This is a genomic window from Paenibacillus cucumis (ex Kampfer et al. 2016) (assembly GCF_019748695.1).
GTDB lineage: Bacteria > Bacillota > Bacilli > Paenibacillales > Paenibacillaceae > Paenibacillus > Paenibacillus polysaccharolyticus.
In genome coordinates this window covers 1-57,671 of record NZ_JACLIC010000030.1, presented here as the reverse complement: position 1 = coordinate 57,671, position 57,671 = coordinate 1, and the positions used below count along the sequence as shown (strand labels likewise).

48 protein-coding genes (1 of these 48 running past the window's edge) are annotated in these 57,671 nt (G+C 45.5%); 36 read left to right on the top strand and 12 right to left on the bottom strand.

Going from position 1 to position 57,671, the window contains the following annotated elements:
- Window positions 1-857 carry the 3' portion of a LysR family transcriptional regulator gene (locus H7T88_RS18560; protein ID WP_154886182.1) on the top strand. Its footprint begins 55 nt before the window's first position, so the window shows 857 of its 912 coding nt (coding positions 56-912); the start codon falls outside the window, past its left edge; the stop codon is at window positions 855-857.
- Window positions 858-901: 44 nt separating this feature from the next.
- On the opposite strand, the gene H7T88_RS18555 is transcribed toward H7T88_RS18560, so the two are convergent.
- Window positions 902-1,627: a YoaK family protein gene (locus tag H7T88_RS18555; protein ID WP_154886181.1), complete on the bottom strand. Its 726-nt coding sequence runs from the start codon at window positions 1,625-1,627 to the stop codon at window positions 902-904.
- Between the two features lie 232 nt (window positions 1,628-1,859).
- Between H7T88_RS18555 and H7T88_RS18550 the strand changes: the two genes are divergently transcribed.
- Window positions 1,860-2,606: a GTP pyrophosphokinase gene (locus H7T88_RS18550; RefSeq protein ID WP_154984253.1), complete on the top strand. Its 747-nt coding sequence runs from the start codon at window positions 1,860-1,862 to the stop codon at window positions 2,604-2,606.
- Window positions 2,607-2,651: 45 nt separating this feature from the next.
- On the top strand, window positions 2,652-3,890 hold the full coding sequence (locus H7T88_RS18545; protein WP_221789743.1) for a multidrug effflux MFS transporter: 1,239 nt from the start codon (window positions 2,652-2,654) through the stop codon (window positions 3,888-3,890).
- 73 nt (window positions 3,891-3,963) lie between these two features.
- Here H7T88_RS18545 and H7T88_RS18540 read toward each other — a convergent pair whose 3' ends face one another.
- Window positions 3,964-4,602 carry a hypothetical protein gene (locus H7T88_RS18540; protein WP_221789742.1) on the bottom strand — a complete coding sequence of 213 codons (639 nt, stop codon included), beginning with the start codon at window positions 4,600-4,602 and terminating at the stop codon, window positions 3,964-3,966.
- Window positions 4,603-4,855: 253 nt separating this feature from the next.
- On the opposite strand from H7T88_RS18540, the gene H7T88_RS18535 reads away from it, so the two are divergent.
- The 13 genes from H7T88_RS18535 to H7T88_RS18475 all read left to right on the top strand — a co-directional run bounded on the left by H7T88_RS18535 (window position 4,856) and on the right by H7T88_RS18475 (window position 17,524).
- Window positions 4,856-5,476: a flavin reductase family protein gene (locus tag H7T88_RS18535; protein ID WP_154886178.1), complete on the top strand. Its 621-nt coding sequence runs from the start codon at window positions 4,856-4,858 to the stop codon at window positions 5,474-5,476.
- 181 nt (window positions 5,477-5,657) lie between these two features.
- A complete protein-coding gene (locus H7T88_RS18530; RefSeq protein ID WP_221789741.1) occupies window positions 5,658-7,811 on the top strand; it encodes an MMPL family transporter in 2,154 nt (717 codons plus the stop codon).
- 383 nt (window positions 7,812-8,194) lie between these two features.
- Entirely contained in the window at window positions 8,195-8,380 is a 186-nt protein-coding gene (locus H7T88_RS18525) for a hypothetical protein (RefSeq protein WP_123063757.1), read from the top strand.
- 58 nt (window positions 8,381-8,438) lie between these two features.
- Window positions 8,439-8,624, top strand: coding sequence for a hypothetical protein (locus H7T88_RS18520; protein ID WP_154958784.1), 186 nt, complete (start codon window positions 8,439-8,441; stop codon window positions 8,622-8,624).
- 90 nt (window positions 8,625-8,714) lie between these two features.
- Window positions 8,715-10,190, top strand: a complete 1,476-nt coding sequence (locus tag H7T88_RS18515) for a radical SAM protein (protein WP_154958783.1) — start codon at window positions 8,715-8,717, stop codon at window positions 10,188-10,190.
- 45 nt (window positions 10,191-10,235) lie between these two features.
- Complete coding sequence (locus H7T88_RS18510) at window positions 10,236-10,997, top strand: radical SAM family protein (protein WP_221789740.1); 762 nt, start codon at window positions 10,236-10,238, stop codon at window positions 10,995-10,997.
- Window positions 10,998-11,008: 11 nt separating this feature from the next.
- A complete protein-coding gene (locus H7T88_RS18505) occupies window positions 11,009-11,479 on the top strand; it encodes an SPASM domain-containing protein (RefSeq protein WP_221789739.1) in 471 nt (156 codons plus the stop codon).
- Window positions 11,476-11,637: a hypothetical protein gene (locus H7T88_RS18500; protein ID WP_186811692.1), complete on the top strand. Its 162-nt coding sequence runs from the start codon at window positions 11,476-11,478 to the stop codon at window positions 11,635-11,637. The genes H7T88_RS18505 and H7T88_RS18500 overlap by 4 nt, the downstream gene beginning before the upstream one ends.
- On the top strand, window positions 11,637-13,325 hold the full coding sequence (locus H7T88_RS18495) for an ABC transporter ATP-binding protein (RefSeq protein ID WP_154958781.1): 1,689 nt from the start codon (window positions 11,637-11,639) through the stop codon (window positions 13,323-13,325). Before H7T88_RS18500 ends, H7T88_RS18495 begins: the two co-directional genes overlap by 1 nt.
- A gap of 33 nt (window positions 13,326-13,358) precedes the next feature.
- Window positions 13,359-14,279 carry an ABC transporter ATP-binding protein gene (locus H7T88_RS18490; protein WP_154958780.1) on the top strand — a complete coding sequence of 307 codons (921 nt, stop codon included), beginning with the start codon at window positions 13,359-13,361 and terminating at the stop codon, window positions 14,277-14,279.
- 90 nt (window positions 14,280-14,369) lie between these two features.
- Window positions 14,370-15,071, top strand: coding sequence for a hypothetical protein (locus H7T88_RS18485; RefSeq protein WP_221789738.1), 702 nt, complete (start codon window positions 14,370-14,372; stop codon window positions 15,069-15,071).
- Between the two features lie 172 nt (window positions 15,072-15,243).
- Window positions 15,244-16,263, top strand: coding sequence for an alpha/beta hydrolase family protein (locus H7T88_RS18480; protein ID WP_221789737.1), 1,020 nt, complete (start codon window positions 15,244-15,246; stop codon window positions 16,261-16,263).
- A 142-nt stretch (window positions 16,264-16,405) separates the two neighbouring features.
- Window positions 16,406-17,524: a rhamnogalacturonan acetylesterase gene (locus tag H7T88_RS18475; RefSeq protein ID WP_260511004.1), complete on the top strand. Its 1,119-nt coding sequence runs from the start codon at window positions 16,406-16,408 to the stop codon at window positions 17,522-17,524.
- A 333-nt stretch (window positions 17,525-17,857) separates the two neighbouring features.
- Here H7T88_RS18475 and mnhG read toward each other — a convergent pair whose 3' ends face one another.
- Genes mnhG through H7T88_RS18445 form a run of 6 tightly spaced genes read right to left on the bottom strand, consistent with a single transcriptional unit; the run spans window position 17,858 to window position 23,766 of the window.
- A complete protein-coding gene (gene mnhG / locus H7T88_RS18470) occupies window positions 17,858-18,250 on the bottom strand; it encodes a monovalent cation/H(+) antiporter subunit G (protein WP_145330250.1) in 393 nt (130 codons plus the stop codon).
- The gene (locus tag H7T88_RS18465) at window positions 18,234-18,518 is read right to left on the bottom strand and encodes a Na(+)/H(+) antiporter subunit F1 (protein ID WP_090920611.1); all 285 of its coding nucleotides are present in this window, start codon (window positions 18,516-18,518) and stop codon (window positions 18,234-18,236) included. Before H7T88_RS18465 ends, mnhG begins: the two co-directional genes overlap by 17 nt.
- Window positions 18,518-18,994 (bottom strand): Na+/H+ antiporter subunit E, encoded by a 477-nt coding sequence (locus H7T88_RS18460; protein WP_090920607.1) that lies wholly within the window; start codon window positions 18,992-18,994, stop codon window positions 18,518-18,520. Before H7T88_RS18460 ends, H7T88_RS18465 begins: the two co-directional genes overlap by 1 nt.
- A 6-nt stretch (window positions 18,995-19,000) precedes the next feature.
- Window positions 19,001-20,479, bottom strand: coding sequence for a Na+/H+ antiporter subunit D (locus H7T88_RS18455; protein WP_221789734.1), 1,479 nt, complete (start codon window positions 20,477-20,479; stop codon window positions 19,001-19,003).
- Entirely contained in the window at window positions 20,472-20,810 is a 339-nt protein-coding gene (locus tag H7T88_RS18450; RefSeq protein WP_090920602.1) for a Na(+)/H(+) antiporter subunit C, read from the bottom strand. The genes H7T88_RS18455 and H7T88_RS18450 overlap by 8 nt, the downstream gene beginning before the upstream one ends.
- 1 nt (window position 20,811) lies before the next feature.
- Window positions 20,812-23,766 carry a Na+/H+ antiporter subunit A gene (locus tag H7T88_RS18445; protein ID WP_221789732.1) on the bottom strand — a complete coding sequence of 985 codons (2,955 nt, stop codon included), beginning with the start codon at window positions 23,764-23,766 and terminating at the stop codon, window positions 20,812-20,814.
- Between the two features lie 306 nt (window positions 23,767-24,072).
- Between H7T88_RS18445 and H7T88_RS18440 the strand changes: the two genes are divergently transcribed.
- Both H7T88_RS18440 and H7T88_RS18435 read left to right on the top strand, forming a co-directional pair.
- Window positions 24,073-25,713 (top strand): diguanylate cyclase domain-containing protein, encoded by a 1,641-nt coding sequence (locus tag H7T88_RS18440; protein WP_221789730.1) that lies wholly within the window; start codon window positions 24,073-24,075, stop codon window positions 25,711-25,713.
- Between the two features lie 81 nt (window positions 25,714-25,794).
- Window positions 25,795-26,331 carry a hypothetical protein gene (locus H7T88_RS18435; RefSeq protein ID WP_423246146.1) on the top strand — a complete coding sequence of 179 codons (537 nt, stop codon included), beginning with the start codon at window positions 25,795-25,797 and terminating at the stop codon, window positions 26,329-26,331.
- A 123-nt stretch (window positions 26,332-26,454) separates the two neighbouring features.
- On the opposite strand, the gene H7T88_RS18430 is transcribed toward H7T88_RS18435, so the two are convergent.
- The gene (locus H7T88_RS18430) at window positions 26,455-27,303 is read right to left on the bottom strand and encodes a GGDEF domain-containing protein (RefSeq protein WP_312027635.1); all 849 of its coding nucleotides are present in this window, start codon (window positions 27,301-27,303) and stop codon (window positions 26,455-26,457) included.
- Window positions 27,304-27,805: 502 nt separating this feature from the next.
- Here H7T88_RS18430 and H7T88_RS18425 point away from each other — a divergent pair.
- From H7T88_RS18425 to H7T88_RS18395, 7 genes are all read left to right on the top strand, one after another.
- Window positions 27,806-34,519 (top strand): CLIPPER-2 domain-containing protein, encoded by a 6,714-nt coding sequence (locus H7T88_RS18425; RefSeq protein WP_221789727.1) that lies wholly within the window; start codon window positions 27,806-27,808, stop codon window positions 34,517-34,519.
- The gene (locus H7T88_RS18420; protein ID WP_221789726.1) at window positions 34,516-36,228 is read left to right on the top strand and encodes a DUF11 domain-containing protein; all 1,713 of its coding nucleotides are present in this window, start codon (window positions 34,516-34,518) and stop codon (window positions 36,226-36,228) included. The genes H7T88_RS18425 and H7T88_RS18420 overlap by 4 nt, the downstream gene beginning before the upstream one ends.
- A gap of 161 nt (window positions 36,229-36,389) precedes the next feature.
- Complete coding sequence (locus H7T88_RS18415) at window positions 36,390-36,647, top strand: YolD-like family protein (protein WP_090920584.1); 258 nt, start codon at window positions 36,390-36,392, stop codon at window positions 36,645-36,647.
- Between the two features lie 104 nt (window positions 36,648-36,751).
- Window positions 36,752-36,871: a hypothetical protein gene (locus tag H7T88_RS18410; RefSeq protein ID WP_017688846.1), complete on the top strand. Its 120-nt coding sequence runs from the start codon at window positions 36,752-36,754 to the stop codon at window positions 36,869-36,871.
- Between the two features lie 166 nt (window positions 36,872-37,037).
- Window positions 37,038-37,541 (top strand): ferritin, encoded by a 504-nt coding sequence (locus H7T88_RS18405; RefSeq protein ID WP_090920581.1) that lies wholly within the window; start codon window positions 37,038-37,040, stop codon window positions 37,539-37,541.
- 447 nt (window positions 37,542-37,988) lie between these two features.
- A complete protein-coding gene (locus H7T88_RS18400) occupies window positions 37,989-38,732 on the top strand; it encodes a polysaccharide deacetylase family protein (RefSeq protein ID WP_090920578.1) in 744 nt (247 codons plus the stop codon).
- Window positions 38,733-38,796: 64 nt separating this feature from the next.
- Window positions 38,797-39,681, top strand: coding sequence for a hypothetical protein (locus H7T88_RS18395; RefSeq protein ID WP_221789725.1), 885 nt, complete (start codon window positions 38,797-38,799; stop codon window positions 39,679-39,681).
- 174 nt (window positions 39,682-39,855) lie between these two features.
- Here the strand turns inward: H7T88_RS18395 and H7T88_RS18390 are convergent, their stop codons facing one another.
- From H7T88_RS18390 to desA, 3 genes are all read right to left on the bottom strand, one after another.
- Window positions 39,856-40,455, bottom strand: coding sequence for a response regulator transcription factor (locus tag H7T88_RS18390; RefSeq protein ID WP_154984201.1), 600 nt, complete (start codon window positions 40,453-40,455; stop codon window positions 39,856-39,858).
- Window positions 40,452-41,600: a sensor histidine kinase gene (locus tag H7T88_RS18385; protein ID WP_154887338.1), complete on the bottom strand. Its 1,149-nt coding sequence runs from the start codon at window positions 41,598-41,600 to the stop codon at window positions 40,452-40,454. Before H7T88_RS18385 ends, H7T88_RS18390 begins: the two co-directional genes overlap by 4 nt.
- Before the next feature lie 92 nt (window positions 41,601-41,692).
- A complete protein-coding gene (gene desA, locus H7T88_RS18380) occupies window positions 41,693-42,751 on the bottom strand; it encodes a Delta(5) desaturase DesA (protein WP_221789724.1) in 1,059 nt (352 codons plus the stop codon).
- A 387-nt stretch (window positions 42,752-43,138) separates the two neighbouring features.
- On the opposite strand from desA, the gene H7T88_RS18375 reads away from it, so the two are divergent.
- The 11 genes from H7T88_RS18375 (at window position 43,139) to H7T88_RS18325 (ending at window position 57,349) form a co-directional block, all read left to right on the top strand.
- A complete protein-coding gene (locus H7T88_RS18375; RefSeq protein ID WP_090920568.1) occupies window positions 43,139-43,978 on the top strand; it encodes a YitT family protein in 840 nt (279 codons plus the stop codon).
- A 176-nt stretch (window positions 43,979-44,154) separates the two neighbouring features.
- Entirely contained in the window at window positions 44,155-45,408 is a 1,254-nt protein-coding gene (locus H7T88_RS18370; protein WP_221789723.1) for an ROK family transcriptional regulator, read from the top strand.
- Window positions 45,409-45,465: 57 nt separating this feature from the next.
- The gene (locus H7T88_RS18365; protein ID WP_221789722.1) at window positions 45,466-46,482 is read left to right on the top strand and encodes an ROK family protein; all 1,017 of its coding nucleotides are present in this window, start codon (window positions 45,466-45,468) and stop codon (window positions 46,480-46,482) included.
- A 61-nt stretch (window positions 46,483-46,543) separates the two neighbouring features.
- Window positions 46,544-47,767 (top strand): MFS transporter, encoded by a 1,224-nt coding sequence (locus tag H7T88_RS18360; protein WP_260511001.1) that lies wholly within the window; start codon window positions 46,544-46,546, stop codon window positions 47,765-47,767.
- A gap of 46 nt (window positions 47,768-47,813) precedes the next feature.
- Window positions 47,814-50,057, top strand: a complete 2,244-nt coding sequence (locus H7T88_RS18355) for a helix-turn-helix domain-containing protein (protein WP_221789721.1) — start codon at window positions 47,814-47,816, stop codon at window positions 50,055-50,057.
- 167 nt (window positions 50,058-50,224) lie between these two features.
- The gene (locus H7T88_RS18350; RefSeq protein WP_154886162.1) at window positions 50,225-50,596 is read left to right on the top strand and encodes a protein kinase family protein; all 372 of its coding nucleotides are present in this window, start codon (window positions 50,225-50,227) and stop codon (window positions 50,594-50,596) included.
- A 392-nt stretch (window positions 50,597-50,988) separates the two neighbouring features.
- On the top strand, window positions 50,989-52,593 hold the full coding sequence (locus H7T88_RS18345; protein WP_221789719.1) for an extracellular solute-binding protein: 1,605 nt from the start codon (window positions 50,989-50,991) through the stop codon (window positions 52,591-52,593).
- Between the two features lie 116 nt (window positions 52,594-52,709).
- Window positions 52,710-53,612, top strand: a complete 903-nt coding sequence (locus tag H7T88_RS18340) for an ABC transporter permease (RefSeq protein ID WP_090920550.1) — start codon at window positions 52,710-52,712, stop codon at window positions 53,610-53,612.
- Between the two features lie 60 nt (window positions 53,613-53,672).
- Complete coding sequence (locus H7T88_RS18335) at window positions 53,673-54,545, top strand: carbohydrate ABC transporter permease (RefSeq protein ID WP_221789717.1); 873 nt, start codon at window positions 53,673-53,675, stop codon at window positions 54,543-54,545.
- A gap of 20 nt (window positions 54,546-54,565) precedes the next feature.
- Complete coding sequence (locus H7T88_RS18330; protein WP_221789715.1) at window positions 54,566-56,260, top strand: DUF8769 domain-containing protein; 1,695 nt, start codon at window positions 54,566-54,568, stop codon at window positions 56,258-56,260.
- A 120-nt stretch (window positions 56,261-56,380) separates the two neighbouring features.
- On the top strand, window positions 56,381-57,349 hold the full coding sequence (locus H7T88_RS18325) for a sugar phosphate isomerase/epimerase family protein (protein ID WP_221789713.1): 969 nt from the start codon (window positions 56,381-56,383) through the stop codon (window positions 57,347-57,349).
- The last annotated feature ends 322 nt before the right edge of the window (window positions 57,350-57,671 follow it).

The window sequence follows — 57,671 nt, the reverse complement described above, 5'->3', positions numbered from 1 at the left end:
CCCGGGCTGCGGAAGAATTGAATATCAGTCAACCTGCGGTATCTTCTCAGGTCAAACGGTTTGAGCGTGAACTAGGCATAGTGCTGTTTGGTTCCGAAGGACGAAAACTTGTACTTACCGATGCAGGGAAACATTTAATGGAATATGCCGAGCGATTATTCATGCTGGAACTGGAAGTGGAGCAATTTGTGGAGGACATGAGGGAGGGGAAAAAAGGACTGATTCGTCTTACGGCGACTTACTTGCCGGCCAATTTTTTGCTGCCACGTTGGATTGCCACGTTCAAGCAGACACATGAGGATGTCGAGCTTGTCGTAAGCACAAGCAATACACAGATGGCTTTTGACCAGTTGTTTCGTTATGAAGCCGAGATTGCGATATACGGAGGAAGTGGAGTCAGTCATCCGGGTGTGCATTGGGATAATTTATTCGAAGATGAAATGTGGTTTGTGGTGCATCCAGATCATCCGTATGCAGGTCAAAACATTACATTGCACGAGATGATGGCTGAGCCATTCATCATGCGTGAGAAAGGCAGTGCAACACGAGAACGACTGGCTGCCTTGTGTACGACCAATAACCTGCCCTCCCCAAGAATAACACTTCAGTTCAACGGATTGAACGAAACGATTAGTGCAGTAAAGGCAGGATATGGTGCTAATTTCATCTCATCCCTTGTTGTAAGAGAGGACGTTAATCAAGGCAAACTTGCCCGTGTATATGTACAAAACGTACAGTTACAGAATACGATTGCCATCTGTACACGGGCAGGGGAACAGCTGACGCCGGCAGCAAGACAATTGGTTCAATGGATCAGGAAAGAAGCCCTTGCGATGCACTCTGCAATAAATCATTGAGCATTGTTAAATTGTTTCAGTAGCACATATTCGCAAGATGTTCCTCACTCCGGATTACGATGTAACTCTAATTCTTTGCCCCAAGACGCGAATCTTGCCTGAAGCGTTACGCCAGCAATGACCAGTACAGGAACCCACACCGCTACCAGGGGCACATGATGGAAAAGCAATGCTGCGATGATGACTCCGCCGAGATAGATCACAACTGCGCCTGCTCGCAGGTAGGCGTCAGAGGACAGCGCTTTGACCAAGGAGCGGATATTGGCATGTTTTAACCGATGAAGAATGCTTACAGCATCTTCAATCACCGCTGCCAGATTATTGGTCAGCACCGTTGTAGAGATTCCCGCAATACCAATCCTTCGGGCAGCCGTTGTTTGCATCCCCATAGCGATCGCAAGCAGTACAATTAACAGATAGGATAATTGCTCGGAAAAGGGAGTGATTATAAGGATTGCAAAGAGCAGAAGTAGTATGCTTTCAACGGTAAATACGGCAGTTACCCGCGGTGACCAACCATTTTTGGTTTTGACCTTTCCAAGCATATGTGCCGCAATTGCATTCCCCGCAATAAAACCGATGAGGGCGAGCAAAGCCCGCAGTACAACAAATTCCTGAGCGCGGGCAATCGCGATACCCAGCAGCACGATGTTTCCAGTCATATTAGCTGTGAGTACATGCCCAAGTCCCAGATATCCGATGACATCGACCATACCGGCTGACATGCAGAGCAGTAACATGGCGTATTTCTGGAGGTGATTGTGATTCATATTTTCCCGTCCTTTCAAGCAAACATAACTCCTCCAGTATACAGCTAATGTACCGCCTTCATCAAAACGAAATCTGAACCAAAGCGGCACATGTACATTTCTAAAATTCGTTTATTCATGTCAGATGTTTTATAATGATATAGAAGACATGTCATAAGACCAGCATGCATACGAACGTATACAAGTTGGTTATCAAATCATAGAGGTGTCAAAAGAAAGGAAGAAACTGATGATGAATGCTCCGCATCCGATTGACCAGTTCAAGAAATTTAAATACGAAATTACACGATTTATGATGATCTATAAATTTGCGCTGGATCAGATGGAAACCAAAATTGAAGTGCTGAAAGAAGAGTTCCAGTCCCTTCATGACTACAGTCCGATTGAGCATACCAAGTCGAGATTGAAGTCTCCCGAGAGCATTATGAACAAAATGTTCCGTAAAAATCATGAGCTGACGTTTGAAAGCATTAAGCAAAATATCAAGGATATTGCTGGTGTACGTATCACATGTTCGTTCATTTCCGATATTTATCGGATTAAGGATATGCTGTGCAACCAAAGTGACTTGCGTGTCCTCGAAGTGAAAGACTACATCCAAAATCCGAAACCAAATGGGTATCAAAGTTTGCATCTGCTTGTTGAAGTGCCAGTATACATGTCTAATGGCGAGGAACGTGCCTGTGTTGAAATTCAGATTCGTACGATCGCGATGGATTTCTGGGCGAGTCTGGAACATAAAATCTTTTATAAATACAACAAAGATGTTCCGGAACATTTAACAAGAGAATTGAAAAGTGCGGCGGATTCTGCCAATGCATTGGATCACCAAATGGAACGCTTGCACCGTGAGATCCAGGAGATCAAGGACGCGGAGAACGAGCGGGATGAGGAGGAGCTGCGCCGTATTATTATTAATAATCAGCAGTTTACCTTGCCTAACAACTTGCTAAGATTGCTTGGAGGCGGAGAGGACTAAACATGAATATGGCAACACGATCGGGAAGAAAGGGATATATTGGGGATGAAAAGTAAAGCAACAGCTTCATTACACACCACGGCTACGCCAAGAGTGAGAATGGCGCTAATTCTCGGGACGCTCTCCGCATTCGGACCGCTGTCTCTGGATATGTATCTGCCAGCCCTGCCAACGCTGGCGGATGAATTTGGCTCGTCCACTTCGTACGCCCAGCTCAGCCTGACAGCTTGTATGATCGGGCTTGCGCTGGGCCAGCTGCTTGCGGGGCCATTAAGCGATGTGAGAGGTCGTCGCATACCGCTGATTGCCGGACTTGTGCTGTATACGATTGCGTCTATATTATGCCTGGTTAGCCCAACGATGGGGTCATTCGTTGTGTTACGTTTTATTCAAGGGCTGGCCGGAGCGGCGGGGATTGTCATCGCACGTGCAGTGGTCAGGGACGTATACGAGGGTCCAGAACTGACTCGGTTCTTTTCTTTGTTAATGCTTATTAATGGAGTGGCACCTATCGCGGCACCGATTATAGGTGGACAAATTCTGACGTATACTTCATGGCGAGGCGTATTTATTTTGCTAAGTCTTATCGGCGTGCTCGCGCTTCTCGCGGTCATCTTTGGTTTGGGCGAGACACTTCCGGCGCATAAAAGATCGAGCGGGGGGCTTAAGCAGACGCTGCTGACGTTTGGTAGCATAGCGAGGAATCGCCGTTTTATGGGTTATGCTCTAACGCAAGGTTTCGCAGCGGCAGGCATGTTCGCTTACATATCGGGATCACCATTTGTGCTTCAGAAAATATACGGGGTGTCCCCTCAAATGTTCAGTATATGTTTTGCCATCAATGGACTGGGCATTATTCTTGCCAGCCAGATCGCCGGACGGCTAGCCGGTAAGGTATCAGAGACACGGCTGTTAATCGCCGGATTACTTATAGCGGCTGTCGGAGGAACTTCCTTACTTGTCGCGATTCTTGCTGGAGGCGGGCTGATTTCAGTTCTAATCCCCTTATTCTTGGTTGTGTCCAGCGTGGGGTTGATTAATACAGCGTCGTTCGCGCTGGCTATGGCTGATCAGGCGAAATCGGCTGGAAGTGCATCAGCGTTGATTGGTGTTATGACCTTTCTGTTTGGCGGACTCGTTGCTCCACTCGTGGGTCTTGGAGGAGAACATACAGCAGTGCCCATGGGAATTGTGATCGCATGTGCTGATCTGGGGGCATTGCTCTTGTATGTTGTCATGATCGGTAGGAGTAAACCGAAACAGACCGTTTCTACAACATCATAGTGCTTAAGTATAACCAGGAACGGCCCGCAGGGAAGCATAGTCTTCCAATGCGGGCCTTTTAGTCTGTCTGCCACTAACAAAGGGCGAACAGAATTTGGGTGTTGAGCAGAATTCCTGGTGTCTGGTATGGATAGAAATAGCCAACAACAAAACCAAACAGATTAATAGCAGGCCACATTAAATACACATCATTATACGTAAACACGAGCGACCAGCGGTTATAACAGAAGTTAGGGAGTACACGCTGCTCCTGATCCCGTGGGGCGGCCGCACCTGTTTGGGCAAATTGAACGGCTTGTGTCAAGCTTTGCGGTTGCTGCTGCAGGAAGAGTGGCAGTAGTCCAGGACTGCTTTTGATAAGGTTATACAAAAATAACATCTCGGCAGGCGGCTGACCAACCGGGCGAGGATAGGCACTTAGCAAGGAAGGAAGATTCCCCTGAGCTAGCTGTGCTGGCACACCTGGAGCTGGGCCCGGACCAGGAACAGGACCCGGCATGCCGCCAGGGAAATAGGGACCCGGAGGGGTTCCTGCACCAGGAATGAAAGGAGGAAACGAGCCCGGGCTTCCGGGAATGCCTGGCGGAGTTTGCCCTCCAGGGAGACTGCCTCCACCTGGGAAGAGTGGAGGGAATTGAATGGAACGATCTTCGCCGTAACTTGTATAACGACCATCATAATAACCTGCATAAGGGGAATAAACATGGTTCATGTTCAAGAACATCCTTCCTGTCATCTTATTCTGAAAACAGTCTATGATGGTATTCGCCTAGATGTGATTGTTAACAAGTGTGTATTTCTAAACATGAGCAATGAAAATGGGACACTCATGATGGCCATTAGGTCTATACAAGTATTTTTTTGTTTTTATGGACGGTATGCATATATAATAACGATGAAGAAAGTAGAAGGTTAAGATGCTGAGGATCAGGCTCATGCATGCGATTAGGAAAGGGGACTTACATATGTATTCACTAAATCCGGAAGAACTCACGGCTAAAGATAATTATAAATTAATGAGCGGTTCAATCGTACCGCGTCCGATTGCCTTTGTAACTACGCTCTCAGATCATGATGGAATCATTAATGCAGCGCCATTTAGCTTTTTCAATATCGTGAGCTCTGATCCACCATTGTTATCCATCTCGGTTGGACGTAAAAATGGTGTAATGAAGGATACGGCACGCAATGTGCTCGCCCATAATGAACTGGTTGTGCACATTTGTGACGAAGACATAATTGAAGACGTCAATGAAACTGCGGCTTTACTGGAGCCACATGAAAGTGAATTAGAACGAACTCATCTGACGACTGTACCCAGTTCCGTGGTCGCTGTACCCGGAATTCAGGAAGCGCTGATCCGGATGGAGTGCAAGCTGTATCAACATATTCCGATCTCGAATGATGCAGGCGTGCCTGTAAGTGACCTGCTTCTCGTGCGCATTGTACATTATCATTTTAGCGAAAAGGTCTATCTTGCGGATAAAGGTTATATCTTAATGGATCAATTAAAACCAGTCAGCCGTCTGGCAGGGAATGATTATGCCAAACTGGGTGATCGATTCACCGTCATTCGGCCAGAATAATTGGATGTAAATTAAAACAGTGAGGACGGACAGCCACATGTAGCATATACATGAGGCTATTTGTCTTTGTTTCATTAGGAACATAATCATGTTTGTTCATGAATAGACTTGTACTAAACAAAGCATATCTTATGGTGCTAACCATAATTAGAATCCAATTTAAATGCAGAGGAGCTTGGGGATGGGATATCGAAGCTTGGCTGCTCTCATTAGTCGATATCCGTGGTTTATTATCATCTGCTGGGTGTTTATCATCGGGATGTCAGTCGCTTGGGCATGGAAGTTACCTGACATGGTTCAGGATCACGGGTTGAAGCTGGCTGGGGGACAAGCCCAAGCCGTAGAACAGATATTGGACCAGGAATTTGGCTCCCCGCCCGATCCGGTCGTGTTACTTTTTAATAAACATCCCAATACTTCTGAGATATCCTTCAAGACGTGGATTCAAGAACAGCTTGCCGCAGTCCGCACCTTGCCAGCGATATCCTCAGTGATTTCCCCTTTTGATGTAAACACACAGGGTAGAATGTTGCGTGATAATCAGGCTTATGCTCTGGTACACATGGACATCGCACCTCACCGAATGAAGCATCCACTAGCTCAATTACGCGAGCTTCTTGAAGAGGACAAGCAAGTCCATCTGCCTGGAACCGTACAACTTACAGGGAAAACAGTTGTGCAACAGGATGTAAATCGACTGAGCTTTCAGGATTTAGAACGAGCAGAGATCGTCGGGATACCGATTGCATTAATCGTTCTTTGCTTTGCATTCAGAGGACTGTATGCGGCATGTATTGCTGTCATGATGGGAATCAGTGCAGTGATTATGGCAATGGGCATAACGTCTCTACTGGGTCAATACCTGGAGCTGTCCAATTTTATTATTAACGTTATTCCAATGGTGGGTATGGCGCTCAGTATTGATTTTGCACTTATTATTTTGAGCAGATACAGGGAGGAATTAAAGCAGCGTTACGCAAGCAGAGACAAGTTCAATAGTGAGCGCAACAGCATCAACCAACGTGAAATTTTGGAACGGACATTGTGCACAGCTGGTCGAGCGGTTCTGTTCTCAGCGGCATGTGTGTTCCTGGGTTTGCTGGGTCTTCTCTGGATCAGGCTACCTATGTTTCTCAGTGTATCGCTTGGGGCTACCATTGTTCTGGTGCTGTCCTTATTGTTAAATGTAACGTTGTTGCCAGCCATTCTTTCAATAAGTGCAAACAGAGTATTTGCTCAGATAAAACCCACAGCCAGCATTTCTGGAGAACGAATAAAAGATGAAACGCTTGAACGAAACTTCTGGCACCGCTGGTCAGCGATGGTCATGAAACGTCCTGTATGGATGGGGCTTGCAGGTACTACGCTGCTGCTATGTTGTGTGTTTCCCTTTACACGGATGGATTTGTCCGTTCCCGATGCTTCCTCCTTACCTGCCAGAATGGAGTCCCGTCAAGCATCGGAGCAGATCGAGCAAAATTTCGGTCAGAAGCATATTACTCTGGTCGATATGATCATCGGGAAAAAGGATGAGCCGTTAACAGACTCTCACTGGAGGGTGGCCAAACACAAAGTAACCAGGTTTCAACAGGATGAAAGAGTGGTGAGTATTCACTCTCAAGGGGGTATTTCGGATTCTTTTATTCGCTTAACGGTCGGTGTATACGGCGAAGCGGGTTCAGATGAGATGAAAGAATGGCTGCGACAGACAAGAGCAGAGGATGTAACAGCTGGGCCGGAAGGCATTCCGATTCGTTATGGCGGCGAAGCAGTTTATGAAGATGAAATAATGCATGAAATTACGCAACAGTTACCCAAAGTACTTGTATTTGTCGTGGTAAGCAATTATCTGGTGTTGCTACTCGCATTCCGTTCACTACTAATACCACTAAAAGCGATTCTGATGAACTTACTTAGTCTGGCCGCATCCTTTGGCATACTTGTATGGGTCTTTAACGAAGGTCATCTGGGTATGGAAGTATCTTCAATTGCGATCATGATTCCGGTATTCATTGCTGGCCTTGTGTTCGGCATATCGATGGACTATGGCGTCTTCATGTTAAGCCGTATTCAGGAAGTATACAGACAAACAGGAGATAGTGACACAGCGGTTCAACAAGGCTTGGCTTCAACAGGTCGTTTAATTACGTCTGCAGCAGGTATTTTACTGGCGGTAACGGTTCCTTTTGCTTTTGCCGAGATTGAAGGGGTAAGACAGTTAGGCATTGGGATCACAGCAGCTGTATTTATCGATGTGACGCTAATCCGTCTTGTGCTTGTTCCATCCTTGATGAAACTGATGGGGAGATGGAACTGGTGGCTACCTGGCCAGTAACCATACAAGCAGTGAAAGTACAAGAAGATGATGGAGAGGCACACAAACTTGTTTGAATCCTAGAAAAACGTATGTGAGGATACTCCGGGCCTGAATGCAGGTATGGAGTATCCTTTTTTTTGTTGGAATGCTCTATTTTCAGGGGGGATGGCTAGGTTAAACCTGAATTTTTATTCGGATGAAATGGTTTCCTGAAAAAACTTGTCAAATTTAGGGTGGGAGTGACTTATATTATATAACTTACGCGAAAAATATTCTAATATTTGGTTGTATTAAATATTTATTCAATAATATAACTGATTTTATGCAAAAAAGGGGGCTGTGGCCGGTTTTTGAAGGGTGCATTAATTATTCCAAATACAATTTATAAGGAGGAAAAAAACATGGATCAACAAATTGGTACAAACAGTTGGTTGTGCAGTGTTACTTGCTTCGGAGGTTGTTTAGTGGGGTGTGCAGCAGGATGTGCAGTGGATGGACCGGTCCCAATCTCTGATGTAATTGGTGCAACGGCTGTTAATGCAACAGCAACAACGGTATCAACTGGAGCTACTAAATCAGCATTATAATCGGGATATTTAAAATAAAAAATTAATAAATTCAATCGAATTTGAGGAGGAAGTAAACATGGATCAACAAATTGGTACAAATGGTTGGCTTTGCAGCGTAACTTGTTTTGGTGGCTGTTTAGTAGGCTGTGCCGCAGGGTGTGCAGTGGACGGTCCGGTACCGATCTCCGATGTCATCGGTGCAACCGCTGTCAATGCGACAGCGACAACCATTACTTCGAGTAAGACAAGCTCTGCACTTTAAGTTCTGAGCTGCCGAGTGGGACATTCCGGACAAAACGTGCGGAATGTCCTCTTTCATCCTTTTTTATTCCAAGTTAAGGTGGGCTGGATCATGAATAATATAGGTGTATTTGAAACCAAGCAGGGAAGCAAGTACATTTTTGACGGGGCAACTAATATGGTTCTTTCGGTCAGCGAAGAGCTAGCCCAAACCATTGAAGGTCACGATAAGCTGAACAGAGAGCTTATATATGACCAAGCCGATTTACCGCTGAGACAGCTAATGAAGAAATGGGATCTGTTCAAGCTTCATGAGGTGGAATTAAACCAAGATATGATTTTAGATGAGCTTAGAACCTATCCTTATCCGCAGATGATCCTCGGGCTGACAGAGAATTGTAATTTGAGGTGTAAGTACTGTATTTTCTCCGGGAATTACGAAGAGATGAGGACACATACGTTTAAACGAATGGAGAAAGAAACTGCGTTGAAAAGCGTGCAAAAGTATATAGATTACATTAACGAATGGAAGGAGTACGCCCCAGACAAGCAGCCTGTTATTTCATTTTACGGTGGTGAGCCTCTCCTCCGATTTGACCTCATACAAGAAGTTGTCGCATATGTGAAGCAGACTGGTTTCAAGACCATGTTCTCTATGACAACAAACGGAACTTTACTGACAGATCATATTATTGAATTTTTAGTCACACATAATGTAATGATCTCTGTGAGTTTGGACGGTTCGAAGGAAATGCATGATAAAAATAGAGTTTTTGCCAATGAACGCGGAACATTTGATGTCGTATATGGAAATATCCGTAAATTGCTTGCGGAGATCAAGAGGCAGGGGAAGGAGCAGATCCTGCCCATGATGATTCTTAGCTGTTATGAAAATGAAACGGATATGGTTGCTATGAACGAATTTTTTGTACAGGAAAAGCATCTCCTAAAATCAATGGGGGGGCGACTATCCAAAATTTTGGACACTGAATTGGGTGAGCGTGGTGCTGTCCATGAGAGTATGTCTGTGCTTCTCGACGAGTATCTTCAGGAGATTACTACCCCGAAGAGCGGAGAGCCCGTTCCAGAGCTATTCTTCAAAGAAAGACTTTTTGGTTCCAGTCTGAAAGTCAGTCATAACCGTAACATTAATCCGTATGGAAGAAACTATTCTTCAATCCTCGGTAACGCCTGTATCCCGGGAAGCCGTATGTTCGTAGACGTGGACGGAACCTTTCATATGTGTGAGAAGATAAGTTATCAGTTTCCGATCGGGAACTGCGAAGAGGGTTTGGATATTAAGGCGATTAGTGAGATCGTGGAAAAGTGGAGTGAAAAATTTACAGCGCAATGTAAAGAATGCCCCTATCAATCCATTTGTGGACTCTGTTATGCAAGCTGTGCTTCAGGAGATAACTTCGACATAAAAGGTATTTGCACCACACGAAGAACCGATATCGAGAGACAGTTGTCTATTTTATACAGCACTCTGGAGCAGAATCCAGACGCGATGCGTGATTTTTCAGCACACAAAGACAGTATTGATCGTAAGTATGATTCTTTTCGTTTCATAATGGACAAATGCTAAGATCGTTTTTGGTAGAAGAGGAACATCCAATTGGAGGTGTCTGATATGTTTTTCAAAACGGGTTCCCATTGTTACATTGTACAGGCAGAACTTCAAGCCTCAGTATATGATTTGAGCGAAAATAACATGTTAACGATATCATCAGCAGATGCACTAATGCTGCTTGAATTGAATAGAGGAGTACCTGTCGAACAGGTAGATAACATAAATTACATTTTGCTCTCTCAGCTTATAGATAAAGGTATGGGAAGTTATTATCCTCACAATGCTTATATTGAAAAGGTACGTTTTGGTCTTCCGCCATCCATTAGAGATTTTGCCAAGAATAGAGTAAGAATATCTAATCTATATCTCAACATTAACAATGAGTGTAATTTACAGTGCAGTTTTTGCAATACAGATGACCGAGTGAATCGGATGACCGGGTGCAAGCGTTATAGCGGATTAAGTCAAGATAACCTAATGGGCGAAAATGACTATCATGAAGTACTACAGCAGAGCTATAAATTGGGGTGTCGATCATTGCATATCATTGGCGGAGAGCCGCTGCTGCAGTGGGAGCTGCTTTCTATAATTCTAGCTGAGGCACGGCAATTGGGTTACAGTAATATCTTTATTTATACAAACTTATGGGATGTAGGACAAGTTCATTGGGAAGAGTTATCTTGTGCCAGCTTGGTTATCAATGCTTCCTCCCATAATCAGAATCTGACCAATCGAATGATAAAAAACAGCCCCGACTTCTCAATTTTTTATGAAAATATGAATAAATTGAAAAAACAGGAATTTCCTTCTATTTTAATGTAGTATTGAATAAAATGAACTATATGTTTCGAGAGGAGATGGTAGCTTACTATAAGCTCTTCAATCCTTTGGGTATGCAGTTCAGCTTTATTCATGAACTCGGAGATGACACGGTGTATAATGAGCTTTTATTTAGCGACAAGAGCGCTCAGAGCTGTTTTACCGATCTTAGTTTTTTTCATAACGTCGACTTTCATCCTTGTTTAAATGGCAAGTTGTCTGTATTTCGAAACGGCGATGTAACGGTTTGCCCAATGATGAGAAATGAAAAAATTGGCAATGTGCTTAAAGACTCTTTCAAACAGATTGCTGATAAACGAGATTATCAAGAGTATTGGACGTATACGCTGGATAAAGTAGATTCTTGCCAAAGTTGCAGTTCTCGATATGCATGTTCGGATTGCCGGGCTATTGAGAGTAGTGCAGGCGGAGCATTATCCTCCAAGGTATATTGTAAACAGGCTTTAAAGGAGAGCTTGGTATGAACAATATAATTATGGTTTTAAGTATTGTTGCTATAGGTATACTAACCGTTTTCCTCAATAAAAAGGTCAAAAACAAAAGCAGGATGAGCATGATTCTGGCCATCGTTTTTGTCCTGTATATTGCGACATTTATGATTATAGGCATGTTCAAAAATTAATGATGAAAAAATTGTTTAGCAACCTTATGTACCTTAGGCCGTATCTTGAGGGCAGCAGGTTGCTTCTGGTCCTGTCTTTTGGAGCTTTGGTCATGGTATCTCTAATTGCCATGCCAATCCCCCTCATGACAGGAAATGTTATTGACAATCTTTCTTCGCCGGAAGGCACAGTGAGTTTTTTATATCAACAGGTCATTATCATCATATGTTTACATCTAATAAGATACGTTCTCTCTCTCATCGGTAAATACTATCTTGTGAAAGCAGGAACACGTGCTTCCAACGAGCTCCGAATGAAAATGATCGGACATACGGTAGATATGCCTATGGAGTTTATTGACCAACATGATAAAGGTTATTTGATGTCCAGGATTTCAGAGAGTGGAAGCGTGGGGAGTCTTTTTTCCCCATCTGTCATTACCATTCTCATCGGAGTATTGGATGGTCTAATCTCTGTGGTTCTTCTTTTCCGAATTCATTGGAAGCTGGCGCTGATTGTTCTGGCAATTATTCCTGTATATGTTGTTATTACTGTTTGGTACAGTCGACGGATGAGTGCTAGTACAAGAAAAGTGAGTGAAAGCTCAGCTGAAATGGCCGGAGTTGTGTTTGAAACCCTTAATGGACTAGAGGAAATTAAGGTTCAGGGGGCGAAACAACGTTACATATCACGGATTTATAAAAAAACAGATCATGTTATTACTGCTATTCTGAAACAAAACCGAAATATTAACGGTTATATGGAAAGTTCTGCACTTATCAGTTCATTGTCCGGGGCTATTGTTTTACTGTTCTCTGGGATCATGATTTTAGGAAAAACACTAACTTTAGGCGACTATGTATCCTTCACCGGTTACTTCGCAAAAGTTTTGGGAAATGTCCAAGCTATGGCTTCTTTCGGAGTAACTATAAATCCCATAATGGTTAGTATTGATAGAGTAAGGGAGTATATGGATAATAAGGATGAGGAGTTTGATAGAAGCGAGGTTCTTGTGGAACCTATTCATTTCGTTGACATTCACAATGTCTCCTATTCTTATGTTTCCGGAAACAAACAGCGACCTGTGCTGGATCATATCAATATTAACCTGTATAAGGGCGATATCGTTATTCTGAATGGAGCCAATGGTTCGGGCAAAACCACCTTTGTTAAACTGCTTCTAGGTCTTTACCCTGTGAATGAGGGAACGATCCTTTACAACGGCATGAATATATCATGTCTCAAGTTATCTGATTTGCGCAGAAGAGTTTCCTACATATCACAAAAGACCTATTTGTTCCAAGGGACTATACTGGACAATATTCTCCCGAATGGTCGTCAAGAACAACTTCATTATTTGAGAGAATTGCTGGAGAAGTACGAGCTTCAACATTTTATCTCTAATTTTCCAGATGCGCTGGGTACGGAAATTGCCCATGGAGGAGCTAATCTATCGGGTGGGCAAAGACAGATGATTGCTTTTTTGAGAACAGTGCTGGCGAACAAAGAAGTGGTGATTCTGGACGAACCTACAGCTAACATGGATGCAGTCATGAAGAACAGTGTACTTCGAATGATCGAGAACGAATCCTTTTATAAAATTCTAGTTATCATCTCCCATGATCCGGATTTTTTCTATTTAGGCAGAAAAATAAATTTAGGAGAGTCATCCAGAGAGATGGTGGAGAGCAGCTATACATCAAACTAAAACCTTCGTTTTCATAATTAGAGGGGGAAAATCATGGTATCACAGGTCATTCAAACACGTGGATTAAATTTGAGTCTGCAAGGGAACCAAGTACTCCATAATATAGACATTACTACGTATTCCGGGCAAATCTGCGCGTTTATTGGGGAAAACGGGGCGGGGAAGACGTCAACGATTCGCTGTATTACGGGACTATACCCGCCAACGGCAGGGGGCTGTACGATGTTTGGCGAGCCGGCATATAACATGAGCCAGAAGAATAGAAACCGGTTTGGTATCGTTTTTGACGAGGGTGGGTTGTACGGTGAAATGTCTGCCTGGGAGAATGTCCTTTTTTTTGCACGTCTCCGAGGAATGGATAAGGATAAGATTAACGAACGCTTTAATAGACTTGTACAACATTTTGAGTTGAAGACTGCGTTAAAAGTTTCGCGTTTTTCCAAAGGCATGAAGCAAAAGCTTATGATAATACGTGAATTAGTGCACGAACCTGAACTGTTGATTCTGGATGAGCCCTTCAACGGACTTGATCCGGATTCCAAAATTTTTCTAAGAGATAAACTCAGTGAAATCTGTTCTAGGCAGGGGACCTCGATCCTTATCAGTTCCCATGATTTGTTTGATTTAGAGAAAATCGCTGATCAGGTTGTTATGATTCATCAAGGCCGAATTGTGGCAAATCAGGCGCTTGAGGAAATAACCGGGATTACGGAGCGGTACATCGTAACTTGCAATAGTCCTCACCAGGTAGCAAGCATTCTTCAGGATATTGAGGGAATTACAGTCGTGAATCATGATGAGCACTCAGTGACATTTACAGTTGAATCAGAGGTTATTAAACAACCGTTACAAATTCTATTGAAGCACAACGTTGAAATTCAGGAATTTTATAAGGAGAAAAGTTCTTTGGAGGACTTTTACAGAACAACTAAACAAGCGGCTGTACAAAATTAAAGTGATAAGTAATCTGTCTGATTAAAGGAGAGGCTAAACTTGCTACCGTTATTAAGAAAAGATGTACAAATCCTTAATTGGAAAAGGTCAATGACCATGCAGGTATTGATGTTTGGTATTTTCTTTGTGTTTACTATCGGTCAACTGGGGGAACTGGAAGCAAGTCTGGGATTAACCATAGATGGTCTTGTCCCGCTGCTGCACAAGTTAAATGAGACAAGCGAACATCGTGCCATGTTTACAAATTCATTGATTGCTGTAGGTTTCCTGTCATCTGCATTGGTGTTTGCTTTGTATGTTGGCATTCCTCACGTTCTCCAGTTCTTCACGAAAGAAAAGGCCGAAAAGAACTTGAGTTTTCTGCTTGCAGTAGTTTCAAAGCCTGGTAAAATCATGCTTGCTGTCTGGTTATTTGCCCTAATTCGTGTTGTAGCTATGGCTATTATTAATGGTGCGCTCATCTGGGTTATATTTACTTTATTAGGATTTAGATCTGTATGGTCGGCTAGTATGATTACTTCTTCTCTGACTATTATTTTGTGTATTGCTGCATTTTTGTATATTGCCAATGCCATAGTATGGGCTACCAATGGAAGTGAAACCGTACTGAAGATTTTCAGAATATTAATTCTAGTGGGCATTGTCGCAGCATTTCCAGCGGTTAACTATCTTCGGATGGATTTCAGCTTTCTGGATTTTCGCTATGCGGCTTACAGTGGAATGATTTGTATTATTGCAGTGATTCTATCCCAATTTCTAATGAAATTATTTAAGGTTGAAAAAGTTGTATAATGGACTGATACTGTCTGAATTTTAAAATGAATTCTCATCTGATCAAGAGTGGGAATTCATTTTTTGTTCATAAGAGATTCCTTATTTTTACTTTTAGTTCTATAATGGAAAAAACAAAGAAATAACAAGTTATCCATTGAACAGCACCTACAAACAGGAGGGACATAAGCAAATGCAGGATATTGATAAATACCTGTACGAACAAACCAATCTTCAAGGGCGCTCCGTTTATCACGAGGATTTGGATTTTACAGCATGGCGTAGTTCATTGCGAGAGAGAGTGCAGGAGCGACTTGGTGGATTACCGGAGGTGGTTGCCGATTTAAAGCCCGTAGTGATTGAACGAACTTTTTGTGATGGCTACATCCGGGAGCGGATTGAGATCACAACGTATGAGGGATTACGGATGCCCATTTATCTTTTAATCCCCAATAATGTAAGCGCTACCGATATGAAGAGGCCTGCTATTGTTGCTTGTCATGGACACGGCTATGGGAGCCGGGAGATTTGCGGAATGGAGCCGGATGGTTCGCCACGGGCAGGGGAGCCTGGATTACACAAAGATTTTGCCGTTGCGCTCGTGAAGCGTGGGTACGTTGTGGCTGCTCCAGAACTGCTTGGGTTTGGAGACAGAAGACTGGATGAGGATCGAGAGGCGCCGCCAGGCGCAAGTTCCTGTACGAAGATCGCCGCACATCTGCTTATGGTGGGTAAAACGCTCGCAGGACATCGGGTCTATGAAACAACGCGTGTGTTGGATTATTTATCCACTCGACCTGAAGTTGATTCAGAGCGGATCGGAAGCATGGGCATCTCCGGTGGGGGGCTGGTTACAGCCTTTACAGCAGCATTGGACGAACGATGCAAAGTGGTCGTGGTCAGTGGTTACGCAAGTACGTTTCATGGCAGCATTCTGGATCGCAATCATTGCCTCGACAACTACATTCCGGGGATTCTACAGGAAGCAGAGCTGCCGGATATCATCGGTCTGATTGCTCCGCGGCCTCTATTTCTGGAGATCGGAAGTGAAGATCTTGTATTTCCGCTACATTCGGCACGAGAGGCTCACGAACGGTTGAAAATGATTTATGAGCATGCTGGTGCAGGACAAGCACTGGATGCCGATTATTTCGACGGTGGACATGAGATTAGTGGTGCAAAAGCTTATGATTGGCTTGAACAGGTATTGTAACCGTAGTGGTAACCGTAATTTTTCATCATGATCTGGAATGTGATGGGTACAAAACCTTATCATTTGAATTCGAGAGGAGCACTGTATGATGAAATGGTCAACTTCTTTACGAATGATGTTATGTACTGTACTTGCTGCGAGTATGATCGCGGTTGGGTTTGGAAGTGACAGAGTAGATGTAGCCGAGGCGGCATCGGATCATTACAAATTCGATTTTGGCGCAGGAGCAGTGGCGAACGGATATACTGGAGTGTCTGCCTCAACGGCCTATACAGCTGCAAGGGGTTATGGTTTCAACACTCCGGCTAATATGAAAAATGTTTCCGCATCCGGTAGTGGTGTTGCAAGTGATGCCGTTCAATTTCTGAAATTTGGTACGAAAAGTGATAATACGTTCAATGTTGACCTGCCGAATGGTCTGTATGAGGTCAAAGTGACTTTGGGTAACACCGCCAGAGCTAGTGTGGCAGCCGAAGGGGTCTATCAGATCATGAATATGACGGGCAATGGTGCAACCGATCAATTCCAGATTCCAGTGACAGACGGACAGTTGAATCTGCTGGTAACGGAAGGGAAGGCGGGTACTGCTTTTACGTTAAGTGCCCTTGAAATTCGGAAACTGTCCAACCAGCCTGTGACGAATCGCACGATCTATATTGGTGGAGATTCAACGGTGTGCAACTATTATCCGCTTGGTAGCAGCGTACAGGGGGGCTGGGGGCAGTTGCTTCCTAACTATGTAAACAATACAACTTTCCAGGTTCGTAACATGGCCACAAGCGGGCAGATTGCCAGAGGGTTCCGTGATGATGGTCAGATGGAAGCGATTCTGAAGTATATCAAACCGGGTGACTATTTTATTCTACAGCTCGGAATTAATGATACAAACGCCAAGAACAATACAACTGAGGCCCAGTTCAAAGAAATTATGCGTGATATGGTTCGTCAGGCGAAAAATAAAGGCGCAACCGTTATTCTCTCGACACCTCAAGGGCGGGCAACAGACTTTAATTCAGCCAATGTGCATCAAGCCGAGAACCGTTGGTATAACGCGTCTACGCGTGCACTGGCACAGGAAGAGGGAGTAACACTCGTGGATCTGAACAAGCTCAGCTCGGCATACTTCACTTCCATTGGGCCGGCAGCTACGCTTGCTCTATACATGAATGGCGATAGCTTGCATCCGAATCGGCAAGGGGCATCACAGCTTGCTCGAATCGTGGCTGCAGATCTGAAACGCCAAGGCTTAAACAGTTTCTGATAAAATAGTGACTTTATAAATACACTCACTCTGTATCGAAGTATGCACACCATATTAGATTGTATAAGAAATCCCCGAAGGAAAGCCGCTTAAGAGCGATGCATCCTTCGGGGATTTGTTTGTATTATATTTCGCCACTATATAAGTTGAATTATTTTTTACACTTTAACGGAGAGGACAGAAAAAACCTGAAGAAGCGAAGCGCTCGCCTTTATCACCGGATTTTCCCCTTTGGAAAAGGGAATAAAAAAAATCCGGAGATAACAGCGATCGGAAGGTTATTCTGTCATCGGAGTGTCCAGTGTAAACCTCTTAATTTAGCCTCTATATAAGCTACTCCATCATATCCTTTGCTTCGTGATTCATCTTTTTTCCTTTTAACAACGGTTCAAGTTCGTCTTGCACACTTTGCTCCCAGAGAGGTACATCGGTGCGGTAGGCCGCACGGCCGTTCAGGTGCCCCGCAACAGGCGCAGTGATGAAAACAAACAATATGCCGAGCAGTAGGCGAGCACTGATATAGTTGTCAAAATACCAAAAGAAGAAAAATGCACCGCTGAGTACACAAAACACGCCTAGTGTCATGCTTTTGGTGGCAGCGTGGGCTCTCAAATATACATCAGGCAGACGAAGAAGTCCGAAGGCACTGAGTGCACTAAGGAGGGCCCCAAGCAACACCAGTAACCCAATTCCCGTTTCAGCGGTGCCACTAACGATCTCCTTCATTTTTAAACACCGCCCCTCGTTCAATATAACGTGCAAATGCGACTGTGCTTAGAAAAGCCAGAATGCCGATCAGCAAAATGATGTCCAGATAAGCCTGTGTCTTCAGCATCATGGAGAGTACAGCTACGATGGCAATGACATTGATACCGATCGTATCAAGAGCCGTAATTCGGTCAGCCATGGACGGGCCGCGAAGAACACGATACAAACAGGCCAGAATCGCTAGAGATAGAATGAGCAGTGAGATAAACAGTAGTGAGGATAACATTAACGTGTCACCTCCATGATTGCTTTTTCAAACGTATTCTGAATATCGTTTCGCAGTTTCTCTTCATCTTTGATATCCAGTGCATGGATGAAAAGCTTACGCTGATTCCCCGAGATTTCAAGCGGCAGTGAACCTGGCGTCAATGAGATCAGCAGACACAGCAGTGTCACTTCCCAATCCGAAGATAACTGTGTGCGATAGGTGAAAATGCCTGGTCGAATGTCTAGTCGTGGTTTGATAATCTCTCGAATGACCTCAATGCTTGCTCGAACGAGTTCTTTGAACAGCAATCCGATCAATTTGAAGATAGCCCAGACTCGAACGATGTAGAAGCGTTGCGGGAAGAAACGTCGCATGCCTCCGATGAGGAGCAATCCAAGCATATATCCAATGAGAAAACCAACGCCATTCCAGGCATTATTCAAAAACATCCAGACAAAGGCAATGATGAGATTGAGTACAATTTGAAAGGCCATAGACATCTACTCCTTCAATACGGCATCAATATAAATGTTGGGATGTAGCAGAATATCACCTGCGCGAGACGTGAGCTGAAACATACCTTCAGCCCCCAGACCCATGACGATGATAAAAGCAAACAGAATTCCGGCAGGAATCAGCAGTCCGTTCACTGCATAGGGACGTCTTGCCATGCCTGCAGGAGGCTCACCCCAGAACGCCTGAATGAAAATGCGGAGTACCGAATACAGCATGAGTAGACTAGAGAGAACAGCAACACCAGTTAAACCGTATAATCCGGCTTCGAAGCCGCCCTCAAACAGCATCAATTTTCCCGGGAATCCACTGAACGGAGGCAGACCCGCAAGCGCAAGCGCACTGATGAAAAACATCCATCCCAGCACGGGATAACGTTGGATTAGTCCACCCATGTTATCAAGCCTGGAAGTTCCCGCAACAGCAATGAGAGCACCGCCGAGCAGGAAAAGCAGTGTTTTGATCAACATGTCATGCAGCATATAGAACAGTAATCCTTCCAGAGCACTACGGCTGGCAGCAGCCATACCAAACGCGACGAAACCTACGCCAGCGACGACATTATAGATCAAAATTTTGTTCACATCACGGTAGGAGATCGCTCCAATCACACCCAAAATCATTGTGGCACCAGCCATCCAGCCGATCAGAGCATTAAAGAAGTCTGGATCATGATAGAAGATCAACGTAAATGTCCGCATAATGGCATACAGGCCAACCTTGGTGAGCAAACCGGCGAATAACGCGGTAACGACGGCGGGCGGAGCTGCATAAGAGCCGGACAACCAGAAGAACAGGAACAAGCCCGCCTTAATGCTGAATACGATCAAGAAAAGAACTGCAATCAGTGTGACTACTCCGCTCTGTCCCACTTCAGCAATGCGTACCGACAAATCAGCCATATTCAGCGTACCGGTTATGGAATACAGAAAGCCGATCGAAGCGACAAATAAGGCAGAAGACACGATATTGATCAGTACATATTTAATCGTTTCACGCAGCTGTCTTTCCGTGCCTCCGAGTACAATGAGAGCGTAAGAAGAGATCAGCATCAATTCAAAGCTGACAAACAAATTGAACAGATCCCCGGTTAGAAACGATGCATTCACGCCCGCAATCAAAAAATGAAAGAACGGATAGAAGTGATGTTGCTCCCGCTCCTTGTTGATGCTTCGAAAAGCATAGAGCAGGCAAGCCAGCGCAATGATGGAAGCAGCAACAACCAGCAACGCTGCGACCATATCGGCAACAAGTACGATTCCATAAGGTGCTTTCCAGCCACCCATATTGAGTGTCAATACGCCAGATTGGGCAACACGTGTGATGAGTATGGTTGAGACCGTTGCAGTGGCTAACAGACCAATCACGCTAAAGAAACGTTGTATATTGATTTTACGGAAGAACAACAGAGTGATCACGCCCGTGACCAGTGGAAGCAGGATAGGCAGAACCACAAGATTATTCATATGGACGCCCCCTTACTTCTTCCATATCATCCGTTCTCAGCTTTAGATAAGAACGGTAGGAAAGGACAAAAAAGAAGGCTGTCAGACCAAAATTGATGACAATTGACGTTAATATCAACGCTTGAGGGAGCGGGTCGACGTATTTCTCCGCCATCTCTCCCAGTAGTGGAGGAGCGCCCGTCTTGAGACGTGACATCGTAATTAACAACAGGTGCACTCCATGTGTGAGAATGGACATGCCTAGTACGATACGGAGCAGGCTCCGTGACAAGATTAGAAAGACGGCAACCGCAAACAAAATGCCTACGGCCACACACATCAAAATTTCCATATCAACGATCCTCCCCGATCTGTAAAATGATAGTCATGGTGACGCCGAGCACAGCGAGGTACACGCCTAGATCAAACAGCATGGCTGTAGCAAGCTCTGTTTCGCCCAGCAGAGGCAGTTCGAAATATCCGAACGTCTGGCTGAGAAATGGAACACCGAAGAGGAATGAACCTGCACCAGTAAGCAAAGCTATGCCTAAGCCTATGGCTGTCAAACTCCGAAAATCGATGGGCAGCGCTTTGCGTATCGTATCCGTGCTGAAAGCCAGAGCGATAAGTACCAGGGCTGCTGCTGTGACGAGTCCACCGATGAAACCACCGCCAGGATTATGATGACCAGCAAAGAACAGATGCATGGAGAAGGTTAAAATGATAAACACAACCACTTTCGTGGTGGTTTGCAACAAAACATCATTACTTTGCAAAGGAACCGTGTCCCAGGACAATGTACTGCGTTCGCGGTTTCCGTATTTTTTGGTGTTGTCCGCTTCATCGTCGAGTTCGGGTTCTTCGTCCTTCTTCTCCTCATTTTTACGAAATTTCAATCTGGCTCCGAGATCCTTCGCTTCGAGATTCAGGTTGATCATGGAATAGATCGACAATGAGGCTACCCCAAGAACCATAATCTCAAGTAACGTATCATAACCTCGGAAATCCACTAGCAATACGTTTACGACATTTTTACCACCCGCGGAACTGTAGGCTTCCTGAAGAAAGAAAGCCGAGATGCTGTCCAAAGATACTGTGCCGCTTGCAGCGAGTGCTACGAATGTCATCACAACGCCAACGGAAACAGCAACAATTGCATTCACTGTGAGATAGCGGGAGCTGGACTTGCCGCGTTGTAACTCGGGTAGATGGTAGAAGCAGAGCAGGAACAATGCGACGGAGACCGTCTCCACAATCATCTGCGTCAGCGCAAGGTCGGGTGCCCGAAACAGGACAAACAGCAGTGTAACCAGGTAGCCGACAGCGCCGGTCATAATGACAGCAGATAATCGATTTTTGGCAAAAGGAATGGAAATGGCAGCTGCAATCAGCGTAACCAGTAACACGACTTCGTAGAATGAGTAGGGTGCATTATCCTGCACATTCCAGGTAATATTTTCACCAGAACGGAAGAAGGCGTAAACGAGCAGCGCAACGGTAAATGAGAAAATATAAACCAGATAATTGCGGACGGAGCCGTTCATGTAGGCTTCTGTCCACTTCCGTGCATAGTGCTGTACATTGTCAAGAACAACATGGTACATATTGTTAATCGTTAATCCCTGCGGATAATGCTCATAAATATTCCTCCATCGTGGCAGTAACTTGTATAGCATGACCCCTAGCACAATAACAGCGATGGTCATGAACAATTCGGGAGTCCAGCCATGCCATAGGGAGAAATGTACATCAAAGCGTTCATTCCCATTCAGAAGGGAAGGAAGAACGGCAGCCATTGCTGGTTCGATCAATGAACCGGAGAGTATATCCGGAAAGAGTCCAAAACCGATGACCAGCGCGCCCAGAAGGAGCGGTGGGATGAGCAGGCCGATAGGCGCTTCATGTAATTTCTCGGCAGGCAGCTCACTTCGGCTACGACCGAGGAATGTTTTGAACACAAAAATCAGGGCATAGATCAGTGTGAAAACGCTGGCAAGCCACGCGATGACAGGTAGTAAAATACTCCAGGAGCCCATTCCAAAAATACGGAGATCTGTAATCTGTACCATCGCTTGAAAGAACAATTCCTTACTGAGGAATCCGTTAAAGGGCGGGATGCCTGCCATGGCTAGTGAACCGATTAGCGCCAGGCTGAATGTGATGGGCATGAATGCTGCCAGCCCGCCAAGCTTGCGAATATCTCGTGTACCTGTCTCATGATCTACAATGCCGGCGACCATAAATAAAGCAGCTTTAAAGGTACCGTGGTTGAATAAATGGAGCAGTGCAGCAGTGATTGCTACGGTGTACATGGCAGAGGATTCACCATATCCGAAATAGAGAGCAGCAGATCCGATCCCGAAGAGGGACATAATCAGACCAAGTTGTGAAATGGTGGAATACGCAAGAATGGCCTTGAGATCGTTTTTCTTCACTGCTAAAAATGATCCGTAACCCAGTGTGAGCAGTCCGACGCCAGTTACAAGCCAGAACCAGAGTCCCTGTCCACCGAAGATGGGTGTGAAGCGGGCAACAACATACAGCCCGGCTTTGACCATGGTGGCGGAGTGCAGATATGCACTGACTGGAGTGGGAGCTTCCATGGCATCAGGCAGCCAGATGTGAAACGGGAATTGTGCCGATTTGGTGAACGCTCCAATTAGAATAAGAACTAGAGCCGGCAAGAACAGATTGCTGTCCTGAATATGCCCCCACTCGGTAATGGTAGCACGGATACTGAATGTACCTGTCATCAGGTACATCAACATGAATCCGGCAAGCATGGCGAATCCGCCAAAAACCGTAATCAGGAACGATTTTTGTGCACCGGATGTGGAAGCTTTACGCTTGTAGTGAAAGGCGATTAACAGAAATGACGTAATGCTGGTGAGTTCCCAAAACCCATAAAGCACGATCATATTATCTGATAATACGACGCCAAGCATAGCGCCCATAAACATTAACAAGTAGAGATAGAAACGGTTTAACGCTTCTGTTTTGCTCATATAAAAGATGGAATAAAAGACGACAAGCACGCCTATCCCGCTGATCAGCAACGTTAACAGTAGACTCAGTCCGTCCAAATATAGATTAAATCCGATGTCCAGGGACGGAATCCAGGGAATCTGTCCGGATACCGGGTGACGCTGGGACACGGCAGTAATCTGGCTTGCAAAATAAACAAATAACGATGCCGGTACGACGAGTACCAGCCATCCCAGATGAATTTTACTGAAAAGTCTGTGCATCAATGCGAGTAGGATGCCAGCTGCAAAAGGCAAAATAACAGCAATGTGAAGCAGGCTCAAATAATTACACCCCCAATGTTTTTCTCGTTATTCTCTCTGTGACATACAGGCGCAATCCTTTAAGGATATGCTTGCTCTCTCTATTCATAACCCAAGTTTGTATATACAGAATCGTGACTATTCTTTGAATGGAAGAAACTCGGTTGTGATTTCGGGTAAATTTTGTATGGGTGCATATATTAAAAATGCAAACTAAAATACCGATATAATTCAAAATAAGTGAGAGCTATTTCTTATCATTTTGCAGCGCAGAGCTGTGGATGATTGAGATTGTAAGAGCGGTTCACCGTATGTGCAGGAGGAATTATGTCATTTAAACTTAGAACGGTGCTCACCGTCATTTTCGCTGTGTTATCTCTGTTTGTTATCTTAACCATTGGATATGTTTTCAGCCAAAAATCATTTGATGCGGTGGAAACCGAAATTGGGCACTCTCTGGAAAGCACGGCTCTACAGACCGTGGACAAGCTGGATCGTTTCATGTACTCTCGTTCTGGTGAAATGAATCTTTTGGGCAACATGGCATCTATGAATGATGAATTTAATCACAAGGATATTCAAATGCTGTTGGATCAGCTGCAAAATAGTTTCCCCTCTTTTTCATGGGTTGGATTCATGGATCCAAAAGGAAAAGTGCTAGCCGCTACAGACGGAATACTTTTAGGCGAAGATTTATCGGAGCGGCCTGTGTACCAGGAAGGAATCAAGGGTAAATTTATTGGAGACGTACATAATGCGGTGCTGCTCGCCAAACTATTGCCTAATCCATCGGGAGAGCCATTGCAATTTGTGGATATCAGCTTCCCGCTTAAGGATAGTGATGGACAGATTCGTGGTGTATTAGCAGCACATCTCAGTTGGGCGTGGGCCAAAGAAGTCGAGGCTTCCGTACTCGTTCCCTTACAACGTGAGGAGAAGGATATTGAATTCTTTATCGTTAGCAAAAAAGAGCACACGGTGCTTCTCGGCCCCAAAGAGTGGGTAGGTAAACCACTTGCACTAGAAGAGATTGAAAATCATCGGAACAGTAAAAGCAGCTGGTCCACTGAAAAGTGGCCGGATGGCAAGGAATATGTTACCGGTTTAGCCTATAGCCAGGGATATAAAGATTATCCGGGACTGGGTTGGACCATTATCATCCGTCAGGGTAAATCGGCAGCTTTTTCCTCCGTTGTTGATCTGATGTGGTTTAACATCGGTGCGGGCATCGTTGTGATGCTTTTGTTTGCGCCGATTGGTTGGCTTCTCTCCAGACTCATCTCGGCTCCACTGGTTCGACTAACCCGTGTTGCAGATCGTCTTGGTGCAGGAGAGAATATTGACATCCCCGAGACCAAAGGGCTGAAGGAAATTGAGGCATTGTCACGGTCACTACGAAACATGGTTTCTTCGATCATGAACAAAGACTCAGAACTGGTTGTGATGCAGAATCTTGCAAACTATGATCAGCTGACCGGATTGAAGAACCGCACAGCCCTAGAGACGTATCTTGAGGAAACTCTGGAGATGGAGAGCGAGGATCATACGTTAACTTTTCTCTATCTGGATCTGGACGGTTTCAAAAGTGTGAACGATTTGCTGGGACATCAGACGGGGGATGTTTTACTGCAAAAAGTTGCTCAGCGACTTACAGCCCTAAGTCATGAGGATGGTATAACGGTTCGGCTTGGCGGTGACGAATTCCTGATTGTGCTTCGTTCAGCCTCGGATGATCCGCGGCAGGAAGCGATGGAGTATGCGCAAGATATTATTCAAACTCTGAACAAACCATTCATTATTGAGTATGAGCGAGTTCATATTGGATGCAGTATTGGAGGAGCGGAGTATCCGACAAATAGCAACAATCCGAGTGAGATTATTCGAATGGCAGACGAGGCACTTTACAGATCCAAACGTGCCGGCAAGAACAGAGTCACATTTTATTCCGAGTTGGAAAACGAGGGTTAGCATATAATAGTACTATGAAGTGGGGAGTCACTTGAGCATTAAGGCAGGTATGCATGGACAGTGAGGTAATTGAGAAGGGAGGTGGGGCGCTTGTCTGGAAAATATGCAAACGTACCCTTTGGCTATGAGCCTGTTCAGCCTAGTCGCAAGGGCACGTTGATCTTCTACGACTCGTTCGAGAACGTAACGAACGAACAGCTTGAGCGTGCAGCAACGATTATGAATGCAAGAGCTTTCAAGCAGCTAGTGCTTTACCCATTACATGAAAGCACGGTAAAACGAATGAGCCGAGACGCGGTACAATCCTTTTACAAGAGAGAGGATCGTCTTCACGAATGGCGGCGTGATCACGCATCTGCACCAATCCGGGTAGAAGGACTAGAGGGGAAGCGCAAAAAGTATACCCCGATTGATACAGCCTTAAGACATATTCAAGTGGAATACCCGTCACCTCTTTTTCTGTATATGACTTTAGAAATGGCTAATCAATGGGCATCCTTTGACTCCTTTACCGATTGGATCAAGGAACTTCGCCTCATTATTATTGACGGTCAGTCTGACGAGGTCCATCCAAGGCTGGAGCAATATCGCCATCGCTGGGAGTGGGCAACAGAATAAAGAAAGAACCACAGTTCAAAAAAACAGGCAGATTCGTATGAAAACAAAAAAAGTTGTGTGGTGATCCTTTTGACAGGGTGTACACCACACAACTTTTTTTTCAATTTACTTTCTCATTAATCATCATGCTGGAACGAGTGAGGTTACAGTTTTATTTTTACCAGTACGTTTGGCAGCATACAGGCAAGCATCCACATCTTCAAACAACTTATCTTTACTCAAATCAAGGTTGTATCCTTTGAGGCCGATACTTACGGTGATGGAAGCACCCCCAAGTTCCAGATGGCCCATTAATGAAATTTTTTGCCGGATAAGCTCAACCAGATCATAAGCTTGTTCGAAGGATTGTTCGAACATTAACAAAGCGAATTCTTCACCGCCATACCGCGCAGCAATGTCACTAGCCGTGATGCTCTCCTGAATGATCAAGGACACCTTTTCCAAAATGATGTCGCCCACACGGTGACCATACGTATCATTGATCACTTTAAAATCATCAATATCGATTAGCGCCAAATGCAGACTCATCCCGAGATTGGCGTACTCAAATGCCTTCTCATAATAATCTTTGAACGAGCTCTGATTATAAAGGTTCGTTAACCCGTCTGTTTTAGACTGTTTTGCAATGATGGCATTTCTGACGATAAGGTCTTCCTTGGCGTTCATGCTTGTCTGCAAATCGTCCAGTACTTCGATGCCGGTAGTCACAATGATTTGTGCCACATAGGTGGCCAGGATCAGAAATATCGGAATGGAAACCATGTCAAAGGAGCTAAGATATGCACGATACACCGGGTCAAGTAGTAGAAGACCATATCCTGCCACTTGTAATGAAAAAATGAACCAAACGCGTTTGCTGTCAAAAAACAACACAGAGGCAAAAATCGGTAATAGGCATATGGCCGGCATGATCCGAATGTCGTAATTGACATGAATAATGGTCCAGGCGATCACTGTACTGGTTACGGACATCGTATGGAACGAACAGGAAGGAAATTTTCGATCCATATAACTGGTGAGTAAAATACAAAAAATAGCTAGAGTTGTGGGCCAAAATAGGACGTTTACTATGAAATCCTGGAGAGTGCGATCATATTTCAAAAAAAGATAAGAACCAATCTGAATGAAGAAATGTACAATAACAACGACCCAATAAGCATGAAGCATTTTACGTAACCATTTGGAATGCTTGATCTCATACTCTCTTGGAATATGTCTGCTATGTTCTGCTGAACTGTTCATAAATCACCGCTGACTGCATCAAAATGATACGACAGATTGCTCTCGTATAAGTAGATTATAAGATAGAATCGGCAAAACGCAAGGGATAAAATTTTAAACATGATAATAAACCTTACATAATAATCCAATGAATATCCAAACTTTCGGAAGTGGACATACAAATTCCCTGACTTTGCATCATAGACTGATAACAGGCTCTGTTGCAGAATTCCCATTTTCCGCTGAAGGGGAGGTGAAATCCATTCCTCTTGTCGTTCGTTCAACTGTCAACGCTACAGGTGCAATTACGTTCACGGGCAATACACTTGGACTAAGCCGTTCTGACACGGCAGGAGTGCCAGGGACGCAAGACAGTATCGGAGGATTTACAACGATTAATACGGCTTCCACTTATGGAACGTACCCGGCAGGTACAACCAGTCTGTATCAAAGCAACAGTTCAGCAGCGATTCTGGTTCTGCCTGCGGGAAGTACTGTTCTTTATGCGGAGTTGATCTGGGGCGGAAGTTATATTAACGGGACGGTTAACCTCAGTTCGGCAATCAATAACCCGGTTACGTTTACTACCCCTGCGGGCACAACCAGTGTTACGCCTGATCCGGCCACATATAATCAGTTTGACCTTGGCAACAACGCAGCGGGGTATGTCCGATCGGCTAACGTTACCACCCTTGTACAAAATGGGGGAGCAGGTACATATGTCACCGGGGGAGTCGTAGGAACGATTGTGATTACCAATGATGCTACAGCGAATCATGCAGGCTGGACGCTGGGCGTTATTTATCAAAATGGAAATCTACCTTTTCGTAACATGTCTTTACGTGCGGGAGGAGTACTGGTTCAAGCGAGTTCGGCACCGGTTGTTACGACGCTTACAGGCTTTGCAACACCCATCTCAGGAGCTTTGGGGGGCAGAGCGCTGTTCAGTGCGCAGGAGGGGGATGCGAACCGCACAGGAGATCAGGCGTTATTTGGAGCGACATCCGCAACTTCAGTTGCCTTGTCCGGGCCCAACAATCTAGCGGCCAATTTTTTTGCGTCACAGATTAATGGAGATACGGGTGCCCTGAATACGACAGGTACCTTTGGAACTCGCAACCAGATCAATGGAGCACCCGGAACGAATATTGTCGGGGGACGTCAGGGCTGGGATATTACCAATGTGGATGTGTCAGCAAGGCTGATTAACAATCAGTCTTCAGCCGTCTTGACACTTACCACATCTGGCGATGCGTACATCGTGAATGGTAACGCCATTCAGGTCGATATTAACGCACCACGGATTACGGTGGCGAAGTCATTTACAGCAACGGGCGCAGTTGCCGGAGATACAGTCACGTATACAGCGACCATTACGAATGGTGGCTCGGCTAGTGCAGCTAGTGTGGTTCTGTCGGATACGCTACCTGCCGGTTTAACATTTGTACCTGGAAGCATTACGGTAGGGGGTGTCTCAAGGCCAACACTGGATGTGACATCAGGTATACCTTTAGGCTCTTTGGCGCTCAATAGCAGTGTTGTCGTTACTTACCGAGCTCAGATTACAAACGATACAAGCACTTTACAACTCGTCAATTCCGCAAATGCCGCATTTACTTTTCAGAGTGTTGCTGGTGGTCCGGTGATTAGTGGGGTTATTCCTTCCAATAATTCAACGCTTCCTGTATATTCACCGAACCTTTCTATCGTAAAATCAGCAAATACCACGAATGCAACGGTAGGGGATCAGGTAACCTATACGCTTCAGGTGACGAATGGAGGAAATGTAGGAGCAAGTGTGACGATTGCTGATAATATCCCAGCTGGCAGTTCCTATGTAGCTGGTAGTTTCCGTGTCAATGGAACGGTGGTGGCAGGAGCCAATCCTGCTGCGGGTGTCAATTTGGGTACACTGGCAGCAGGGAGTGTGACAACCATTACGTTTCAAGTGCTGGTAACCAACCTGCCAACACCACCCACATTGGTTGATCAGGCGACTGCTTCGTATTCGTTTAACTCACCAGACGGAAGAACCATCACGGGTTCAGCGGCATCAAACACACTAACCATCCCGGTAACTCTGCCGAATGTGACGGTTCTCAAAACAGCAACGGTTACGGATGTTGCTGTCGGAGAGACCTTCACGTATTCAGTGGTCACGACCAACGGGGGCATACAGCCAATCACGAATGCAATATTGTCAGATAGTCTTCCAACAGGGCTGAACTTTGTCCCTGGAAGTGTCACGGTTCGGGGGACAAGTGTGCCGTCAGCTAACCCCGCCAGCGGAATCGCTCTGGGAACATTAAATGCAGCGACCTCCGCAACGGTGACTTTTCAAGTAAGTGTGCAGTCCGTACCAACAGGAGGATCACTTCTTAACCGGGCCTCTGTGTCTTACAGTTCAGGAGCATTTACAGGCATTTCAAATTCCAACTCAATAACCACACCCGTGTATCAGCCAGTGATTAACATTGTGAAATCGGCAAGTCAGACCAATGCAACACAGGGAGATCAGCTTGCTTATACACTCGTTGTCAGCAATACAGGGAATATTGCGGCTCAAGTCAATGTGACAGATACGATCCCGGCTGGCCTTACATTTGTGCCGGATTCAGTAACGGTTAACGGCACAGCCAGACCAGGAACAAGTCCACTGACGGGGATTACACTGGGAAGTATTTTGCCTGGAGGAAGCGCAACTGTAATATTCCGAGCAACATTAACTACTATTCCTTCTCCACCTGTATTAGAAAATCAGGGGTTCTCCACTTACACCTATCAGCTTCCAAGTGGCCGAAATCTATCTGGCAGCTCCAGTTCCAATATCGTCCGTATTCCTGCTTCGGCACCTAATATTAGCTTGTCGAAAACAGTAAACACAACAGATGGCACAGTTGGAGATGCTCTCACATACAGGGTTGTCATCACAAACGCTGGTGGGGGTGCTGTACAAAATCTGGTGCTCTCCGACATACCTTCAGCCGGCTCCGAATTCATAGCGGGAACGGTTACAGTGAACGGGGTGGTGCAAAGTAATGCCAGTCCTGTCGCAGGTATCGCCTTGGGGACTTTAAGTAATTCCGCTAGTATCACAGTGACGTATCAGACTAGAATTACTGCTATTCCCTCATCAGGTGTCGTGAGCAACAGGGCAAGTGCCGCTTTTACTTCAGGCAGCTTTAATGGTGTGTCTTCATCAGTGACCGTGAACACCCCCGTCTATCAACCGGTCATTCAAGTGCTGAAGTCAGCAAGTACGTCAAGTCTGACGGTGGGAGACACATTCAACTACAATGTTCAAATTACCAATACCGGCAATATTCCTTCAGTCGTTACCCTTACCGATCCGGTTCCTGCCGGAGCCATATTTGTGACAAACAGTGTTTTGATTAATGGAAACCCGGCTCCAGGCGTGAGTCCGAATACAGGAATCAGTCTGGGAACACTGGCTGCCGGAGCGTCCGTGACGCTGTCTTTTCTGTCAACCGTCACAAGTCTGCCTAATCCCAGACAGTTAATTAACCAGGCAGTTGCCTCATACAACTATACACTGCCGAGCGGAAGAGTTATTGCGGGTTTTGTTCCATCCAATACGGTTACGATCCCGGTGTCTTTGCCGAACGTCAGCATTGTTAAAACGGATAACGCTGATTATGCGGTGTCTGGAGATGTGATCCGTTATACTTCTGTGATTCGAAATAATGGAACCACCGCTGTGAACAACGTCATTTTTGTCGATCCGCTGCCTACGAACACCCCATTTATATCCGGAAGTGTCCTGGTGAACGGCGTTGCTTCACCGCTCTCCAATCCGACCGCCGGCATCCCAATCGGTACTTTGGCCCCGGGAGCTGAAGTTACCGTAACTTTTGAGGTGAGGATAACTATGCCGATCCCTTCCCAGATTAACAATCAGTCGACGGTCAGCTTTACTTCGGGCTCCTTCTCGGGTTCATCATTGTCAAATACAACAGAGACCCCTGTCATACAGCCGCAAATTGCACTAGTCAAAACGGCAAACACCATAAACGCAACCGTGGGAGATACCGTTGTTTATACGATAACGGTGAGCAATACCGGAAATCTGCAAGCCAATGTTACCGTAACGGATACGATCCCGGCAGCGACAACCCTTGTGCCTAATAGTGTTGTTGTCTCGGGTGTACCACAGCCGGGAGTTACGCCAGGTGCTGGTATTCCGGTAGGCATTGTAGCGGCAGGGGCAACAGCCATTGTAACGTTTGCGGTTGCTGTGGATTCTTTGCCATCTCCGCAACAACTTAGCAATTTTGCTTCATCGACGTTTACATTTACGCCGCCTGACGGGCGAACGTTGACAGGAACAGCAACGTCCAACACACTTACCTTTCCGGTTTCATCGCCTAACGTAAGTGTAGCTAAAAGCACGGTATCTACAGCTGCAACCGTGGGTGACACTATTGTTTATTCCGTATTGGTGACTAATAGCGGTATTGCGCCTGTGAACAGTGTGCAGTTCTCAGACCCGATTCCGTCAGGGGCTTCATTTGTTCCAGGCACTGTAACGATAAATGGTGTGGCACAACCCGCAGCAAGTCCGTCAGGAGGAATACCGCTAGGTACCCTTGCGCCAGGCGGAACGGCAACCGTTACATTTAGCGTCATTGTTAACGGAATCCCTACGAATAATCAGTTGAGTAATCAGTCAACGGTTACGTTCACTTCCGGAACATTCTCGGGTACAACGTTCTCGAATACCGCCTTAACTCCGGTATTCCAGCCCGTATTAGTCGCTCAGAAAACAGCCAGTACTCAGAATGCCACCGTAGGTGATACGGTCAGTTATACGATTAGTGTGAATAATCAGGGGAATTATGGAGCGCAGATTAACCTGACCGATAATTTGCCAGCAGGCACAGTGCTTGTGCCGAACAGTGTTATCGTCAATGGTCAGCCACTGCCAGCTGCCAGTCCGACAACGGGTATTCCAGCCGGGACGGTTGCAGCCGGGGCGACAACGACGATTACTTTTTCGGTTGTCATAGACACACTTCCAAGCCCGCAACAACTTGTGAATCAGGCTTCGGTTGCTTTATCGTTCACCTTGCCAGATGGGAGAACTATCAACAGATCCGTGCTCTCTAATGTACTGACAATCCCGGTGTCGGCTCCTGACGTAAATGTTATTAAATCTACCACGTCCACAGCCGCTTCTGTGGGTGATATCGTAACCTACAGCATTGCAGTGACCAACAATGGAATCGCCAATGTCAGCAATGTCATATTTACCGATGCTTTGCCTGCAAGTACAGTACTCGCGCCTAGCGGTGTCTTTGTGGATGGAGTGCTTCGTCCCAATGCAAATCCTTCAACAGGCATTACTTTGGGTTCCATTGCACCTGGAGCTACCGTAACGGTTGTATTTAGTGTAAGTGTGACGAGTCTGCCTTCACCGGCAGTATTGAACAATCAATCAACGGTAAGTTTTACCTCAGGAGCATTCTCTGCGACTACGTTCTCCAATACAGTATCGACCCCGGTATATCAGCCTATTTTGGCTGCAGTCAAAACAGGGGATCAAGCTATTGCCACGGTGGGGGATACGGTAATTTATAGCATTGCTGTCACAAATACCGGAAACTATGGTGCTTCTGTGACACTGACGGATACGATTCCTGCCGGTACAGAGTTTGTGCCGAACAGTGTCGTAATTAATGGGGCATCGGCTCCTGGCGCTGACCCTGCTTCTGGAATTTCACTTGGTGTGGTCTCCACCACGACCATCGTCACTTTTTCAATCGTCATCACAACGCTACCCGTAAGCCAGTCCATTACAAATCAGGCGTCAGCAACCTTTACGTACACGTTACCGGATGGCAGAACACTTGGGGGAAGCATTACTTCAAACGCTCTGATTATTCAAGTCTCTGCACCGAATGTCACTGTTGTGAAAACAACAACTTCCACAGATGCCGTCGTAGACGACACCATTGTTTATGAGATGGTTGTGACCAACAGTGGTATAGACCCAGTCAATAATATCGTCCTGACAGACCCGATTGATCCGGCGACCACTTTTGTTACGGGAAGTGTACTGGTTAACGGCATACCTCGGGCTTTGGCAAACCCGGCACTTGGCATTGCACTCGGTACGCTGGCTCCTGGAGAGTCGGTTGCGGTATCCTACGCGGTCCGTGTTAACTCACTTCCGACACCGCCGCAAGTCAGCAGCCAGTCTTCCGTAAGTTTTACATCAGGTGTGTTCTCCGGAGCAGCGTATTCCAATACGATTGTTACTCCAATCTATCAGCCCATTATTGCCGTTTCCAAAACAGCAAGCACATCCAACGCTACGGTTGGTGACGACATCGTGTATTCATTTACAATTAACAACAGCGGTAACCTTGTTGCCGATCTTACATTAACAGATAACATTCCAACCGGTGCGGTGCTTCTCCCGAACAGCGTTCTGATCGATGGTGTTCCGCAGCCGGGGGCTAATCCCGAAACGGGTATCGTCGTAGGCAATATTCCTCCTGGTGGCTCTGTAAATGTTACGGTCACCCTGGGCGTAACAGTCGATTCGTTGCCTCAAAATCAGCAACTCCGCAACCAAGCAGTCGCAAACTATACGTTTAGTCCGCCAGACGGTCGCGTCCTATCGGGAACGGTATCATCCAATGTACTTATCATTCCTGTATCAGCTCCAAATGTAGTTGTTGCCAAGAGCACTAGTGCGATTGATGCTGTCGTTGGTGATGTAATCACGTATACGGTAGTTGTGACCAATAGTGGCATCGAAACGGTGAACAACGTGGTCATGGTCGACCCGGTACCTGTCGGTACTGTATTTGTGCCGGGGAGCGTTGTCGTGAACGGTGTGGCGAGACCGACGGGTAATCCGAATACGGGTATAACTTTAGGTTCCATTGCTGCTGGAGCTTCTACTACAGTTACATTCAATGTAGAGGTTGTGGTGATATGAGCGAAATTCCAGGTACGTTGTCCCACTGGTTAAAGAATCAGTCCCTGGTTCGATTCAGCTCGGGTACGACTGAACTGGAACAGGTGGCTTATTCCAACACCGTTGTGACACCATGGATCGGCCCCAGGCTCAAGGTAAGCAAACAATGCAATGTAACGACAGCAGCCTTGGGCCAATCTCTGACTTATCAGATTGAGATTGTAAACACGGGAAACCGCACAGCAATTGTCCGTGTGGTAGACCCGCTCTCTCAGGAAACTTCGCTTCTGCCGAACAGCGTGCTGAGGAATGGCATCCCGTTGCCAGGAGTCTCTCCCGCGCAGGGATTACCTCCGGCAGAAATAGCGCCTGGTGCAGTGCTGACCTATCATTTTCAAGTCGTTATTGTGCGAGTGCCTGAGAATCTCACGCTATTGAACCAGGCGGAAGTGAAATATGAGTTTGTCACAACAGACAGCAGAACGGTTAACGGGACGGAAAAGTCCAACGTTGTTGAAGTTCGTATCGAAACATCGCGGCTCGAAGTAAGTTTGCAAGTGGACCGAAGCAACACGTTTGCTGGAGATATCTTGATGTATACGGTGCTGGTGAGCAATCCGGGGTTTGCCGCGGTGACAGATGCCGTATTAACAGTGAGGTTACCCCAAGGTGCCATCTTTATCCCGGCAAGTGTGACGATTAACGATATGTTCGCACCACAAGTCACACCGGATGCCGGAATTGATCTTGGTGATATTGGGCCAGGAAGTGTGGTTCGAGTGCAGTATCGAGTACAGGTAACTGTAACCCAGGTGACAGGTTCGCAAGCGCCGGATCAATTATCAAGTGAAGCTGTCCTAAAATACATTACTACGGGGAAACAAGAAGTTGTATATTCCAATGTGGTCACACTGATTATTGTTGAACCTCAAATTTCTGTTGTCAAAACGGTCTCACCTGTAATAACGACACCAGGAGATACGGCGCAATATCATATCACCGTGTCCAACCAAAGCAATTATGCGGTGGATGCCAAACTACAGGATGTTTTGCCTGCGGCGCTAGTCTTTGTTGAAGGTAGTCTCAGCTGGAACGGAGTCAAACGTCCAGGTTCGAACCCCAATACAGGGATAAACCTGGGCACATTAACGGCCCGCTCCGAGCTACATATTCAATTTGAGGCTCAGGTGGAAAACAAAGTGGCTGGGGCAGTGATTTCCACGCAACACAGTTATGTGAATCGCGCCGTATTACTATACACATTCCGCTTGCCGGATTCTCGTACAGTTCAACGCAGACTTATCTCAAATGAAGCTGTTCTGGAGGTCAGATTGCCTGTTATTCAGGTTCATGTGGAGGTAATTCCCCCTATTGTTGAGCAGGGAGGCACGGTCACTTTCAACGTAAGTGTCAGTAATACGGGTTCGTTGCCTGCACGCGTGCAGTTGGGCAATATTCTGCCTCAGGGAGCTAAATGGGTGGGGCAGGAGAGTGGTCCGATGCAGTTAAATGTCCCCGAATATTCGACTCCAAGGTATCTTCACATTGGTGAGCTCGGCGCAGGATCGGTAAAAGAATTTGCTTATCTTGTTCAACTTGCTCCTGAGCAAACGGGTATTCTGCAAGGGACCTTGACGGCCCTCTACACGTATGAGTGGAATGCACAACGACGCTCAGGAGAGACTAGATCGAACGAATATACCATACTGGTTGAAGCTCAGGATGAGTAAGAGATGATGGGAAGTGAATACAAGTTGAATATATACGAAGGAACTTACCGAAAAAAAGGTGTCATGACATTACACAAACGTAAATGAATGGTATACTAATTGAATATGCACTCGGCAAGCAACCGTGGAATCGGGACGTCGTAGTAGAGGAGGTAGCTGTTTTGGCCAAAGCAAAAGTCGCAAAAAGACCCACTCGGGATGAGTTCGAACTGGAGGAATTAGGGAATCAACTTGTGGAGGCTTTTCATGAGCGCTCAGAAGTGTTATTGACCGTCTGGGGTAAGGAGGAGCAGGTGCAGGGCATTATTGTAAAAATGGATTCGCGTACACGCCTTGTACATGTTGAGCATACGGAAGAAGAATTCACGGCGAAGGTGCCTTTTATGGATATCATGCAGGTACAGTCGCCACGGTACTGATTCAAAATGAATTCAAACGAATTTTAACAATGGGGCATTCGCCCTGTCAAAGTTTTGTTCTCTGCATAAGATAACCCATACCTGTTGCAGAGGAGGTACAATCAATGAGCGAAGTTTTAGGTGGAGAAACAAGAGGTTACGGCTATGGTGGTTTCACTTCTGTAGGCGCGATTCTCGTTCTGTTCATCCTGTTGGTAATCATCTCCAAAGCGTTCTTGGTATAATCATTTTTATAAAAATGATAAAAGAAAGCTCTGCCGTCACGGCAGAGCTTTTTTATTATTATGTTCCGTGAATTCGTCCTTTGACGAATAATGTAGAAAATCGGATGCAAGCTACTTTCGTGTTGTGTTAAAATGAAAACATTCCCACAGAAAGAGGTGTTTTTTCATGAGTCAAGAACTGACTGCGTCTTTAAACGAGCAGATGAACTTCGAGTTTTACTCTGCTCATGTATACATGGCGATGGCTGCGTATTGTTCCAGCAAAAGCCTGGATGGATTCGCTAATTTTTTCCTTGTACAAGCGGAAGAAGAACGTTTCCATGGCATGAAAATTTATAAATTTCTGAATGACCGCGGACATCGTGCTACACTGGCTGCGATGCCTGAACCGAAAAACGAATACAACTCCATGCTGGATGTGTTTGAACACGGTTATGCACACGAGCAGCAAAACACGAAGAAATTTTATGCGCTGGCGGATATCGCGCTGAATGAGCGTGAACACGCAACCATGTATTTCTTGAAATGGTTCATCGATGAACAGGTTGAAGAGGAAGCTTTGTTTGATAACATCATTCAGAAGCTGCGCCGCATTGAGAATGACAGCAACGCCTTCTACATGCTGGATGCAGAGTTCAGCAAACGTTCATTTACGGCTCCTGCGGAGTAAGCAGAGCTAAACGTCAAAGCGTATATTCGTAACATTACATACCGTATAGCCTATTACTGTATCCCTAGAAGGAGTACCAAGTCATTTTATAAAATGGTCAGTGCTCCACTCAGGTTGTGGTGTATACGGAAGAAAGCTTGCATTCGTGCAAGCTTTTTTGCTGTGTTCAATCCTCCTAAATTCATTATAAGTCTATCAGAATATAAAAATAGGGTAATAAATAATATGTCAACATTGATCTATGGATACAGATGCTAGGTTGGAGATCAAATCTATCAAAATCGTTTTAATTTTTAAGTTTATCTGACAAAAGTGTAACTCATCCGTAGCCTTTGAAGCGAGAAGAGTGAAAGGTGTCTCTGATACTATTAAAATTAATCGCCAAGGGATACGAGTTAAGAGGATACACACACCCGGGTAAAAACACACACAAGGGAGACTATTATTATGCTACAACTTCGTAAATCATTCGTTGCTACACTTGCTATTTTACTTCTGTTTCCGTTGTTATTGTTGCCACAGTCTGCATCGGCCACAGCGTCATCCGCCGATAAATCAAACTCTAAGGCCAGTACGAAAATTTTATATCTGACTTTTGATGATGGCCCTACAGCACATACCGATCAACTTCTCGATATTTTGGATCAATATAAAGTTAAAGCTACCTTTTTCATGCTCGGGCCTCATATGGAGCAATATCAGAAAGCAACGAAGCGTATTGTCAAAGAAGGACATGGACTTGGATTGCATGGTGTAACCCATGTGCCAAGCAAATTTTATAAAAATGCTTACAGCGGATTGAAAGAAATGCAACAAGCCAATGAAAGCTTGAATAAGGTTGCAGGTGTTAAAACGAGTCTTGTACGCACGCCCTATGGCAGTAAACCTTATTTGAAACCTGCTTATCGTAACGTGCTTCTAGCGCAGGGAGGATTTCATCTGTGGGATTGGAATGTTGACTCACTCGACTGGAAATACAAAAAGGATCATCAGAAAGTTTACAACAACGTCATGCAGCAAGTTCACAACGTCCACAAAAATGGTACCACGCCTGTAGTACTTATGCATGATCAGGAGGCTACGTTGAAAGTACTGCCTCAAGTATTGAAAACATTGAAGGCGGAAGGATATCAATTCGAAATTTTAACCAAAAATGTGCAACCGGTGAATTTCTGGAATGACAAGCGCTGAGAACAGGTTACTTGAAACGAAAAACTAGAAACTGGGCCGGTGCAATCATTAGGAGGTATACATCATGAAAAAACAATCGATATGGATGACCATTCCGGTGACGACAGCCGTTGTGCTCGCGCTGGCTGGATGCGGAGGGCCAGACTCCAATCAGCCATCAACAAGTGGGCAACCATCTACAACAACCGGTAGTGAGCAAACGCAGTCTGGCAGCGGGAACTCCGCTTCTTCCGATGATTCTTCTGCTTCAACGGGCAAAGACAGCACAGCCAATTCGAGCACGAATGAAAGTACAACTCATTCAGAGTTATCCGATGTTGACGAAGTGGTAAAGGCTGTTCGTAATGAGTTGAAGAATCAGGATGTGTCACTTCCGACAACCTTCCCATTAGCTAAGGGTCAGTATTTGGGCGCAGCCATTACAACAAATACGATAGATGCTTCACATGTAAACTTCTATACAGGAGACAAACCAACGACTTTAAATGATCCCTCATTTACGAAGTCAAACAGTAAAACGCCTTGGTTAGCCAGTTATGAAGTGAAAACCTATGAGAATCCCGATCAAACGGACTTATTCCCTGAAACGGATGTGCAAAACATACCGAAGGATATGAGTGTGGATCTGGGACACGGTATCAAAGGTATGGTCGAAGGTGCCGCAGGGAGTCAGTATCTGACATGGCAAGAGGGCCGGTGGACATTACAGATTCGATCTGTGTCTGAGGATCAGATGAACAACCCAGGGATTGCGAAGAAAATGGTTGAGTATCTGGAGTCACATACGCTTCCTGCCCCCAAAGACAAAGGATTTGTGGACGTGCAATATGCTAGTGGCGGAAAAAGCGTGCGTGTTGCAATTTCATGGCAAGACGGCAAACGAATTCATCAGTTGAAAACAGACCAAGTTCCACTGGATGCGCTTGGCATGGTTGTGTCGGTAAAATGATGGCTTATTGCATGGACGTATCTTAATGATGATCGCGAACAGTCAAACCAAAGGCAAATAACCAAAAAAAGCTTGGCACAAGAGGAACCTTCTTGAGCCGAGCCTTTTTGGTTATTGCGTTTCTGATGCAAGGTAATGGGGACCGTTTATCGTTTGCGTCCATTACCGGCTCCTTCACTTAAACCACCCTTTTTCTTTGGAACGGGTGATCGCTTCAATGCGGTTACTTGCATTCAATTTGTTAAGAATAATCGAGATGTAATTCCGAACAGTGCCCGTTGTAATGAACAAGTGTCCGGCAATTTCCTTCGTGTTTTTTCCGTCAGCCATGAGGCCAAGCACAGCGTGTTCACGTTCGGTTAATGGATTTTCCTCTACATAAGCTTCATCGACCAGATCAGGAGCGAAGATGCGTCTGCCATTCATCACTTGACGAATCGCTTCGGCGAGCTCTTCTATAGGGCTGTCCTTAAGCAAATAACCGCGAACACCGCCTTTAAGCGCACGTTCGAAATATCCGGTTCTGGCAAACGTGGTAAGAATAATGACTTTGCAGTTCATGCCTTTGAGTTCCTCGGCAGCTTCTAACCCACTCTTAACAGGCATTTCGATATCCATTAAACAGATATCAGGCGCATGTTGTTGTACGAGCGCAAGAGCTTCCTGGCCATTGCTAGCTTGTCCAACAACCTCCATGTCTTCCTCCAGATTAAGTAGCGAAGATAATGCGCCTAGCATCATGCGCTGATCTTCAGCAATGACGATTCTGATCATTCTTCTGCCTCCTTTATCGGTTTGCGTACCAGCTTGGGCACATGGATGATCAGCGATGTACCTTCGATTCCTGTACCTGACCGAATGTCCATGCAGCCGTTCACAAATTCCAGTCGTTCTTTCATGCCGAGAATGCCCGTTCCGCGTCGATCTTGCTTGCGCGTGCGCTCCATGCCTATCCCATTATCGTCTACGGTTAAGACATTGTGGGAAGGGGTTTCTTCAATTCCAATAATACACCTCGTAGCCTGACTGTGTTTGACTACATTGGTCACCGCTTCCTTTAAACACATTCCGAGTACATTTTCATTTAATTGAGAGGTGTCCTGTAGCTTGGGGTTGCCTTGTAAAATAAATTCAATGGAAGCGGCTTTCAGAATCTGCTCCGCCCGGAACATCTCATCCACAAGTTGCGTTCCGCGCATCGTTGTAACCATCTCGCGAACTTCCTTCAAAGCTGTGCTTGCTGTCTGTCTAAGTTCATTCAGTTCAATGATGGCTTGATCCGGATTTTTGCGAAGCAAGCGCTTGGCCAGATCGGTTTTGAGACCGATCAGCGAGAGCTTTTGCCCCAGTGTATCGTGTAAGTCTCGTGCAATCCGTTGACGCTCTTCCATTTTCACCAGATCGTCCAGCCGTTTGTTCGCACTTTCAAGCTGGCCTTCTAGTTGCTCTCGCTTGTTTTTATTGTACGTGCTAATCGGTAGGAGAATAGAGGCCATCAGGCTGATAAAGACAAATGGAAACTGGCTGAGCAGCATTGAGTTTTGATTGATAAAACCATAATTGACCGTAAGGAAGCTTGCACCGAGATTTACCGAGTAAAGGGTGAAAAATCCAGCTTTATTTTTAATATTGCCAATAAAAAAAGCGAGAAATAATGAGAAATAGGCATAATCATATGCAATCGTCATCGTAACGGATATGGCAATCAGTAGTCCGATCCACATGTAGACCTGCCAGCCCTTGGTAATGAAGGCCAGTAGATAACACACGAAAAATACAAGAATAATGATAATGCCGGTCACCAGTGTCCACAATTGCGAATATTGAGAGATGTAGTAGAAGGGCAGAATGAAAAAAACAAGCCATACATATGGATTCAACCCTGTATTTTTATAAAATAGTTGCGACCATTTCTGAATATCATTCTCCTCCTTGAAAAAGGTGTTACTGGACTTTAGCCTGACTGTAGCATGACTGCTGTCCGAATACAAGAAAACGAATCTGACAGAGCCTAAGGCTTCTCTGTCAGACCCGCTTGATTAGTTACCCGAATAGGATTCGGAATATACTTTTTGCGTGATGCTTGTTTCAGCTCTCTGAAACTGATGAATTGTTTGTGTTCTTCATCCCACAGACGGAAGCGGAGTGCAACCAGACTGGAACGTAGTGTAATCGTTGTGGCCTTCTGCAAAGGCGGTGTTGAGTTATGTGCTTCTTCCAGATAGTAGTTCGGCACACGTGGGCTCAAGTGATGCACATGGTGGAATCCAATATTTCCGCTGATCCATTGTAGCAACTTCGGCAGCTTGTAATAGGAGCTTCCTTCTACCGCAGCTTTGACATAACTCCATTCGTCTTCGTGTTCGAAATATGTCTCTTCAAACTGGTGCTGTACGTAGAACAGCCAGATGCCAAAGAAACCGGAGAAGAAAAATACGGGTGCTTGCACCATGACAAAAGCTTGCCATCCAATCAGCCAGCACATAAAGCTATATAGAGCAATGATTAGAATTGTTGTTAAATGGGTATTAATTCTTTCCTTGCGTCTTGCCGCTTTGCGGTTAAAACGATAGGCAAACAGAAACACATAGATCGGTCCAATGCCAAACATGATCACCGGGTTACGATACACACGATAGAAGAGACGCATCCAAGGTGTTGCAGACTTATATTCATCGACGGTCATAACCCAGATGTCACCTACACCGCGTTTATCCAGATTGCCGCTTGTTGCATGGTGGATCGAGTGCTCTGCTTTCCATTGCTGGTAGGGAGTCAAGGTTAATACGCCCGTGATGGTGCCGAGAATATCGTTAGCCCGTTTGCTTTTGAAGAATGAGCCGTGACAGCAGTCATGAAAAATAATAAACGTTCGAAGCACGAATCCCGATGCCACTAGTGCAATAGGGAACGTAAGCCAGTACGAGATCGATAAGCTGTAATATGCAGCTGCCCATAATAGAAAGAGCGGGACTAATGTATTGATTAATTGACGAATGCTAAGTTTGAGATCGTTTTTTTCAAAAGGTGTAACTTCTTTTTTTAGCGCCATTTCTTTGCTTCTATTCATACATGTTCCTCCTTATGCGTACAAACCATAGCGGTCTGTACCCTGCCGATTCCCGATAATGCTCTTTTGGGAAGCGTTTTTATCATTGTAAAAGAATGCGAGCATGACGGTAAGTCACAAACGTCAGCCTGCTGTAATGACAAATATCAAGTATCGACCATGACATTTGTCATGGTCAGTTTCCGTTTTACATGATACAGAGCGTGAAAAGATGGCGTTTTCACATTTCCTTTGCACAAATGACGCAACAATTTGTATTATGTATACAAATTTTGCGAAGAGCATGGTAGAATCTATCCTGGAGTGTATATGACAGATTATTAGGTAGAGAGTTATTTTAGATGTATTAGATGATATTATTTTTGGATGGATTGGATGGAGCGCCGAATGAAAAGAAGAATCACGGATATTTTATTTATTATGGCTGGTGCGTTTCTGTTTGCGCTGGCGGTAAACTTGTTTGTCATCCCCAATGATCTTGCAGAGGGGGGCGTAACAGGGATCACGATCATTTTGTACTATCTCTTTCACTGGTCTCCCGGACTGATGAACTTGATTCTCAACGGTATATTATTACTCGTAGGTTATAAGTTTTTGGATCGAACCACGACAGTATATACGATTATTGCGGTTATCTTTAACTCGCTGTTCCTGCACCTGACAGAAAGCTGGAGCATTGCATCAGATGAGCTGTGGGTTAATACCATTTTTGCAGGTGTATTTGCAGGTCTCGGGATCGGTTTAATTGTCAAAGTAGGAGGAACAACGGCAGGCACTGTCATTCTGGCACGGCTTGCGAACAAATACCTGGATTGGAATATCAGCTACGGATTGCTTTTCTTTGATCTGATCGTGGCATTCTCTTCTTACTTTATCATTGGGCCACAGGGTTTGATGTGTACGATTGTATTGCTATTTGTGGGAACGAAAACGATGGAATTTATTATTGAAGGATTGAATCCGAAAAAAGCAGTTATGATTATCTCATCGAAGCAGGATCAGATCGCGAAGCAGGTCATTGAGAAGATGGATCGTGGGGTTACGGTTCTGTCCGGCCACGGTTATTATACGAAGAATCCGAAAGAGATTTTGTATATTGTGATCAGCAAGCAAGAAGTTCCAATGCTGAAGAAAATTGTACGTGCAGAGGATGAGATTGCGTTTATCACCATTCATGACGTGCGCGACGTATTCGGGGAAGGTTTTATCGAGCTTTCGAAGTCATAGTATATGATATTGTACAGGTTCAAGCGTGGATAAGGACGAAGTGGGGAAACCATTCCCATTTGGTCCTTTTTGCGTTGTGGATTTACGGAAAATGTGCTGTACACACTTCAACGAGGATGATATATTGAATTTAATTCGTTAAGAAACTTAACTAACTATGAAACGAAGGTGATAAAATGGCTGGCACACCGCAATATATCCGTAATCTGAATGAAAACTTGATTATGGATGCCTTGATTACACAAGGCTCCATGTCGAGAGCGGATATCAGCCGTCAAACAGGACTTAGTAAACCGACAGTATCATCAGCGGTAGAGCACCTGATTGAGCGTAATCTGGTGAAGGAGACAGGTCGGGCAGACAATGCCCAAGGGCGCAAGGCCACTTTAATTCAATTTAATGAAACAGCTTATTATGTCTGTGGTATTGATATCGGGGCTACACGAATTCGAATTGCCCTGTCTGACCTGAATGGGCAAATCATTGCATATGATACCTATCCGCCAATTGATCCAGGTCAGTACGTGCAGTTCAACTCAGTAAACGTGCAGTCCTCTGGAGAGGCCGAAGTCGAGGGGGGGTATGAGACATCTGTTGCCTCTGAGGTGCCGGTACTTCGCTTGTTACACAGCTATGTGGATCAGCTGCTTCAGAAGAATCGCCTTCAGTGGAGTGATCTTCGCTGCATTGGGTTTGGAATTCCAGGTGTTGTCTTGCCTGTCTCAGGCAAGATTAGCCGGATTGTTGACCCGCTTGCAGGCATGGAGCAGGACTTCTCCCGTGATGCCTTAGCTCGTGCTTTTCCATGTGATATTATGCTGGACAATGATGTGAATCTCGCTGCGCTCGGGGAATATAGAAAGGGAGCTGCGATGAATTCGCCTTTGTTCATATTTTTCTCCATTGGGGCGGGAACGGGTGCAGGGATTATGGTTCAGGGTCATTTATTACATGGCTTGGGGGGACTAACTGGTGAAGTAGCTGAGATGCGGATGCAGGATGGCCGCCGTCTGGAAGATGTGTTGTCGGCTGATGGGCTGATAAGACTGGCGAAGCGACATTACTTAAAAGGCCTTTTAAGTTCAGACATGCAACCTGAGGATATCTTTGCGGCGACTCGTAGCGGAGAGGGATGGGCTATAAGCATGATGAAGGAGTACAGTCAGATGATCGCTTCGGCGTTGCGTCAGATTAGCACGTTGCTTGCCCCTGAATTAATCGTGCTTGGAGGCGGCATTGGCGGGAATGGTGATGTATTGTTACCTCTGCTAAGGAAAGCTGTTGCCGAACAATTTCCGGTGCAACCACAGCTGATATGTTCGGATCTTGGAGAGCGAGCGGTCGTTACAGGGGCTGTGCAAGTAGCTTTGCAACATACATTGATGAAGCTTAGCAAGGGACGACTGAAGAGTAGAAATCGAAGAAAATAAGTTTTGAACCGTTGTACTACCAATAATAAAGAACAGATCTGCCAAGGAGGAAGTGTAATGACAGAAGCACAGCTTGAAGGGTTCGAAGCGAAAGGCTCATGGGTCGCCGGTATTGACATCGGAGGAACCAAAATACTGATGTTGTTATCCAATCAGAAAAGCGGTGGAGAAGTGCATGAGCGCAGATTGCCAACACAATCCGCGGAGCAACCGGAACTATTTTTCCAGTGGTTATTCGCGGAATTAAAAACATTCTGTGCAGACATTGGATGTCATTGGGATCGGCTTGCGGGTGTGGGGCTAGGTTTTCCAGGTGTTATTTTGCAAGATGAAGCTGTGCTTCGGAACGCTCCTGCATTTCAATGGCCCGAAGAAGATATTCGCCCGATTATCGCCAAGTACTACAGCGGAAAGATCGTTCTGGATAACGATGTGAACATGGCGGCCATGGGAGAAGTGGATCAGGGGGCAGCCAAAGGACATCGTCATAGTGTAATGGTAACCGTAGGTACAGGCATTGGCGCTGCGCTCGTGCTCAATGGAGAATTGCACAGTGGGCAGCACGGTGCGGCCGGTGAGATAGGACATTTTATCACAGGTGATGAGGGACTGAGTTCCGAATATGTAGCAGATGGTGATGCCTTCGGTGTATTTGAACAAGTGACGTCGGGGACCGGCATTACGGAGCGGGCAAGGCATTATTTTAATTCGGGTAAGGGAAGTGAACTATCCCTGATCTGGAGTCTGGCCGGAGGCGAAGTGGAACAGATTGAAGCAAGACATGTGTTCAAGGCGGCGGAGTCAGGCGATGTAGCTGCACTTGAAATTCTGGAACTGCCTATGCGTTATATGGCAAGAGGACTCGCGAATATTACGGCGCTGCTGAACCCGTCGATTATCGTACTCGGCGGCGGAGTAGCTGCATCCAATCCAGCCTATTATCTGAATGAAGTTCAGGCCAGACTCAAACGTTATGTTGTGCTCCCGGTCCAAGTGGTTATTGCCGAGCTTGGCAATAAAGCAGGGGCAATCGGGGCGCTAGCTTCCATTAGACGTCACCTTGAACGTATGTAGCGGCTAGTCATAGGAGTAAACCATACACAGAGACTACAGAAATCAAAGGATGGAGATCCGGATGAGCGATAGACATATGACGGCTACTACAAAAAAAACAAAAGCCGAATTCAATGAAGCAAAAGCTGTATTAATTAAATTGCAGGGTTTATATCTGTTTATGGGACTTGCTGGAGGCATATTTAACCCTTACATCAATCCGATATTGGTTGCTCAGGGTTTTTCGAGTAAGGATACCGGATTCATCATGGCATTCGGAACATTAATATCCATCATTCTCCAGCCAATCTGGGGGATTTTGGTAGATAAATTCAAAAAAACACGCCTTGTATTGGTGGTCAGTCTGCTTGTTCCAGCAGCGTTAGCGTATTTTTATAATATTCAGGTGTACATTATATTAATTTTGATTTATACTTTGTGCACTATATTTCAAGTGACACAGATACCTGTAGCTGACTCCTACGCGGTAACGGCAGCAAGAGCGGCGAATACCTCTTACGGTATGATTCGGCTGTTCGGAAGCCTGGGGACAGGGGTTGGCGGATTCGCTGCAGGGATGTATCTCTCCCAGTTTTCCATTCATATGTTATGGTTGCCCTTTCTGTTTTTCAACATCTTGAGCGCAATACTGGCGGGCACACTCCCCAAGCAGACGAGCATATCCTCGTCCTCGGTAACTTTCTCCGTAGGTTTGGCAAGATTACTTCGAAATCGCACGTTCCTTCTCTTTCTCACAGGTTGTTTTCTGGTGAATCAGACCCTTACAGCATTTAACTCCTTTTTTGTTATTTCATTTCAGATGGCTGGTGGCTCGGTTGCCTTGACGGGTACAGCTCTTTTGATCGCTTCCATCACCAATGTACCCTCTATGCTGGTAGCCGCTTATGTGTTGCGCAGGTGGGGACATGAACGAACCATGTTGCTGGCAGCGGGAGCCTACATGTTACGCTGGGGAATTCAATGGTTATGGCCAAGTCCCGAAGTGATGATTGGTGTTCAGGTGTTGCACGGATTGTCATTTGGATTTTTCTATATCGCGGCAGTGGAATATGTGGCGTCTGTTACTGGACGTGAGATGCAGGCGACAGGTCAAAGCTTGTTTAACATGGTGTTTGCAGGACTCGGAGGCATTGTGGGAAATATGCTTAACGGCTATTTGTTGGATACTGGCGGTCCGTCAATGATGTATCTGGCTTGTACCATCAGTGCGGCAATGGGGGCAATTATTCTGTATATCGTCAGCAGACAGGCCAAAGAGCAGAGAAGGGCATACCCGTTAGAGTAGAAATGGAGTTAGAAACTTAAAGTAGAAACGGAAGGAACTGAGGCCTATGAAGGTAAATCTGAAGCGGACATGGCACACCAGGTTGATTTATTCATATTTCCCCCTATTTCTGCTCACGATTTCCATTCTGATCTTTCTCTCCTTCCTGGTTGTTAACGAATTGTCACGAAAAGAAACCAAAAAAGCGGATATGATCTCCACACATTACATTGTCAGCACATTGGAGCGTTCGTTAGGCGATATCGAGATGAGACTGCTGGATGAAATTGTAACGAACACAATGTACAGTCGTTTTTTGGAAGCCGAAAAAGGACAATTGTCCAGTCAGTTTATTTATGATGCAGCCAGTGATCTGAACCGTATGGTGGATCAACAGGGCATGGTGCAGTCGATTTACCTCTACCGAATGTCGGATTCGAGCATTATTACACCTAGAGGAATGGTAAGTTTTGAGGAATTTGAGGATAAATCGTATATCGAACAGGCGTTGAAAAATAAATTGAATCTGGGTTGGAATCAGCCCAGATCCTATAAAGAACGTTCATTTGATGTCCCTTCACAGGTCATCAGCATGAATAAATGGCTACCACTGCCTTGGGGTGGTGAAGGTCTGCTTGTTATTACCATACGGATGTATGCCTTGGAGAGGCAAATTGACAATATGACGGATGCGAATCTTTCTTTTCTACAGGTGAAGAATAACTATGGGGATCTCGTATATTCGGCTCATCAGATTGACTCGGCAGAGGGGAATGTCCTTAATCAGGTCAAGGCTGAGAAGCTTGGACTTACCTTTGAGAGTGGCATTCAGACAGGTCAGTTATATTCATGGGTATCGCTGGTGTCCTATGTGTGGATTGGAATTGGTATTCTCACCATTGCTGGTGCGGTCGCAGGTCTGATCTATATTACACGTAGAAACGTAAAACCCATGCAGCTGATGATGAATCGCATTCAGGCGTTACAGCCCCGTGTGCATGAAGAGAATGCCGCACCTTCTGTCAAAAACGAGCTTGCACTGATCGACCGGGCGCTGGAACATCTCATTGCTCAAACCGTAGATTACGAGAAACAGCATCATGAGAATCTGCTGATTCATCGCAGGCAGTTGCTTGTGGATTTGATGGAGGGTGAACGTATAGATTCTTTCCGTCAGCGTCTTCGTCACTTGCAACCGCTTGAGGAAAGGTTTCTTGAACCGCAGTGCGCCGCTGTATTGGTAGCGGAGATGAATGGGGCAGACCTGCCCGCTCCTTCCAATACGCTGAAAATGGCACTGATGAATGTGTTCAAGGAACTGGTGCAGAAAGAGAGCAATTTTGGTGCGTGGGCAGAATGGTTTGGCAATCGGCGTTTAATCGTTGTGGTAGCCTGCAATGAAAAAGAAAGACTGAGTCGTGAACTTCTGATGGATTTGGCTAAACAGTTGCATATGTGGATTGCTGAGCATTTCCGGATTCGGTTTACGTTCGGAATCGGGCAGACGGTTAATGGCTGGGAAGAAATCACTCGATCCTATAGCAGTGCAGACACAGCTCTGCAGCACCGGCTCACCCTTGGTCAGAATGCGATTGTACTCAGTGAACAATTGCCAGGCCACATGGAACTGCATTCGTATAAATATTTGCAAATGCTCGCAGATATCGTTCGGGAGTTCAGGCTTACGGGGGATGGCTGGCGAGCACAGCTTGACCAGATGTTTATTGCGTTCAATGAAGACCAAATGAACGATAAAGATATTCGTATGCTCTTGCAATCGTTGATTCAGATGTTAGCGCGTGAGTTCGGGGAGTTATCTGAACGTTTGCAACACCAATTTGATGAGCTGCTTTTGGCGCGGCTTCGCTCGCAAATTCAGGAGGACGATACGCTCGAAGGCATTCGGGGGATTTTGCTGGATTGGCTCAAAGAGGTCTATCGCAATTATGTTGCCGTTAATGAAACGAAAAGTCACCGTGCGATGATAAACGAGCTGCGCGTATACATTGAGGAGCATTTCGATGATCCGGATCTGTCGCTGAAACATCTGAGTGAACGTTTTCAAATCTCGGGTAAATATGCGAGTTATTTGTTCAAAGAAGAGTTCGGTATGAAGTTTGTTGATTTTCTTGTGAAATTGAGAGTAGAAAAGGCATGCCGAATGCTAACATCAACGGATACAGCTATTCAGGATATCGCCCAGCAAGTGGGGTATGCTAATGCGATCTCGTTTGGAAGAGTTTTCAAACGTGTGATTGGCGTGACCCCTGGGGATTATCGCAAGCAATATGGCAAACAAGAAGAACAATGAAGCGAAGCATTATTTTTGAAAACTCCTCTACTTGAGCAACGTACATTTTTTGTTGCGTCGTAGGGGAGTTTTTTTGAGGCTACTCGAAAAATGACGTAAGAACACAGTTAGAAAATAAACAATATGTTCTAAACTATATATACATATATCAAAAGGAGGGGGACAAAATGCATCAGTATGGACAGCAAGTTTGGGGCTCCGTGGAACTGGGTAGCGAGGTTAACATTACAACGGATAACAGTACCTTCGGTTTTAGCGTAGACGGTTTGCAATATTCTTTGGACATTCCAGCGGGAAGCTACATGACCAGTAGGAACAGACATGAGTCAGAGCTTGTTCAGATCATGACTGAGACAGCTGAGCATCTGAGCTTGCCTGTACAGTTCAAGCTGGGCGGGATTCATGATGATCAGAAGCTGAACGTATTAATTCTGGAACATCTCGACAAGAGTAAAGAGTATGTGCTGGATGAATTCGGAGGAAGCGCAGTAGATACGATTTTTGGAGAAGTGCGTTTTAATCTTGCTCCAAGAAACTAGTCGAGTAGCATCATCATAGATTGTTTAGAAATGACCGCTGATAAGGCGGTCTTTTTTATTTGCGCGCAGATCAGGAAAATGGATTAGTGTTTGTCGTTTATTGTCGAATTAGAGGGGATTACCACCTGAAAAAGAGTGAGAATAACTTATATTTGTGTTAGTTTATATAACATAATTAGTGTGAAAATAGTTTATTGTCAGGAAAATTGTTTATAAAGATAGGTTACTTGACGTTATAGTAGCTTTATCCTGTTTTGAAAATAGTTTATTGTCGATTTTCAGAAAACAATGTAATAATTAATGACATTCACAGGTGCAACAAGTTGGGCAACCATAACGGAGTGGCGATCATGTGAATCATTACAGAATGAGTGCGAAAGGGGAAAGGTCAAATGAAATTATTTCAAAGACGCAAGGCAGGAAAGGCAAGTTCGATTCTCGCAGCGGTAACAGCATTCACTCTATTATTATCCGCGTGTTCGTCAGGTAGTGAACCATCATCTTCATCATCCGGGGAAGCGGGTGCGGGGAACAGAACCATGTTGAAAGTAGAAATTTTTGACCGGGGAAATACACCGGCTGGTTACACCATCTCCGATAGTTATCTGACACGCTTCATTCAAAAGGAATTTGGTGACCCTAACAACATTGATGTTCAATTTGTTCCGGTTCCCCGCTCAGAAGAAGTGCAGAAGCTTAACGTGCTCATGGCAAGTGGTTCTGAAGTGCCCGATGTTGTATTCACTTATGATTCCGGTACATTTAATCGTTATGCCTCACAAGGCGGTTTGACAGAGTTGACTGATCTGCTGAACAAAGAGGGAAGCAATCTGAAAACATTTTTGGGTGATGACACGCTGGCATACGGTCAGTATGATGGACAACAATTCGCAGTTCCGGGTAAACGTCTGGTGTTAGGAAAGTACGCTTCATATGTTCGCCAGGACTGGCTGGATGCACTTGGACTGCCAACGCCTCAAACGGCTGAAGAACTGCACACAGCCCTGAAAGCAATCAAGGAGAAAGATCCGGGCAAGGTGGGCTCGGCACTCATTCCCATGGGGATGTCAATCGCTTCGGCGCAATATGAGCCATTGATCTGGTCTTTCATTCAACCTCTTACGGAAGAACAGAGGTATACACTGACTCAACAGCTAGGTTCTAATGATTATCCAACGTTGCTCCCTGGTTTCAAAGATGCACTGAAATATATGAACACGTTGTATAACGAGGGACTAATGAGCGCAGACTTCGGGCTGGATAAAGACAAGAAAAAACTATGGGAAGATGTATCCAACGGGAAAGTAGGTTTCTACAGTGAAGATGCCGGAGAAATTTACATCTCAGGTACGTATAAAAATCTGCAAACGAATAAACCAGATGCGGTGATGACACCGATTGATGCATTCAAAAATTCGGAAGGCAAATTTGCCAAGCCGGCATATGCACCCAATGCGATGTATGTCATGATTCCTAAAACAAGTCAGAATGCAGAAGCGGCTATGAAATATCTGGATTGGATGGCTTCTGGCAACAATTTGTTTGATCTGCAATACGGCGTGAAAGACGAGAACTATGAACTGGTGGATGGAGTACCGCAGATTAAAGAAGATGCTTCTCCTGAAATTGCTGGTCGGATCTACAACTCTGGTGATATTGCCATCATTGTAAACGGAAAATATGTCGGAGATGAAAAGAAAAACGAAGAGGCTTATGTCGTTCAGGTAGATCCCAAATATCGGGATGACATGCGTAAATCGGTAGCCATCTCCAATACGGATACGATTCAACCCGTGCGTTTCTCCAAACCTATTGAAGCGGAATCTCGTTATGGTAACGGCTTAAAAGACAAATTCTCTGAGTTTATTGTGAAAACAACCATCTCCAAACCGGCTGATTTTGAAGCTGTGTACAACAGTATGATGAGTGATTATATGGCAAGTGGAGGCCAAGCTGTTCTTGATGAGCGTACGGAGGCTTACAAAGCGATGAAGTAATTATTCATCATATAGCGCAGGTTAGACAGGTCTGGCCGTATTGAACAGGACTTTTCATGGGGGCGATGTAAGGATCGCCTTCCATGAGACATCCTTCACGACTTGGGGGGAACATTATGAAGACAGGCACTTATTTCCGCAGAAACTGGCAAATGTACGCATTACTTGTGTTGCCCATGTTATACTTCATCATTTTCAAATACGGTCCAATGTATGGGGTACAGATCGCATTCAAGGATTTTAACTTTTTCCAAGGAATCGGTGGCAGTGAGTGGATTGGATTCGATGGGTTTAAGGAAGTGTTTCAGAATCAGGGGTTCTATACTGCCTTGCGCAATACGATTGTGCTTAACTTGCTAGACTTGCTAGTATCTTTTCCGGCACCGCTAATTCTCGCTATCCTGCTCTTTGAATTACGAGTCGCCTGGTTCAAAAAGATGGCACAGACGCTGCTTTACATTCCACACTTTATTTCCTGGGTCATCATAGGTGGTATCGTATTGCAGGTGTTTGGCACACAATCTGGATTCATTAACAACATGTTAATGAGCATGGGGCTTGATCCGCTTCCATTTCTATCGGATAAAAACTATTGGATCTTTACGTATCTCGCCGTGGGCGTGTGGCAGAGCGCAGGCTGGGGAACAATTTTGTATCTGGCATCCCTTACAGGCATTAACCGTGAACTCTATGAAGCAGCCGAGGTAGACGGAGCCAGCCGTTTGCGCAGAATTTGGCATATCTCCCTGCCAGGCATCAAAACGACGATTGTTACCTTGCTAATCATTAACGTTGGTAACATGATTTCTATCAGTTTTGACAGGCCGTTCATCATCGGAAATGTGGCAGTACGCGAATATTCGGATGTGCTTAGTACGTTTGTGTACCGTCTGGGTCTGCAATCCGGCCAGGTAACTCTGGCGACCGCAGTGGGACTGTTCCAGGCTGTCGTTGGACTGATTTTCATCCTCGGTGCAAACTACGCATCTAAAAAATTGACAGATGAGAGCATTATGTAACGGAATGAATGCTTCTGCGGCAACACGGTATCCATCTATGATCTGTAAGGAGTGAGTGAGATGTCGGAAAACACGGCGAATCGAATATTCAACACAGTAAATGTAATTCTGATTGTCATTGCGATGGTACTGTGCCTTGCACCATTTATCCATATCATTGCGATCTCGCTTAGCTCGAACCGGGCGATCGGTTCGGGAGAGGTTTCCTTTTTCCCCAAAGAGCTGTCCTGGGAAGCCTATGGCAAGGTGTTCGGTGATGGCTCCATGATTCGTTCCCTGATCTACACGATCTGGCTGACGGTTCTGAGTACGGTGCTTAGTATGCTTATGACGATTATGGCAGCATATCCCCTTGCCAAAAGCAGTCTGAGAGGCCGCAAATGGTTCATGCTGGTCATTGTTGTGACGATGTTTTTTAGCGGGGGAATAATCCCGGAGTATATTTTGATCAAAAATTTGCATTTGCTTGACAGCACTTGGGGATTAATTCTTCCTGGCCTGATCAGTCCGTTTTATATGATTATTCTGATCACCTTTTTTCGCGGCATTCCGGAAAGTCTGGAGGAAGCTGCTGATATTGATGGCAGTACCCAGGTTGGAACGTTAATGCGCATTATACTGCCACTATCTCTTCCGGTAATGGCAACGCTCAGCCTGTTTTACGCTGTAGGACGCTGGAATGGATTCCAGGATGCGTTAATGTATATTACCAAACCGGAGTTGTATCCGTTACAATTGAAGTTATATCAGATGATTCAGCAAAACCAAATCACCGAACTGATGCAAAATGAAGGTATTGGTGCAGTTCATGTGTTACCGGAAAGCTTGAAAGCAGCTAGCGTAATATTTTCGACGTTGCCAATCCTGCTCGTCTATCCATGGTTGCAACGATTTTTCATCAGCGGTGTAATGGTAGGTGCTGTAAAAGGTTAACGTCCCAGGAGGTCATAGGCATGACACAACCGATGGTTAAGAAGATGTCCAAGGAACAGCAACATCTAGTACACCAGTCCATGATTATGATGGATCGTTTTTATGACGATGAATTCGCGTTGCTTCGCAGCTTTGAAGACGATGCATCAGAGCATGGTACACGAGGCAGTGCACATTATGCGCTGGGCTTGCTGATTCGTCAGGAGCCCGGCGATGTCGAGCGGGCTGTTCGTGTGTTTCACAAAGTGCTCGATTATCAATATGATGCGCCAGAAGAAATCTATCACGGCACCTTTGCTACCCAGACAAATGAAGAGCACCCGCCTGCGGGTCATTATGCATGGAAATCATTTGCGCCAGGCACAGCCTATTTCCTGGAACGCACCTTTGAGAAGGTGTCTGCGCAGTTTATTCATAATCTGCAGCAAGAGAATGATTTGATGAAAGAAGGCGCAGACGCCAAACAATTGAAAGAACTGTTCTATACGTCCGTGAACGCTGTTTTACCCCCGGTCTGGATCAGTTATGATCCAAACTGGCGGGAATTTATCGCATGTGCGTGTGCTATAGCAACAGCCGAGTTTGCGGCACTTCTGCCGGATACGCTTATTCAGCGGATGGATGAAGCGATGGAACGTGCCGTTCAGGGCTCTGTTGATCGCAGACGGTCAGATGTGATTCCGATGAACACCAACATTGAACTGATGCATATTTTTATTACCCATTATTATGGACATCGGTTCCAGCGAACGGATTGGATTCAGCATGCGGATGCACAGGCCGAAAGTCTGTTACAGGAGTTTGAGCAGTTCGGAGGCACGTTTGCCGAGTTCAATACCACGACCTATTACGGGGTGGATCTCGCCGTACTTGGCATGTTCCGAAAGTATGCTGTAACTGAGCGCATGACTGAAATTGCTCACTCGATTGAGCATGGATTATGGAACAATATCGCGCTGTATTACAATGCCAATCTGGAGAATCTCTCCGGGCCATTTGCACGGGCATATGATATGGAGATGCGGGAGCATAGCTCGATCGGTGTCTTTCTCTATCTATTGCTGGGAGAAGGCTACGAGTATTTGACAGGCATGAACTGCGAATCGGGGCATGATCCGATGATAGCGTTGTTGGGTGTTGATGTCCCTGAAGAGGCTGTACCGTATTTCAAAGCCCATCAAGGAGACCGACTCGTGCAAAAACAGTTCATGGAGCTTTGCGAACGGAGCGATCCAAAAGCGAATCGAAATTTATGTACCGCTTCGGCCTGGATTGGTGAGACACGAATGATGGGAGCGATGTCTGGCAGTCGGAATACCAACGGCCAGATGCATCCGGCAACGATTCATTGGCAGACCGAGACAGGAGAGCGGTATTACTTGCGTCTTGTTCGGCGCGAAACAGGTGGAGACTGGAACAGCCATCTGCGGGGCATCACTTTTGAAGCGGAGGTCACGCCGGAAACATTGCATATTGAAGTGCAGCTGGATACGGCGGAAGAGATCGAGGTTTATTTTGAAATCAAAGGACCTCACCTGCATCCACAGCATTTACAACCGACACGCTGGACGCTTCCGGGGCTAACCTGTTCTGTAAAAGCAGAAGCACCAGTGCCGGCAGTATTAATGTATACCGACTATGCTGAAATAATCTATCGTTATGTTCCGGGCGTGACGGAGAACCGTATGAAGTTTGAACTCGAGATCAGCGAATAGATCGATGAGGCAAGACGGTATCATAAGGTTAGGCAGGAGACTAAGAGTGGACTTCTATAGAAGGCTATTAGAAGGACTGGGATAGGGCTAATGTGCGGAAGGAGGCAGGGCAGAGTAAAAATGTATACAGACAAAAAAGAATACTCATTCTCGACATGCTGGAATATCAAGCGCCATACGACGGGCGAAGGGATGATCGAAGAGATTCTGTCGCTTGGTTTCAAACAGGTGGAGTTGAATTATAATGTGACGGATGAGCTATTAAATACAATTGAACCGATGATTGAACGTGGGCAAGTGGGTGTATCGAGTGTGCATAACACGTTTCCGCATGTAGCCGATCCGGATTATGGAACGGATTCGGTGCTGCTTGGATTCGACGATGAGCCGCGGCGTAAAAGGGCGATTGAACTGTTGCTTCGTTCTGCGGAATACGCTCACCGCTATGGTGCGAAGGCTGTTGTTGTGCACCCGGGGGAAGTGCCGTTTGAGTATAACATTGATGAAGCTCTGAAAAAGATCTATCACAAGCAAGGCAAGGATTCTCCGGCTTATCAAGCGTTGTGGCATGAGATGCTGGAGAAGAGACAGGCTAGTAGTGAGCACTACTTGAGACGCATACAGGAAAGTCTAGAAGAGGTATGTAATCTGTCAGAGCAACGTGGATATGGTGTGAATTTCGGAATTGAAACCCGTTCACGCTGTTATCAGATGCCTACGTTGCAGGAAGCAGGAACGATCATTGGTCAGATGAAGGGTGCACCGCTTGGATTATGGTATGATATCGGCCACGGGATGATGATGGATCGCATGGGATTGTATGACAATGTGCGTGAAGCGAATGTGCTGATCGATCATGTCGTAGGTGTTCACATCCATGAAACGGTAGGATTGTCCGACCACTGGTGTCCGTATATTCATAGTCAGGACATGAGCTATTTTGATTCATTTCTAGATATCATCGATCGATCTCCTGTAAAAGTGTATGAACTGAAAGCGGCCTGCACGCCCGAGGAGATTGACGAAAGTCATAAACTCATTACCGCTCGTATTGCTGAACGTCGGGAGGATAAGCAGCTGGCGAAATAAGTTGGATGCACTAGCGGAATTGAGGAAGTGCAAAGTACAACAAGCGTGAGTAAATAGAGCAAACACAGAAATTGCAGAAAACAGAGAAAGCACAGAAAACACGAGGAGAGCATACACTCTCTCGTGTTTTTTGTTTAATGCATTGAAGCTGAGTGCGTCAAGCAAGTCAAGGGGAGGAACGGAATGGAGAGAGCGATTGAACGGAGCGGTGATCGGAACACGTTAACGTATCAGATAAGAATAGCAAAAATGAGTTCTAATCCTGACCCTTAAAGTTCTAACGATCAGCACTTTAAAGCCCCCTAATCCAATTGGACACTCG

Coding starts and splice junctions, on each gene's coding strand:
- H7T88_RS18555 (WP_154886181.1), bottom strand. CDS start 1,627: ATGAATCACAATCACCTCCAGAAATACGCCATGTTACTGCTCTGCATG.
- H7T88_RS18550 (WP_154984253.1), top strand. CDS start 1,860: ATGAATGCTCCGCATCCGATTGACCAGTTCAAGAAATTTAAATACGAA.
- H7T88_RS18545 (WP_221789743.1), top strand. CDS start 2,652: ATGAAAAGTAAAGCAACAGCTTCATTACACACCACGGCTACGCCAAGA.
- H7T88_RS18540 (WP_221789742.1), bottom strand. CDS start 4,602: ATGAACCATGTTTATTCCCCTTATGCAGGTTATTATGATGGTCGTTAT.
- H7T88_RS18535 (WP_154886178.1), top strand. CDS start 4,856: ATGTATTCACTAAATCCGGAAGAACTCACGGCTAAAGATAATTATAAA.
- H7T88_RS18530 (WP_221789741.1), top strand. CDS start 5,658: ATGGGATATCGAAGCTTGGCTGCTCTCATTAGTCGATATCCGTGGTTT.
- H7T88_RS18525 (WP_123063757.1), top strand. CDS start 8,195: ATGGATCAACAAATTGGTACAAACAGTTGGTTGTGCAGTGTTACTTGC.
- H7T88_RS18520 (WP_154958784.1), top strand. CDS start 8,439: ATGGATCAACAAATTGGTACAAATGGTTGGCTTTGCAGCGTAACTTGT.
- H7T88_RS18515 (WP_154958783.1), top strand. CDS start 8,715: ATGAATAATATAGGTGTATTTGAAACCAAGCAGGGAAGCAAGTACATT.
- H7T88_RS18510 (WP_221789740.1), top strand. CDS start 10,236: ATGTTTTTCAAAACGGGTTCCCATTGTTACATTGTACAGGCAGAACTT.
- H7T88_RS18505 (WP_221789739.1), top strand. CDS start 11,009: ATGAACTATATGTTTCGAGAGGAGATGGTAGCTTACTATAAGCTCTTC.
- H7T88_RS18500 (WP_186811692.1), top strand. CDS start 11,476: ATGAACAATATAATTATGGTTTTAAGTATTGTTGCTATAGGTATACTA.
- H7T88_RS18495 (WP_154958781.1), top strand. CDS start 11,637: ATGATGAAAAAATTGTTTAGCAACCTTATGTACCTTAGGCCGTATCTT.
- H7T88_RS18490 (WP_154958780.1), top strand. CDS start 13,359: ATGGTATCACAGGTCATTCAAACACGTGGATTAAATTTGAGTCTGCAA.
- H7T88_RS18485 (WP_221789738.1), top strand. CDS start 14,370: ATGACCATGCAGGTATTGATGTTTGGTATTTTCTTTGTGTTTACTATC.
- H7T88_RS18480 (WP_221789737.1), top strand. CDS start 15,244: ATGCAGGATATTGATAAATACCTGTACGAACAAACCAATCTTCAAGGG.
- H7T88_RS18475 (WP_260511004.1), top strand. CDS start 16,406: ATGATCGCGGTTGGGTTTGGAAGTGACAGAGTAGATGTAGCCGAGGCG.
- mnhG (WP_145330250.1), bottom strand. CDS start 18,250: ATGAAGGAGATCGTTAGTGGCACCGCTGAAACGGGAATTGGGTTACTG.
- H7T88_RS18465 (WP_090920611.1), bottom strand. CDS start 18,518: ATGTTATCCTCACTACTGTTTATCTCACTGCTCATTCTATCTCTAGCG.
- H7T88_RS18460 (WP_090920607.1), bottom strand. CDS start 18,994: ATGGCCTTTCAAATTGTACTCAATCTCATCATTGCCTTTGTCTGGATG.
- H7T88_RS18455 (WP_221789734.1), bottom strand. CDS start 20,479: ATGAATAATCTTGTGGTTCTGCCTATCCTGCTTCCACTGGTCACGGGC.
- H7T88_RS18450 (WP_090920602.1), bottom strand. CDS start 20,810: ATGGAAATTTTGATGTGTGTGGCCGTAGGCATTTTGTTTGCGGTTGCC.
- H7T88_RS18440 (WP_221789730.1), top strand. CDS start 24,073: ATGTCATTTAAACTTAGAACGGTGCTCACCGTCATTTTCGCTGTGTTA.
- H7T88_RS18430 (WP_312027635.1), bottom strand. CDS start 27,303: ATGTCCGTAACCAGTACAGTGATCGCCTGGACCATTATTCATGTCAAT.
- H7T88_RS18420 (WP_221789726.1), top strand. CDS start 34,516: ATGAGCGAAATTCCAGGTACGTTGTCCCACTGGTTAAAGAATCAGTCC.
- H7T88_RS18410 (WP_017688846.1), top strand. CDS start 36,752: ATGAGCGAAGTTTTAGGTGGAGAAACAAGAGGTTACGGCTATGGTGGT.
- H7T88_RS18405 (WP_090920581.1), top strand. CDS start 37,038: ATGAGTCAAGAACTGACTGCGTCTTTAAACGAGCAGATGAACTTCGAG.
- H7T88_RS18400 (WP_090920578.1), top strand. CDS start 37,989: ATGCTACAACTTCGTAAATCATTCGTTGCTACACTTGCTATTTTACTT.
- H7T88_RS18395 (WP_221789725.1), top strand. CDS start 38,797: ATGAAAAAACAATCGATATGGATGACCATTCCGGTGACGACAGCCGTT.
- H7T88_RS18390 (WP_154984201.1), bottom strand. CDS start 40,455: ATGATCAGAATCGTCATTGCTGAAGATCAGCGCATGATGCTAGGCGCA.
- desA (WP_221789724.1), bottom strand. CDS start 42,751: ATGAATAGAAGCAAAGAAATGGCGCTAAAAAAAGAAGTTACACCTTTT.
- H7T88_RS18375 (WP_090920568.1), top strand. CDS start 43,139: ATGAAAAGAAGAATCACGGATATTTTATTTATTATGGCTGGTGCGTTT.
- H7T88_RS18370 (WP_221789723.1), top strand. CDS start 44,155: ATGGCTGGCACACCGCAATATATCCGTAATCTGAATGAAAACTTGATT.
- H7T88_RS18365 (WP_221789722.1), top strand. CDS start 45,466: ATGACAGAAGCACAGCTTGAAGGGTTCGAAGCGAAAGGCTCATGGGTC.
- H7T88_RS18360 (WP_260511001.1), top strand. CDS start 46,544: ATGAGCGATAGACATATGACGGCTACTACAAAAAAAACAAAAGCCGAA.
- H7T88_RS18355 (WP_221789721.1), top strand. CDS start 47,814: ATGAAGGTAAATCTGAAGCGGACATGGCACACCAGGTTGATTTATTCA.
- H7T88_RS18350 (WP_154886162.1), top strand. CDS start 50,225: ATGCATCAGTATGGACAGCAAGTTTGGGGCTCCGTGGAACTGGGTAGC.
- H7T88_RS18345 (WP_221789719.1), top strand. CDS start 50,989: ATGAAATTATTTCAAAGACGCAAGGCAGGAAAGGCAAGTTCGATTCTC.
- H7T88_RS18340 (WP_090920550.1), top strand. CDS start 52,710: ATGAAGACAGGCACTTATTTCCGCAGAAACTGGCAAATGTACGCATTA.
- H7T88_RS18335 (WP_221789717.1), top strand. CDS start 53,673: ATGTCGGAAAACACGGCGAATCGAATATTCAACACAGTAAATGTAATT.
- H7T88_RS18330 (WP_221789715.1), top strand. CDS start 54,566: ATGACACAACCGATGGTTAAGAAGATGTCCAAGGAACAGCAACATCTA.
- H7T88_RS18325 (WP_221789713.1), top strand. CDS start 56,381: ATGTATACAGACAAAAAAGAATACTCATTCTCGACATGCTGGAATATC.